Origin of the sequence: Bacillus sp. FSL K6-0042 (genome assembly GCF_038006685.1) — a bacterium.
Taxonomy (GTDB): Bacteria; Bacillota; Bacilli; order Bacillales; family Bacillaceae_G; genus Bacillus_A; species Bacillus_A pseudomycoides.
Map to the genome: position 1 here is coordinate 4,179,071 of NZ_JBBOVS010000001.1, position 57,671 is coordinate 4,236,741.

Genomic DNA, 57,671 nt, shown 5'->3' on the forward strand with positions numbered 1-57,671 from the left:
GAAAGTAAAGCAGATGTTAAAACTGCCGAACGGCACGCTTCGTGTCCTTGTAGAAGGTTTACATAGAGCAGAAATTGTAGAATTTATTGAAGAAGAAAATGCAATACAGGTTTCTATTCAAACAGTAACAGAGGAAGAAGAAGGCGATTTAGAAGAAAAGGCTCTAATGCGCACGTTACTTGAACATTTCGAGCAATATATTAAAGTTTCGAAAAAGGTATCGAATGAAACGTTTGCGACAGTAGTAGATGTTGAAGAACCTGGCCGCCTAGCTGATTTAATTTCTTCTCATCTACCAATTAAAACAAAACAAAAGCAAGAAATTTTAGAGATTAGATCAGCGAAAGAAAGATTACATACGCTCATTTCTATTATTCAAGATGAACAGGAACTACTTAGTTTAGAAAAGAAAATTGGACAAAAGGTGAAACGTTCAATGGAACGTACACAAAAAGAATATTTCTTGCGTGAACAAATGAAGGCGATTCAAACAGAACTTGGTGATAAAGAAGGTAAAGGCGGCGAAGTAGAGAAACTTCGCGAAAAAATCGAAGAGGCTGGAATGCCAGAAGAAACGAAGAAAGCTGCCCTAAAAGAATTAGATCGTTATGAAAAGTTGCCAGTAAGTTCTGCAGAGAGTGGTGTCATTCGCAATTATCTGGATTGGTTATTAGCACTTCCGTGGACAGAAGCGACAGAGGATATGATCGATTTAGCACATTCTGAAACAATTTTAAATAGAGATCATTATGGTCTTGAGAAAGTGAAAGAACGTGTACTGGAATATTTAGCTGTACAAAAGCTAACAAATTCTTTAAAAGGACCAATTCTTTGTCTAGTAGGCCCTCCGGGTGTTGGGAAAACATCTTTAGCTCGTTCGATTGCCACATCGTTAAATCGTAATTTTGTCCGTGTTTCCCTTGGTGGTGTTCGTGATGAATCTGAAATTCGTGGTCACCGTCGTACATATGTGGGAGCAATGCCAGGGCGTATTATTCAAGGGATGAAGAAGGCAAAAACAATCAACCCAGTCTTTTTATTAGATGAGATTGATAAGATGTCCAATGATTTCCGTGGCGATCCGTCTGCTGCATTATTAGAAGTATTAGACCCGGAGCAAAACCATAATTTTAGCGATCATTATATTGAAGAGCCGTACGACCTATCAAAAGTAATGTTTGTTGCAACTGCAAATACGCTTGCAAGCATTCCAGGTCCACTCCTTGATCGTATGGAAATTATTTCGATTGCTGGTTATACAGAGATTGAAAAGGTACATATTGCTCGTGAACATTTATTGCCGAAGCAATTAAAAGAACATGGCTTGCGAAAAGGGAATTTACAAATTCGTGATGAAGCCCTGCTTGAAATTATTCGCTACTATACGCGTGAGGCTGGTGTTCGAACGTTAGAACGTCAAATTGCAAAGATTTGTCGTAAAGCAGCAAAGATCATTGTTACAGAAGAGCGTAAACGTATTATTGTAACGGAAAAAAATATTACAGACCTACTTGGTAAACACATATTCCGTTATGGGCAAGCTGAAACGAAAGATCAAGTTGGAATGGCAACTGGTTTAGCGTATACAGCTGCTGGTGGTGATACACTCGCAATTGAAGTATCTGTATCACCAGGAAAAGGAAAATTAATTTTAACAGGGAAACTTGGAGATGTTATGAAAGAATCCGCACAAGCTGCATTTAGTTATATTCGCTCTCGTGCAGAAGAACTTCATATCAATTCAGATTTCCATGAAAAGAATGACATCCATATTCATGTTCCAGAAGGAGCAGTGCCAAAGGATGGTCCATCAGCTGGTATTACGATGGCAACGGCGCTTATTTCCGCATTGACAGGTGTACCTGTTAGTAAAGAAGTAGGGATGACAGGTGAAATTACCCTTCGTGGTCGTGTATTACCAATCGGTGGTTTAAAAGAAAAAACATTAAGTGCTCATCGCGCAGGCTTAACAAAAATTATTTTGCCGGCCGAAAATGAAAAAGATTTAGATGATATTCCAGAAAGCGTAAAAGAAAACCTTACGTTTGTGCTTGTGTCTCATTTAGACGAAGTATTGGAGCACGCATTAGTAGGAGTGAAACAATGAAAGTAACAAAAGCAGATATTGTCATTAGTGCTGTTAAACCAGAACAGTATCCAGATGGTGACTTACCAGAAATTGCATTAGCAGGTCGTTCTAATGTTGGGAAGTCTTCTTTTATTAATAAAATTTTAAATCGTAAAAAGTTAGTTCGTATTTCTTCTAAACCAGGAAAAACGCAGACACTCAACTTTTTCTTAATTAATGAAATGATGCATTTTGTCGATGTTCCAGGTTATGGATATGCGAAAGTATCGAAAACAGAGCGAGCGGCATGGGGCAGAATGATTGAAACCTATTTTACAACGCGTGAGCAATTAGATGCGGCTGTATTAGTAGTGGATCTACGTCACTCGCCGACAAACGATGATGTTATGATGTATGATTTCTTAAAGCATTATGAAATTCCAACAATCATCATTGCAACAAAAGCCGATAAAATTCCGAAAGGGAAATGGCAAAAGCATTTGAAGGTTGTGAAGGAAACGCTTGATATTGAACAAGGTGATGAAGTTGTTCTATTTTCATCGGAAACAGGGCTTGGAAAAGAAGAAGCGTGGAAAGCCATTCATAAGTTTACAAAAACAAAAAACGTGTGACGATTCGTCGCACGTTTTTTTGTTTACTTATAGTACGGGTTCAAAAAGGAGGATAAAGAGAGCCGAGTAGTTCGAGGCGCGGAAGCCACGAGGATACGGACTATATGAGTACCGGAGTGGCGACGTAATGAAGAAATGCGAAAGCTATCTTTACCGGACTTTTTGAACATCTGCTTATAGTACGTTTAATGTAACTTCAATATTTCCTCTAGTCGCTTTTGAATATGGACATACGCCATGTGCAGCTTCTATAAGCTCTTGTGCTTCAGCATGAGAAACGCCAGCTACACGTACATCAAGTGCAGCAGATAATCCAAAACCACCGTCCGTATCTTTTCCAATTGAAACATGAGCTGTCACTTCTGTACTTTCTACTTTTACACGTTTTGTACGAATAACAAGTTGTAATGCACTATCAAAGCATGCTGCATAACCAGCTGCAAATAATTGTTCTGGGTTCGTTGCTTCGCCGCCCATACCGCCTAATGCTTTTGGCATCTTGACATCAAGGTTTAGAATGCCGTCCTCTGAAACAACTTTCCCGTTTCTTCCACCTGTTGCAGTTACAGTTGCTGTGTATAATTTTTCCATTTTCATTCCCCTTTTCTATCATTAATTGGTTTCATGGTTTCAATTAATTTATTTAATTGAACCAATAATGATCGGTATTCTTGCTCTGTAATCCCTAAATTGGTAGCAATGGTTTTTGGCAATGAACATGCTTTTTCTTTTAAAGCGTGTCCTTGTTCTGTTAGTTCAATGCACACCTTGCGTTCATCTTCCTTAGAACGAACACGTTTAACTAATCCTAATGTTTCCATGCGTTTTAACATAGGGGTTAAAGTGCCAGAATCTAAAAATAGACGTTCACCAATTTCTTTTACAGTTAATCCATCTTGCTCCCAAAGTACTAATAATGTAATGTACTGTGGATACGTAATACCCATTTCTTCTAGATAGGGTCGATAAAAGCGTGTTACTTCCCTAGAGCAAGCATAAATAGAAAAGCAAAGCTGATTATCGAGATGCAAAGGATTATCTTTCATGAGCATCCCTCCTTTTAAATTGTGCACAATTAAATTTTGTGAAATAAATATAGCGAAAAAGAAATGAGATGTCAAATACATTGCAACGAAAAAATTTTGAGAAATGTGTCACATGAAAGAAGTTGTTACATTTTGGAACAATCATACATATTTTTCTGTATGATGAAAGAAGATAGAGAAAGAGAGTATTTCAATTCGTATGGAATAGTTTCCATCACTTGATTCTGATAGATTTTTTTGGTAACGTACAAATAGAATTATTATTTTATAATGATTATAAAGTAAGGTGTATATACATTTTGATTTTCTAACATATAAGTCGCTGTTATGAAGAACAAAAGGTGACATGTACTCATTTTCTCTCTTTGTTTTCACTTGGCATGGGGCAGGAAGAGGGTCTGACCACTTCTATGCGTGGCTGGATGCTCTTCCACCTAAAGATTAGGTTTTATGTCGTTTTTCAATTTGTATTTATATAGTCAGATGAGTAATGTATTTCCTGCTAGGTGTGAAAAGCAGAAAAAATAATTTGTTGATGTTCACACGATTGTCAGATTCATAACAGGAAAGTTGTATTATGATAGTAGATAAGGTGATAAAACGGTTGAAGGGGGACATGCTGCGTGCATATTCTTGTTGTTGGTGTAAATTATCGAACAGCCCCTGTAGAATTTCGTGAGAAACTAACATTTCAGGCAGCGGAGTTAGAGCAGGCAATGACAACGTTACAAAATCAAAAAAGCGTGTTAGAAAATGTCATTGTATCAACGTGTAACCGCACAGAAATCTATGCTGTCGTTGATCAATTACACACGGGACGATATTACATTAAGAAATTTTTAGCTGATTGGTTTCAGCTTGGTATAGAAGAGGTTTCACCATATTTGTCTATTTTTGAACAAGATGGTGCCGTGGAACATTTATTCCGTGTAACGTGCGGATTAGATTCTATGGTAGTGGGTGAAACACAAATCTTAGGACAAATTCGAAATAGCTTCTTAGAGGCGCAAAAAGTGAAAGCAACAGGGACAATTTTTAATGAATTGTTCAAACAAGTCATTACGTTAGCAAAGCGTGCGCATTCAGAAACAACAATTGGTGAAAGTGCCATGTCTGTTAGTTATGCTGCTGTTGAACTTGGAAAGAAAATTTTCGGTGATTTAACAGACTGTCATGTTTTGATTCTTGGCGCTGGAAAGATGGGTGAACTTGCCCTGCAAAACTTATATGGAAGCGGAGCTCGTAAAGTGACCGTTATGAACCGTACGTTTACGAAAGCGGAAACAATGGCCGAGAAATATATGGGGCATGCAAAACCGTTAAGTGAATTACAGTGTGCGCTTTTAGAAGCGGATATTTTAATTAGTTCAACTGGTGCTTCAGATTACGTGATTACGAAAGAAATGATGACAAGAGTGGAGCGTATACGTTGTGGTCGTCCATTATTTATGGTAGATATTGCAGTACCGCGTGATATTGATCCGACAATCGATGAGCTAGAAGGTTCTTTCTTGTACGATATTGATGATTTACAAGGTGTAGTAGAAGCCAATCGTGCTGAACGTTTGAAAGAGGCGGAAAAAATTCAGCTTATGATCGAAGAGGAAATCGTTATATTTAAAGCTTGGTTAAATACGCTTGGCGTTGTTCCTTTAATATCAGCTTTACGTGATAAAGCATTAGCGATTCAAAGTGATACGATGCAAAGTCTTGAACGAAAAATTCCAACGCTTAGTGATCGTGAAAGAAAAGTGATTAGTAAGCATACGAAAAGTATTATCAATCAACTGCTAAAGGATCCAATTTTAGTAGCGAAAGAGTTAGCGGCCGAAGAGGGAGCTACGGAAAAGCTCGCTTTATTTGCGAAAATTTTTGATTTAGAAGCGCAAGAAGCGGCCATGGAACATATTGAAGAACCAGAGCATAAACGAGTGTGGACAGCATCCGTTCCATCTTTATAACTGGAAGGATGATCGGATGGGTTTTTTAAATAATAGTATTATTTATCATATCGCAATTATTTTATATGCTTGTAGCATTAGTTTATATTTTATAGATTATTTCCAAAGTAACCGAAAGGCGAATCGAATTGCTTTTTGGTTACTTGCGATTGTATGGGTATTACAGTCTATTTTTATGTTACTTCGAGCTACGGAATCAGAGACGAATCCGATTTTGACATTATTGTCAGGGATTTATTTTTATGTGTGGCTATTAATTACAATGTCACTCGTAATCAATCGATTTATGCGCATTGACTTTTTAGTCTTTTTTACAAATGTCATTGCTTTTGGCGTAAGCGCTTTTTCTATTTTCACTCCGCTCGGAAAAATGTCGCCTGTACTCGCACATCAATTAGTTTCAGAGCTTGTATACGTGCATGTAGGAATGGCGATTATTTCCTATGCGACGTTTACAGTATCGTTTATTTTTTCCATTATGTACTTGTTGCAATATCGATTATTAAAACAAAAAAAATGGAATGCAAGATTAAGAAGGTTAGGAAACTTACCGAAGCTTGAGTCGATGTCATATGGATTAAATTTATTTTCTGTTCCGTTTTTCCTATTAGCTATTTTGCTTGGATGTATATGGGGATATACAAAACTAGATAATTTCCATTGGTATGACACGAAAGTAATCGGGTCTTTTGTTGTTTTGATTGTCTATTGCATGGGTCTATATTTACGAGGGTCAGATATATTGCAAGGTAAGAAAATTATAAACTGGAACATTGGAGCCTTTCTCGTTATGTTAATCAATATTTTTCTATTAAGCAGTTTATCCAACTTCCACTTTTGGTATTTATAATGAGGAGAGAACATTATGCGCAAAATTATTGTAGGTTCAAGAAAGAGTAAGCTAGCATTAACGCAAACAAATTGGTTTATTGATCAATTAAAAGCGCTTGGTTTACCATATGAATTTGAAGTGAAAGAAATTGTTACAAAAGGTGATGTTATTTTAGATGTGACGCTTTCTAAAGTAGGTGGGAAAGGCTTGTTTGTAAAAGAAATTGAACACGCACTACTTATGAAAGAAATCGATATGGCTGTACATAGTATGAAGGATATGCCAGCTGTACTTCCAGATGGATTAACAATTGGGTGTATACCAAAACGTGTCGATCCGCGTGATGCGTTCATCTCAAAAAACGGGGAATCATTTGAGGACTTAGCAGAAGGTGCAATTCTTGGTACGAGTAGTTTACGACGTAGTGCGCAGTTACTCGCTGCTAGACCAGATTTACAAGTGAAGTGGATTCGTGGAAATATTGATACGAGATTACGTAAATTAAAAGAAGAAGATTATGATGCAATCATTTTAGCAACGGCTGGATTGCAGAGAATGGGCTGGGATGATGATGTAATTACAGAACACTTAGATGAAACATTATGTGTACCAGCTGTAGGACAAGGTGCCTTAGCGATTGAATGTCGTGAGGATGATGCAGATCTATTGCAATTATTATCACATATGAATGATGCTGTAACAGAACGAACAGTAGCGGCTGAACGAGTATTCCTTCATAAACTTGAAGGTGGTTGCCAAGTACCGATTGCTGGTTATGCAACGCTTCAGAAGAATGATGAAATTGAATTAACAGCTCTTGTCGGTTCTATGGATGGTTCAGTCTTGTTAAAAGAAATTGTCACAGGTGTGAATCCAGAGCAAGTTGGCTTAGAGGCAGCGGATCGTTTAATTAAGCAAGGAGCAAAAGAGCTCATTCTTGCTGCGAATAAGGAGCAACATTAATCATGGATGCTCTTGCTGGCAAAACAGTACTGATTACGCGTGCCCAGCATCAAGCAAAACAAATGAGTGCAGCGGTGAAAAAGCAGGGCGGAATTCCATTGGAAATTCCGCTTTTGCATATAGAAGGTGTATCCCAGCAGGAATTTCAAGGTATATCTCAGCAGCTTCACACATATGACTGGGTTATTTTTACGAGTAAAAATGGTGTGAGTTTTTTTTTAGATGGTTTGTGTCAGGGAATACCCCCTACTGTTCGCATTGCTGCAGTAGGGGTGAAAACAGGGCAAGAATTAGAAAAGCGAGGTTATGAGGTTCATTTTGTCCCAAAGACTTTTGTCGCGGAAGCTTTCGTTTTAGAATTTGTAAGAGAGTTAAACGGGACAGAACGCATTTTATTTCCTAAAGGGAATTTAGCTAGAGATATTATTCCAAATAAACTCCGTAATCTTGATGTGTTTTTAGAAGAATTTGTTGTGTATGAAACGAAAACAAATCATGAGAAGCAGTCAGACCTTATCGCAGCTCTAGAGTCAGGTAAGGTAGATGTTGTTACATTTACGAGTCCCTCTACCGTTACAAGCTTTGTGAAATTACTTGAGGGCACAAACTGGAGAGAATGGACAAAAAAATGTACAATTGCTTGTATAGGACCGATAACAGAGCAAGAGGCAAGGCGTTATTTTGCCGATGTAATCGTTCCAAAAGAATATACAGTAGAAGCGTTAATACAGTGCATTTCAAAATATAATCAAAATGCATAGTCTAAATAAAAAGAATGGGAGATAGAAATCTATGAATTCTTTACAATTTAATCGTCATCGTCGTTTAAGACAAAGCGAAAATATGCGTGCGCTTGTACGTGAAACATTTTTACATACAGAAGATTTTATTTATCCTATTTTTGTATTAGAAGGAGAGAATGTTCGTAACGAAGTTCCTTCTATGCCGGATGTATATCAAATTTCTTTAGATCTTCTGCAAGCTGAAATGCAAGAAGTGGTAGATTTAGGTATTCGTTCTGTTATCGTATTTGGTTTGCCTGCTGAAAAAGATGAAGTTGGATCTTCTGCATTTTGTGAACACGGCATTGTACAACGTGCGATCAAACAAATTAAAGAACAGTTTCCAGAGTTAGTAGTAGTGGCGGATACATGTTTATGCCAATATACAAGCCATGGGCATTGCGGGGTTATTGAGGATGGAATCATTTTAAATGATGAATCACTTGAAGTTCTTGCAAAAACAGCAGTGAGCCAAGCAAAAGCAGGAGCAGATATTATCGCACCATCTAACATGATGGATGGATTTGTAACGGCGATTCGCCATGCGTTAGATGAGAACGGTTTTGCACACGTACCGGTTATGTCATACGCTGTGAAATACTCGTCTGCATTTTACGGTCCATTCCGCGATGCTGCGCACGGTGCACCGCAATTTGGTGATCGTAAAACGTATCAAATGGATCCAGCAAACCGTATGGAAGCATTCCGTGAGGCTGAATCAGATGTAATGGAAGGAGCGGATTTCTTAATTGTAAAACCGGCCCTTTCTTACTTAGATATCATTCGCGATGTGAAAAACAATTTCAATTTACCAATCGTAGCTTATAATGTGAGCGGAGAATACTCAATGATTAAAGCGGCAGCGCAAAATGGTTGGATTAATGAAAAAGAGATTGTACTTGAGAAACTATTAAGCATGAAACGTGCAGGAGCAGATTTAATTATTACGTATCATGCGAAAGACGCAGCACGATGGTTACAAGAAGGAGGGATACAATAATGAAAAAGTTTGATAAATCGATTGAAGCATTTGAAACAGCGCAAGATTTAATGCCTGGCGGCGTAAATAGTCCAGTTCGTGCATTTAAGTCCGTTGGTATGAATCCGCTTTTTATGGAGCGCGGAAAAGGCTCTAAAGTGTATGATATTGACGGGAACGAATATATCGACTACGTATTATCATGGGGACCGCTTATTCACGGACATGCAAATGAACGTGTTGTGGAATCATTAAAAGCTGTTGCTGAAAAAGGAACGAGCTTTGGTGCGCCAACAGAGATTGAAAATAAATTAGCGCAGCTTGTAATTGAGCGTGTGCCATCGATTGAAATTGTACGTATGGTAAATTCAGGAACAGAAGCGACGATGAGTGCCCTTCGTCTAGCGCGTGGTTATACAGGTCGTAATAAAATTTTGAAATTTATTGGTTGTTACCATGGTCATGGTGATTCGCTATTAATTAAAGCAGGTTCAGGTGTTGCGACGCTTGGTTTACCAGATAGCCCAGGTGTACCTGAAGGTGTAGCGAAAAATACGATTACAGTAGCGTATAACGATTTGGAGAGCGTAAAATATGCGTTCGAGCAATTCGGTGACGATATTGCTTGTGTTATCGTAGAGCCAGTGGCAGGAAATATGGGAGTAGTTCCACCACAACAAGGATTTTTAGAAGGACTTCGTGAAGTGACAGAGCAAAGTGGTGCATTGCTTATTTTTGATGAAGTGATGACAGGATTCCGCGTTGCTTACAACTGTGGACAAGGTTATTACGGTGTAACACCTGATTTAACTTGTTTAGGAAAAGTAATCGGTGGCGGCCTACCAGTAGGAGCATACGGTGGTAAAGCGGAAATTATGCGCCAAGTTGCACCGAGCGGACCGATTTACCAAGCAGGTACATTATCTGGTAATCCTTTAGCAATGACTGCAGGTTATGAAACATTAGTACAATTAACGCCAGAGTGTTATCAAGAGTTTGAGCGTAAAGCTGAAATGTTAGAAAATGGCCTGCGTAAAGCTGCTGAAAAATACGGTATTCCGCATCATATAAACCGCGCAGGTTCAATGATTGGTATATTCTTCACGAATGAACCAGTTATTAACTACGATGCAGCAAAAACGTCTAACTTAGAGTTTTTCGCAGCTTACTATCGTGAAATGGTAGAGCAAGGTGTATTCTTACCACCTTCTCAATTTGAAGGATTATTCTTATCAACAGCACATAGTGATGCAGATATTGAAGCGACAATTGCAGCGGCAGAAATTGCGATGTCGAAATTAAAAGCGTAAATAAAAAGGTTGCCGGGGATCGTCCTGGCAACCTTTTTTATTAATGACTAGAGATCATGTCGCATATTGTCGGAACGCCGATATATTTTAAAAAGCGTCGATATATGAAAAATGAATAGGAAGATCACATGTGCAGTTTGATTTTTTACTCATAAAATGATTCCCAGACACATAAACCTGTAATGACATACAGTTTGGGAGGGGGAAAAGAAGTGGCAACAGATCATTCATTACGTTTTTCATTAAAAGAATCGGTTTGGTTCCAAAAAGGACAGGAAGTCGAAGAACTTTTGTCAATTTCGTTAGATCCAGACGTTGAGATAGAAGAGCTTGAATGCGAAGTAATTGTGAGAGGTCAATTGGATTTAACGGGAGAATATGTTGCAAGACAAGATGATTCTGCTTTTTCATTACGAGATTTATCTCCGGCGAAGTCCATTGATTATGTAGAAACGCGAGAAGATGGTGTAAACGAACTTGTACACTCTTTTCCGTTAGAAATTTCGATTCCACGAAACCGAGTGAAACAAGTTGAAGAATTGTATGTTTCCATTGAGGAATTTGATTATGAATTAAAGGAAAATGGTTGTTTACAGCTATTAGCGGATATATCGATATCTGGATTATGTGAGGATGAGAGAATACAGAATGAAGTGCAAGAGGAAGAGATAGAGAATGTGGAAGTTGATAGAACCGAGGAAATAAAAGCGGTGGATGAGGATACATTGCCGGTAGAAGTGGAAGAAGTAACAGTTCATACAGAATCAAACGGATGGGAAGATTATGCATTTGAGCCTTTCCAATTAGAGGAGCGCAAAGAACAAGAATTAGAAGAAGAGGTAGAAGATCTAGAAGAACATAAAGAGGAAGAACGAGAAGAGGAAGCAAAAGAAACTACACCACAGTTTGAATTCTTTGGCCGGAAGGATTTTCAGAAAAAGAAGGAAAAGGAATTACAGGAAGAAGCAGAAACGGCATACTCACAACGGGATGAAAATGCATTATATTTAACAAAATTGTTTACGAAAGAGCCGGAAGAAGAATTTACGAAATTACGTATGTATTTTGTGCAAGAAGGGGATACAATTGAATCGGTTGCAGATCGATATGAAACGTCTGTCCAGCATTTACATCGTGTGAATCAAACAGATGATGTGTATTTAACTGCAGGGCAAATTATATATATACCTGTGTCAAAAGCGAAGACAAAGTGAGTGGAGAATTTTCTCCACCCATCTCTTTTCTTTTACTATAGTTTATCTTACGTTTTTGAATGAGAAAGGATCATTCGTATGGATATAGAATTGCGAGATCGTTATGCGCCGATCGTACAGCGGTATCAATTGGATGCCCACCATATGGAAGAGCACGGGAGTGTAATAAAAATTTATACGAATCAAGGTCCATATGCATTGAAAAAATTACCATCCCATCGATTGAAGCGAAATAATTTAATGTATCATGTTCAATTTTTACGTGAAAAGGGATTTACACATTGTGTACCGATTTACCATGCGACAGATGGAAATCATATTTTGAGTGACGAAACATATAGTTATTATTTAATGCCTTGGCTTGAGCGAGCAGAAGGGAACGGAGAGGACAATGATCAATATCATAAAATGTTTCAGACGCTAGCGCTGCTTCATCAAAGGACGGTAAAAGAAGAAACGTATACTGAAGAAGCGTTAGAGGAGCATTATACAAATGTCTCTGATCGTTGGGAGAAAGATGGAGAATTCTTAGAGCAATTCCTCGTAGAGTCTGAGGCGAAATGGTATATGTCGCCGTTTGAATTGCAGTATTGTACGTATTTTCATCATGTGATGAGGGCACGTGAATTTGCAACGAAACAGCTTTCGGAGTGGCATGAAACGATGAAAGAAAAAGAAAAAACACGAGTTTCTTTTATCCATGGCAATGTATCGATGAATCATTTTTTATTCGATTACGAACGGAACGGTTATTTTATTAGTTTAGAAAGATCTCAATTTGCAACACCAGTTCAAGATCTTGTTCGCTTTTATTCCCGCTCATTGAACACATATCCAATTGCGAGAAGCGATCGCTTTGAATGGTATCAGGTGTATCAAAAGAATTTTCCGTTTACGAAAGAAGAACAACTCCTTATGTTTGCGTATCTAACATATCCGTCCCCATTTATTCGACAAATCCAATCTTATACAAGCAAACAGCAGGGCCGTAGTGAAAAGCAAGAACTTCAAGGTGTGAAAATGTTACAACAAGCGCATTGGCTTGTAAGTAATATAGAATATTTTATTTCACAATTACAAGCAGCGCAGCAAGGGAATGAGTAACAGCCGTAGTCTCAAGTGTCCTTGAGGCTACGGCTGAAAATGCAAGCGAATCGTTGCTACAACAAAGATGATAAGGATGATGAAGTCTAAGAAAGTTGGAAGTAGTAATGTACGAATCCCTTGGAAAATCGTAAGGGGAATTGCAAAATCAGCAAACATCGTTTGTAAATTTCTAACCCATGAAGGGGCCGAGAAATTGTAGGTGCGTCGGTATCGTCGCATAATCATTCCTCCGTATAGAAAGGCTATTGCTGCACATGAACCTTAAAAGATGAAAGGGTAATATTACAGTATGCGGGGTAAGTACCTAAGGTGCTTGTGCTGCATACTTTCATTTTCCGTGTATATATTACAGAAAAATTAGTTAAGCTGATTGGTAATTGTATGTTGTTTTTATCAAAATAGAATTTATTAATTGTAGAAACTTGCTGAAAAATATTTTTATCTTGACGAATATGGTTTCGTTTTTTACACTATTGTATATAATAAATAACAATTATATAAATGCGTTGAAGGGGAAGAGTATAACATTAAACGTCTGCAGAGAGGAGAATTATTAGCTGTGAGATTCTCTAGATAGTCATGTTAGAAGGTAGCTCTGGAGCATCTTTTCTGAACGGAGTCATTCTCATTAGGAAAAGACGGATTTGTCCGTTATCAAATTAAGAGTATAAGCAAATTTTGAATTTGTTTGTAAATAAAGGTGGTACCACGATGTCCCTCGTCCTTTTTGGATGAGGGGCATTTTTTATTTTAAGGAGGGAAAATAATGTCAAATACGGAAAAGAATTTACCGACTAAATATGATCATATGTCCGTTGAAGAAGGTCTTTATAAATGGTGGCTAGACGGCAAATATTTCGAAGCAAAAGGAGATGCGGAAAAGCAGCCGTATACAATTGTAATCCCGCCTCCAAACGTAACAGGTAAACTGCACTTAGGGCACGCCTGGGATACGACGCTTCAAGATATTTTAACGCGTACAAAGCGTATGCAAGGTTACGATGTATTATGGCTTCCAGGAATGGACCATGCTGGTATCGCAACGCAGGCAAAAGTAGAAGGAAAACTTCGTGAAGAAGGTATTTCACGTTACGATCTTGGCCGTGAGAAATTCCTTGAGAAAGCATGGGAATGGAAAGAAGAATATGCTTCTCACATTCGTCAGCAATGGGGAAAAGTTGGTTTAGGATTAGATTACTCTCGTGAGCGCTTTACATTAGACGAAGGTTTATCTGATGCGGTTAATAAAGTATTCGTTCAATTATACGAAAAAGGTTTAATTTACCGCGGTGAATATATCATTAACTGGGATCCAGCAACACGCACAGCTCTTTCTGATATTGAAGTAATTCATAAAGAGATTCAAGGTGCATTCTACCATATGAACTACCCATTAACAGATGGATCTGGTCACATTCGACTTGCGACAACTCGTCCAGAAACAATGCTTGGCGATACAGCAGTAGCAGTTCATCCGGAAGATGATCGTTACAAGCATTTAATCGGAAAAACAGTTACACTTCCAATCGTAGGCCGTGAAATTCCGATTATTGCTGATGAGTACGTAGAAAAGGATTTCGGAACAGGCGTTGTGAAAATTACACCAGCTCACGATCCGAATGACTTTGAAGTAGGTAACCGTCATGACTTACCTCGTATTTTAGTAATGAACGAAGATGGAACGATGAACGAAAAAGCTGGTAAGTATAACGGTATGGATCGTTTCGAATGCCGTAAAGAGTTAGTAAAAGACTTACAAGATACTGGCGTATTAGTAGAAATCGAGCCTCATATGCATTCGGTAGGACATAGTGAGCGTAGCGGTGCAGTTGTTGAGCCTTACTTATCAACACAATGGTTCGTAAAAATGGAACCACTTGCAGAAAAGGCAGTAGAACTTCAACAAAAAGAAGAAGAAAAAGTAACGTTCGTACCAGAACGTTTCGAGAACACATACTTACGCTGGATGGAAAACATTCACGACTGGTGTATTTCTCGTCAATTATGGTGGGGACACCGCATTCCAGCTTGGTATCATAAAGAAACTGGTGAAGTATACGTAGGTACGGAAGCACCAGCAGATATTGAAAACTGGAATCAAGATAACGACGTACTTGATACATGGTTTAGCTCAGCGTTATGGCCATTCTCAACACTTGGTTGGCCGAATGAAGATGCAGAAGACTTCAAACGTTACTATTCAACAGATGCTCTAGTAACGGGTTATGATATCATCTTCTTCTGGGTATCTCGTATGATTTTCCAAGGTTTAGAGTTTACAGGAGAGCGCCCATTTAAAGACGTATTAATTCACGGTTTAGTTCGTGATGAGCAAGGACGTAAAATGAGTAAATCTCTTGGTAACGGTATTGACCCAATGGATGTTATTGATAAGTACGGTGCAGATGCAATGCGCTTCTTCTTATCAACAGGAAGTGCACCAGGACAAGATTTACGCTTCAGCATGGAGAAAGTAGAATCTACTTGGAACTTCATTAATAAAATTTGGAATGCATCTCGTTTCGTATTAATGAACATGGATGACATGAAATATGAAGATATCGATTTAACTGGCGAAAAATCAGTTGCAGATAAGTGGATTTTAACTCGCTTAAATGAAACAATTGAAAGTGTAACACGTAACATGGATAAATATGAGTTCGGTGAAGCTGGCCGTTCATTATACAACTTCATTTGGGATGATTTCTGTGATTGGTATATTGAAATGGCGAAACTTCCATTATACGGTGAAGATGAAGTGGCTAAGAAAACAACTCGTTCAATTCTAGCATACGTACTAGACCAAACGATGCGTCTACTACACCCATTCATGCCATTCGTAACAGAGAAGATTTGGCAACACTTACCGCATGAAGGTGAATCTATTACAGTAGCAGCATGGCCGGCAGCTCGCGAAGATTTACAAGATAAAGAAGCGGCAGCAGAAATGCACCTTCTAGTTGATATCATTCGCTCTGTTCGAAACATTCGTGCTGAAGTAAATACGCCAATGAGCAAAAAAGTTCAAATGCAAATTAAAGCAAAAGACGAAGCAGTACTAGCACAGCTTATGAAAAACAGCTCTTACATTGAGCGTTTCTGTAATCCAAGTGAATTAACAATTAAGACTGATTTACAAGCGCCAGAAAAAGCGATGACTGCAATCGTATCAGGTGCAGAGTTATTCTTACCGTTAGCTGATCTTATCAATCTTGATGAAGAGAAAGCGCGTCTTGAAAAAGAACTTGAGAAGTTCGATAAAGAAGTAGAACGTGTACAGAAGAAACTTGCAAACCAAGGTTTCGTAGCAAAAGCTCCAGCGGCAGTTATTGAAGGAGAGCGTGCAAAAGAGCAAGATTATCTAGAAAAACGCGAAGCAGTTCGTCAACGTCTAGCTGATCTTCAAAAATAAAGTCATTCGAAAGAGACTCGCCATATTGGTGAGTCTCTTTTATTTGCGTATAATAGAGCTAGGATAATTCTTTGTTTTAGTTCTTTTTTATTGATTTGAAAGGGGAATGGCAAGCGTGGTACATACATACGAAGAAGCGATAGGTTGGATTCATAGCCGATTAAAGTTTGGAATTAAACCAGGATTAGAGAGAATGAAGTGGATGCTAGGGGAGCTTGGAAATCCTGAGCGTCACATAAAATGCGTTCATCTTGCAGGAACAAATGGAAAAGGTTCAACTTTAACATATATGCGTTATATGCTAGAGGCGGGAAAATATAAAGTTGGTACATTTACGTCTCCATACATTGAAACATTTAATGAGCGAATTAGTGTTAACGGTACACCGATTGCAGATAAAGAAATTACTGAGCTTGTAAATATGGTAAAACCGGTTGTTGAAAAATTAGATGAAACAGATTTAGGAGAAGCAACGGAGTTTGAAATTATTACAGTAATGGCAATCTGCTATTTTGGTAAAATAAACTTCTGTGACATCGTCTTGTTTGAAACAGGACTTGGTGGTCGTTTTGATTCTACAAATGTAGTTCATCCAGTTCTTACAATAATTACAAATATCGGCCATGATCATATGCATATTTTAGGGAATACATTAGCTAAAATTGCATATGAAAAAGCAGGAATTATTAAATCAGGAGTTCCTGTTATTACTGGTGTGCAGGATGAAGAAGCACTTGAGGTTATCAAAAAGGTTGCTCAGGAAAAGAATGCAAATCTTTATGAGTTTGGAAAGCAATTTACAGCTGTTCATCAGCGTTCCGATGAAGATGGAGAGCATTTTGATTTTTCTTGCCCGTTTGCTTCATTTGAGAAAGTTCAGATTTCGATGAAAGGAAGTCATCAAGTCGGAAATGCGGCATTGGCGTTGATGGGGATTATGTATCTTAAAACATACCTATCATTCTTAATGGAGGAAGAGCATATTGGCGTAGGATTAAGTGAAGCATATTGGATTGGCCGATTTGAACGACTGCAAAGCAATCCGGACGTAATTATAGATGGCGCTCATAATCCAGAAGGAATTGCAAGCCTTGTGAAAACAGTAAAGGCTCATTATAACGATAAAAACATCCTTGTTTTATTTACCGCTTTAGGTGATAAACAGCTAGACAATATGGTAGGGAAATTAGAAACAATTGCAGATGAAATGATTTTTACAACATTCACATTTGATCGTGCGATTTCTGCTGAGGAGCTTGCAGCCTACTCGCGTAAGGAAACAAAACAAGTTTTTGAGAATTGGAAAGAAGCTATTGATGCGAAAATGAACAACCTCCAAGAAAATGATGTTTTCATCATAACAGGCTCTCTTTACTTCATTTCAGAAGTTCGAAAATACATTCGTGAAAAAAACTAGGACAGCAACTTGCTGCCCTAGTTTTTTGTTCTACAAATGAAGTCAAATGCATACATATAAAGTGAAATTTCCATCAGTGAAGGTTTTTTTATTTCCCACTGATGGTTAGCCTTCACCAATCGGGCTTTTAGGGGCAGTTTATCCCCTAGCAACCTTCATAATTTTTATCCGCAATTTTGAGGTAGGGAATAGTACTGCCCATTAATGCGGGATAAGATAACTATATGGGAAAATTTGACGAATCCCTCCGACAGATATCTCGTTTTTTTGTGAAGTGAATATGATATGATGCGGACAATGATAAGAGGTGAGGTGTGAGGGTATGGACAAGCAATCACGAACAATCTCGGTTAAAGTAAACGGAACGGAAGCAAAGTATGAAGAAAAGCAGAAAGAAAAGGAAGAATTTGATTGGATGGTAGTTGATAGTGAAACGTCGCAAAATGTAGTGCCCTTTCAAAAAAACAAGTTACCATCTATCCGGCAGCACCGAAAAAAATGGAATAATGTGCTTGTTTTTACAGTTGCTACTGCGGTTATCATTGGCACAGTGTTAGGGATGGGAATGCTTCACTTGTTAACGGGACAAGGTACAGTTCGGGAAACTACGATAACAAGTGGAGAAAAGAATAATGGAGCAGAGCAAAAAGAAGTAACAGCTGGAGAGAAAAAAGAAGAAAAACAAAAGGTGGGGAATGCAGCTGCTTTAGAACCAATCACTTTATATTTCGTTCAGGGAGGTCTCTATTCTTCTGAAGAAAAAGGACAGGCAGCCACTCAGGAATGGAAAGACAATGGGGGCATAGCAGCGATTAAACCGACTGATGATAAATATTCACTTGTAGTTGGAATTGCTAGTGATGAAGAATCGCTAGATAAATTAATCGGACAATATAAGAAAGATGGCGTATCAGTTTTGAAAAAGAAATGGGAAATTACAGATCGGGCATTGCTGAAAAGCGATAAAGAGTCTGGTCCATTGTTAAGTAAGTTGCAACCCTTATACGTCCATTTTGTAAAATACTCGACTAGTATACAACCTGGAAGTAAAAGTAATTCAAAAGAAATAGAAGCGATTGAAAAGGAATGGAGGGCAATTGAAAAAGAGGGGAAATCAATTAAGCGTGAGGATGTAAAAAAAATATATACGTATGCATCAGTAGCTGTGCAAACAATAAAAGAGGGAAAGACTGATAAAGAAGCAGTAGCTAAATTGAATCAAGTTATCATGGATGGTTTGCTTTCTTATGAAAAAGTGGTTTCGCAAAAAGCAAAAGAGTAGGATAATGAAATAAGAGGGAAGAAGTATGCATACTTCTTTCTTTTCTTTTGAATTATATAGCTATAGAAATGTTTTCACCTTATAGTGAGAAAACATCATTTCTTAAAAAGAAAATGATGTTTTTGCAATTTGTAGGAAAGGTATTCGTTTGATACGATCAAGCTATATTTTTCTGCTTTATGTAAGAAAGGAGCATATATGAAAAAACTTATTTTAGCATCTGGGTCACCGCGCCGGAAGGAATTACTTGAACTAGCGGGTGTACCATTTGAAATTGTTGTGAGTGAAATAGAAGAAACAATCGGTGCGTATTCATCGCCCGCCGATATTGTGATGTCACTTGCTTTGCAAAAAGCGTCTGCTGTAGTAGAACATCACGAAGATAGTGTGGTATTAGGTGCAGATACAATTGTTACATATGAATCGCGTATTCTTGGAAAGCCTAAAGATGAAGCGGAAGCGAAAGAAATACTGCAGCTATTATCAGGAAAAACACATGAAGTATATACAGGCGTTGCGCTCATTTCAAAAGAAAAAACAGTAACTTTCTACGAACGTACAGAAGTTATGTTTTGGGAGTTAACAGAAGAAGAGATTGATGCGTATATTGCGACGAAAGAACCGCTTGATAAGGCTGGAAGTTACGGTATTCAAGGAAAAGGTTCTATCTTTGTTCAACATATTCAAGGAGATTACTACAGTGTAGTGGGATTACCAATTGCACGACTTGTTCGTGAATTAAAACAGTTCGATAATGATGCATCCCATGCGTAAAATTGCATGGGGTTTTCTTTGCGGAAAATTGAAAAAGGAGTGAAAATATGAACGGTATTCGTGATGTTTTGAAAGAAGAACAACCACGGGAGCGTTTATTAGTAGAAGGAGCAAGCAGTTTATCGAATCGGGAACTTCTCGCAGTGCTACTTAGAACTGGTTCTAAAGAAGAATCAGTTCTAACATTAGCGGATCAAATTTTATATCATTTTGACGGATTACGAATGTTAAAAGATGCTACAATAGAAGAGATGACGAGTATTCATGGTGTAGGAATAGCAAAGGCCTCTCAGTTAATCGCTGCTTTTGAACTAGGGAGAAGGATGGTGCGTTTAGAGTACCAAAATCGATATAGTATTCGGAGTCCAGAAGATTGCGCTAGTTATATGATGGAAGAGATGCGCTTTTTACAACAAGAGCACTTTGTCTGTTTATACTTGAATACGAAAAATCAAGTTATGCATCGGCAGACTGTGTTTATTGGGAGTTTAAATGCCTCAATTGTGCATCCTCGCGAGGTTTTCAAAGAAGCTTTTCGTCGCGCAGCAGCCTCTATTATATGTCTGCATAACCACCCTTCAGGAGATCCTACGCCGAGTCGGGAAGATATTGAAGTGACAAAACGATTGGTAGAATGTGGAAGGATCATTGGGATTGAAGTCCTTGATCACATTATTATAGGCGACCATAAATTCGTGAGTTTAAAAGAAAAAGGTCATATTTAAGACTATTCTTTTTACTTATTTTGTTTTATAATGTGATTTATGAGTTTTTTGTAGGCATTCGCTTACAATAAAAGATAGAAAATATAAAAACGTACTGTTTTATTATAAATATAAAGTAAGAAAATGAGTCCGTGAAAATGAGAAAGGAAGATAGATGATATGTTTGGATTTGGTGGTTTTACTCGTGATCTTGGAATTGATTTAGGAACAGCAAACACGCTTGTATACGTGAAAGGAAAAGGTGTAGTTTTACGTGAACCTTCAGTTGTAGCATTGCAAACAGATTCGAAACAAATCGTTGCAGTTGGTAGCGATGCAAAACAAATGATTGGTCGTACACCAGGAAACGTAGTGGCTCTTCGCCCTATGAAAGATGGTGTAATCGCTGATTATGAAACAACAGCGACAATGATGAAATACTATATTCAACAAGCGCAAAAATCAAATGGATTTTTCTCTCGTAAGCCTTATGTAATGGTATGTGTGCCATCTGGTATTACTGCTGTAGAAAGACGTGCAGTAATCGATGCAACTCGCCAAGCAGGTGCGCGTGATGCATATCCAATTGAAGAGCCATTTGCAGCAGCAATTGGTGCAAACTTACCTGTTTGGGAACCAACTGGTAGTATGGTTGTTGATATTGGCGGCGGAACAACAGAAGTTGCGATCATTTCTTTAGGCGGGATTGTAACAAGTCAATCTGTTCGTGTTGCTGGTGATGATATGGACGATTCAATCATTCAATACATTAAGAAAAGCTACAACTTAATGATCGGTGAAAGAACAGCAGAAGCATTAAAATTAGAAATCGGTTCTGCAGGCGAGCCAGAAGGTATTGAGCCAATGGAAATTCGTGGCCGTGATTTAGTAAGTGGTTTACCAAAAACAGTATTAATCAAGCCAGAAGAGATTGCAGATGCGTTAAAAGATACAGTAGATGCAATTGTAGAATCAGTGAAAAACACATTAGAAAAAACGCCACCTGAATTAGCAGCGGATATTATGGACCGTGGAATTGTATTAACAGGCGGCGGTGCATTACTTCGCAACTTGGACAAAGTAATTAGTGAAGAAACGAAAATGCCAGTTCTTGTTGCAGAAAATCCACTTGACTGTGTAGCAATTGGAACAGGTAAAGCTTTAGATAATATCGACCTTTTCAAAACTGCTCGATAATATTTCAAAATAAAAATCAATGAAATTAAGAGGGTGTGAACGTGCCACAGTTTTTCTTAAACAAAAGATTAATTGTTTTGCTAGTTAGTATTATTCTTCTCGTGGCATTGATTGGAATCTCATTGAAAGAACGAAAAAATCTAACATGGCCAGAGCAGTTTGTAAAAGATACTGTCGGTGTTGTAGAACGTGTATTCCAAAAGCCAGCGAATTATGTTGCCGGATTCTTTGAGAACGTAGAAGATGTAAAGCGCACGTATGAAGAAAATAAAACATTAAAAGAAAAATTAGATAAGTATGCGGAATTATCCGTGAAAGTAAAAGATTTAGAAAAAGATAATGCGAAGCTTCGTGAAACGATTGATAAAAAAGATTCTCTTCGTGACTATAAGCCAATCCAAGCTACAGTGATTGCACGCAATCCGGACAAGTGGTATGACTTAATCGGAATTGATAGAGGTGCACAGCAAGGAATCCAGAAGGATATGGCTGTTATGACTTCAAAAGGGTTAGTTGGACGAGTGAAAAGTGTGTCTCAATTTACATCAACTGTAGAATTATTGAGCTCACTGAATCGAACAAATCGTATTTCTGCTGTAGTAGAAGGGCAAGAGCGTATTTTTGGATTGATTGAAGGATACGACAAGGAAAAACAAACTCTTGTTTTCACAAAGATTCCATCTGATGTAAAAGTAGAAAAAGATCAAACGGTTGTAACATCAGGATTAAGTGATATTTTCCCAAAAGGATTAGTAATTGGGAAAATTGTAGATGTTGCACCAGATGAATATGGATTAACACAAACAGCTTACGTAAAACCTGCTGCGGATTTAAATGATGTAGACCATATTATGGTTACAAAAAGAGTTATGCCCTCAGCAGCGTTAGAACAGTAAGGGGGAGAAGATATGGCTATTTTGAAAAGAGCAATTCTTCCTCTGCTGCTTCTTTTTGTGTTTTTATTCGAAAATATGTTTTCTACTGTAGTTCCAACAGCATTGTTTTGGAAAGACAGTATTGCAGCTCCGCATTTCTTTATGATTGTGCTGTGTTTTATTACCGTTTATTTTAGTCCTTTACAAGGTATTTACTATGGGCTATTATTTGGTTTTTTATTTGATACTGTATATACAGAACTTGTTGGTGTATATATATTTGCTTATCCAATTTTGGCGTATCTTGTGTATAGTACGATGAGAGTATTGCAATTGAATTTATTTATTGTTTCTTTTATCGTATTAACGGGAATTGCAGCATTAGAGTATTATGTATATGGATTTTTAACGCTACTAGGACGTATTCATGTACCGGCGCATATCTTTTTCTCAGATCGTCTCCTTGCTACTTTATTGTTAAATGGAATTTTCTTATTACTAGTTTGTTTCCCACTGAGACGATATCTTGTGCGTCTTTCAAAAGCGATGGAAGAAAAAGAAAAAAGGATTTTCTAATTTTATGTCGAATTGAATCGTTGGGGTGAACTTTAGTGGAAGAAAAAAAGCAACAGAATATAACGATAAAAGGGACGAAAGATGGACTGACATTACATTTAGATGATTGCTGTTCATTCTCTGAATTACTGCAAGAACTGGACGAAAAGCTTTCCACTCACTATTACGATGGTGATGGACGTTCATTAATTGAAGTACATGTTAAAGTCGGCAATCGCTATTTGACAGATGTACAGCAAGAAGAAATTCGCACTTTGATTCGTAATAAAAAAAATCTTGTTGTGGATTCCATTGAGAGTGATGTCATAACAAAAGCTGAAGCAATAGCGTGGAAAGAAGAAACAGAAATTGTCCCTGTTTCCAAAATTGTTCGCTCAGGTCAAGTATTGCATGTAAAAGGAAATCTATTGTTAATTGGAGATGTCAATCCAGGCGGAACGGTTATCGCTGGGGGAAATATTTTTGTCGTTGGATCATTACGAGGAATTGCGCATGCTGGATATTATGGGGATACAGATGCTGTCATTGCAGCATCTGTTATGAATCCAATGCAACTTCGAATTAGTGATGTGACAATGCGGGCTCCGGAAGAGAAAGAAGACGGAGCAGAGGCGGCGGAATGTGCGTATATTGATGAGAACAATCACATTGTTGTCGATCGCCTGCAACTTCTCACTCATCTTAGACCTAATTTAACAAAGTTAGAAAGGGGAATTGTATAGCTGTGGGAGAGGCAATAGTAATTACATCTGGAAAAGGCGGGGTAGGAAAGACTACAACGTCTGCAAACATTGGTACAGCCTTAGCATTATCCGGGAAAAAAGTATGTTTAATTGATACGGATATTGGTCTAAGAAACTTAGACGTAGTAATGGGGCTAGAAAATCGTATTGTATTTGATCTTGTTGATGTCGTCGAAGGTCGTTGTCGTTTACCTCAGGCTCTTATAAAAGATAAGCGCTTTGATGAACTTTATTTATTACCTGCAGCACAAACGAGCGATAAGTCAGCGGTAACACCTGAACAAATGGATGAGTTAATACAACTATTACGTCAAGATTATGATTATGATTACATATTAATTGATTGTCCTGCTGGTATTGAGCAGGGATTCAAAAACGCGGTGGCAGGTGCGGACAAAGCGATTGTTGTAACGACGCCTGAAGTATCTTCTATGCGTGATGCAGACCGTATTATTGGGCTTTTAGAAAAAGAAGATATCGAACCACCAAAACTTGTTATTAACCGTGTGCGTAGCCATATGCTACATGAGCAAGATATGCTAGATGTAGATGAAATTGTACGTACACTTTCGATTGAGTTGCTCGGAGTTGTCGAGGATGATGATGAAGTTATTCGTGCTACAAATACAGGTGAACCTGTAGCATTGCAGCCGAATGGAAAAGCATCATTAGCTTATCGGAATATTGCAAGACGTTTGCTAGGTGAATCTATCCCTTTACAAGCGTTTGGGCAAGAAAAAGTATCTGTTTTTACAAAGATGAAAAATTTCTTTGGAATTCGTTAAAAGCACTTCGCATGTATGCGAGGTGCTTTCTTTTTTATTCTCATGAATATCTTCCTCTTAGGGTTCATACATATGTACAAACTGTATAAAGTTTGGAAAATAGAGAACTTTTATTTCCCCTGCTATTTGCGGGGGAAATAATCAGTAGGGAAGATAGTTTCACTTTACTTGCCTCTCTTGCAAGAAGAGGTGGCAAAAGGAAGGGGACAGGATGAAGAATAGACGTGTAGAAGAGATTAAAAAACGGATTGCAAAGAGAAAAGAAGAACAAGAGAGGCTCGAGGAAGAACAGTATTTTTCTGAAGGAAACTTTGATGGAGAAACGATGTTCATTGAAGAAGGTGAAAAAGAGGTGCACCCTCTTTTTCGAAAGGAAGTATTTTTATTTAAATTTTTATTAGCGGCGATTCTCGTTCTCTCGGTAGCCATTTTATTTAAAAATGCACCAGCTTCTTTTGATGGAGCAAGAACGGTTGTAAAACAAGTTATGCAAGAGGAATTTCAGTTTGCTACTGTATCCAAATGGTACGAAAATCAATTTGGAAAACCGCTCGCTTTTCTACCTGCAAATGAAAAGAAGCAAGGCATACAGCAAAAAGATTATGCAGTTCCGGCTTCAGGGAAAGTTATGCAAAGTTTTCAAAAAGATGGCCAAGGTGTATTTGTACAAACAGCTGCGAATGCAACTGTTGAATCGGTAAATGAAGGGGTTGTTATTTTCGCTGGTAAGAAAGAGGGGTTTGGGAATATAGTTGAGATCCAGCATGCAGATGGTACGGAATCATGGTATGGAAATTTAGGTGAGACATCTGTAAAATTATATGATTATGTTGAAAAGAAACAAAAGGTTGGAACAGTTGGGACCAATGCGGATAACAAGAATGGCAAGTTCTATTTTGCAATTAAAAAGAATGAAAAATTTATCGATCCGATTCAGGTGATTTCATTTGAATAAATATAGTGAAGTATTGTCAAAAATTACAGTGCATCCACTGTTTTGGGGAATTATAGCTATTGGGATTTTTACGGCGCGTTTTAAAGAATTACTACTTTTATTTTTTATCGTTTTGATTCATGAACTTGGGCACGCCTTCGCAGCTGCTCATTATAAATGGAGAATCAAGCAAATACAACTTTTGCCGTTTGGCGGGGTGGCGGAGCTTGAGGAACATGGGAATAAGCCGTTAAAGGAAGAATTAATCGTTGTAATAGCAGGACCTATTCAACATGTATGGATGATTGGGCTAGCGTATGTTTTGGCTAGGGCAGGATGGTTTAGTGAGGAACTTTATCATTTTTTTGTATGGAACAATTTAATGATTCTAGGGTTTAATTTACTACCAATTTGGCCACTAGATGGTGGGAAAGTATTGTTTAATGTTTTATCACATCAATTTCCTTATTTACAAGCGCATGAGAAAATGATGAAAATATCATGTGTTTTTTTTAGTGTAATATTAGGGTGGCAACTGTTTTGGAATAGTAATAGTATTATGATGTGGGTGCTGCTTCTATTTTTAGCTATTTCTTTATATCAAGAATGGAAGCAACGGCGCTATGCGTTTATGCGTTTTTTACTAGAACGTTATTATGGAAACAAGCGAGATATTGAAAAGATTGCTCCAATTGAAGTGCGAACTGAGGATCAATTATACACGATTTTCACAAAGTTTCGGAGAGGGTATAAGCACTCGATTATCGTTCATGGTAAATATAAAGAGCATTATACATTAGACGAAAACGAATTGCTTTATGCTTATTTTACCGAAAAACGAACAACTTCATCTGTGGAAGAGTTAATCGGTTAGTGTTGACGAGGACACTAACCTTTTATATTGTAAGAGGAAAAGAAAATGAAAAAGTGAGGAAAGTATTTTGAAGACGTTATACATCAACTATACTGGTTCGGAAAAACGGGTTGCTGTAGAAGAAAAACGAAAGATTGTTGAGCTTTTATGGCAACGAAATCAAGAGCAAGAGATTGTTGGGCATATTTATGTGGGACGTGTCGTACGAACGATTGCTGGGATGAATGCAGCGTTTGTAAATATCGGTTTAGAAAAACATGCCTATCTTTCATATGATGATGTTCCATCATCATATCGAGTGCACGAAGGACAAGCATTGCTTGTGCAAGTGGTAAAAGAAGCGATTGATACAAAAGGGCCAAAATTAACAGCGAATGTAGAATTTACCGGGAAATATGTCGTTTATATGCCTTATGATGAAATGCGCGCTGTTTCCCGGAAAATAAAAAATAATAAAAAACGGCAACAGTTGCTTGAAATTCAAATAGAGGGAATCGGAGGGTATATTTTCCGTTCAGCTTGTGACAAAGGTGCAATTGATGAAGTGCAGATTGAAATGCAATATTTTCAAGATCTGTATAAAGAATTAAAAAGAAAAGAAGAGCATGGAAAGGCACCGTTATTACTCCATCGTCCAGCAACCTTTTTAGATCGTGTATTTAAAGAAAATCCGATTGAAACAATTGAAAAAGTAATTGTAGATACACGCAGTATAGTACCGGAATTGCAAGATAAAGTAGGAAAAGAAAAGGTTTCGTTTTACAATGAAACAACTTCTATGTTCATTCACTATGGTGTGGAGCGTGAGATTGAAAAAGCACTGCAAAAAATAGTGTGGTTATCAAACGGTTCTTATTTAATTATTGAGCAAATGGAGACAATGACGGTAATTGATGTGAACACCGGTAAATTTACTGGAAAGCAGAATTTGCAAGATACGGTATTACGGACGAATGAAATAGCTGCGGAAGAAATTGCTCGTCAATTAAGACTGCGTGATATTGGTGGTATGATTTTAATTGACTTCATTAATATGGAAAAACAAGAAAATAAAGAAAAAGTAAGAGAGAGACTCATTTCTTCATTACAAAGGGATCGTACATATACACGTGTTCTTAGATTTACAGAGCTCGGTATCTTAGAAATGACACGTAAGCGAAAAAAACACTCGCTCCGTGATGTATTATTAGACGATTGCTCAGCGTGCCAGGCGACAGGATATGTAATGTCTCATGAATCAATTGCATACGAGCTAGAAAGAGAACTTGTTACATATAGTAGTTCGGAGGACGAGGCGGTATTAATTGCAGCTTCAAAAGAAGTACAAAAAATATTTTTACAAAAAGAATTGCAAAAAAATATACCGTTCCAAGTTTATTTCACAGATGAAGAAGCTGAGAAATATGCAATTATTCGATTTGGAACGAGGCAAGAAATGATGCTACGTAAAAATAGTTAGCAGAACATTTATTGACAATAGTCAACGTTTCGTGATAACATCTTTATGTTATAGTTTATAGCACCTAAACTGCTATATGCTACAACCGCGCAAGACAGGTTCCAAAAAGGCATTCTATGTCTACCTCGTTTTGGCGAGTCTTAGTAATTATGAGGAGGTGCAAGTATGTACGCAATTATCGAAACAGGTGGAAAACAAATTAAAGTTGAAGCTGGTCAAGAAATCTACATTGAAAAATTAGATGCTGAAGCTGGTGAAACTGTTACTTTTGACAAAGTTCTTTTCGTTGGTGGCGAAAACGTGAAAGTTGGTAGCCCAGTTGTAGAAGGTGCAACAGTTACTGCGAAAGTTGAAAAACAAGGTCGCGCTAAGAAAATCATCGTTTTCAAATACAAAGCGAAAAAGAACAATCGTAAGAAACAAGGTCATCGTCAACCTTACACTAAGCTAGTGATTGAAGCAATCAACGCTTAATTCTGGTTAAGATGATTAAAATTACGATAAGTCGCACGAAATTAGGAAGTATCCAATCATTTAAAATGACTGGACATGCCGATTATGCGCCACATGGACAAGACCTTGTCTGTGCTGCAACAACTGCGGTCGTGTTTGGATCTATAAATGCAGTGGAAGTACTTTGTAATGTGCAAGCAACTATTGAACTCGGAAGTAATGGTGGATTCTTAACGTATGAGTTGCCTAATGATTTAGATGCTCATACAGCAGAGAAAGCTCAAACGCTTTTAGAAGGATTAGTTGTTTCGCTTAAGACGATTGAACTTGATTACGGAAAGTATATCCGTTTAATAGAAAAAATGCAGGAGGTGTAACGTATGTTAAGATTAGATCTTCAGTTTTTCGCATCTAAGAAAGGTGTAGGTAGTACAAAGAACGGTCGTGACTCTCAGTCAAAACGTCTTGGTGCTAAACGCGCAGATGGTCAAACGGTTTCAGGTGGTTCAATTCTTTACCGTCAACGCGGTACAAAAATTTATCCAGGTGTTAACGTTGGTCGTGGTGGCGATGACACTTTATACGCGAAAGTTGACGGCGTAGTACGCTTCGAGCGTCTTGGCCGTGACCGCAAACAAGTGAGCGTATATCCTGTTGCTCAAGAAGCATAAGAAACTCACGGAAAACTCTAACCTGAGTGCAGGTTAGAGTTTTTCTATATTAAGGGGTATCTGGATGAATAAAAAATGGACAATTATAGATGCGTTGCGCCATTCTAGGCATGATTGGCTCAATCGTATGCAGATGATTAAAGGAAACCTCTCCCTTGGAAGAGTGGAAGAGATTCATGGGCTCATCGATCGTTTTGTCCAAGAAGCGAGACAAGAATCCAATCTGATGGGGCTATCGATGCCTTTATTTTCAGAATGGATTTTAACATATAATTGGAAACAGCAGCCGTGCTTATTGGAGTACGAAGTATTAGGGAGATTACATAACTTATCTCATTACGATGAAGAAGTGTGTACGTGGACGAATGAATTTTTCTCAATGCTTCAGCATAGTTTAGACGTTTATGTTGAAAATTATGTTTGTATCACAATTGAATGTGACGCGGAGAATGCTCGTTTCTTTTTTGATTTTCGTGGCAAGCTAACGAATGTAGAAGAACTACAAACGTGGCTTACAAACCAAAACAATGAATGGTATTTCATTTCTTATACAGTGCGAGATGATGAAATCTCGGTTATATTACAACCAATCGAAAAAAGTGTGGTGAAATAATGTTTGTAGATCAGGTCAAGATATATGTAAAAGGCGGCGACGGTGGAAACGGAATGGTTGCGTATCGTCGTGAGAAGTATGTTCCAAAGGGTGGCCCAGCAGGTGGCGATGGAGGTAAAGGTGCAGATGTTGTTTTCGTTGTTGACGAAGGCTTACGTACATTAATGGACTTCCGCTACCAACGTCATTTCAAAGCTGATCGCGGTCAACACGGGATGAGCAAAGGGCAACATGGCCGTAAAGCTGACGATTTAATCGTAAAGGTTCCACCAGGAACAGTTGTAAAAGATGAAGAAACTGGTCAAATTCTTGCGGATTTAGTAACGCATGAGCAATCAGCTGTTATTGCAAGAGGCGGTCGTGGTGGCCGTGGTAACTCACGTTTTGCAACACCGACGAACCCAGCACCAGAAATCGCTGAGAACGGGGAACCAGGTCAGGAACGTGATGTAATCTTAGAATTAAAAGTATTAGCGGATGTTGGACTTGTTGGATTCCCAAGCGTAGGTAAATCAACATTATTATCCGTTGTATCATCAGCACGTCCGAAAATTGCAGAATATCACTTTACAACAATCGTTCCAAACCTTGGTGTTGTTGAAACTGGTGATAACCGCAGCTTCGTTATGGCTGACCTTCCTGGATTAATCGAAGGAGCACATGCGGGCGTTGGACTTGGACACCAATTCTTACGTCATATCGAACGTACACGTGTTATCGTGCATGTGATTGATATGTCTGGTTTAGAAGGCCGTGATCCATATGAGGATTATGTTACAATCAATGCTGAATTAAAAGAGTACAATCTGCGTTTAACAGAGCGTCCACAAGTTGTTGTTGCAAACAAAATGGATATGCCAGATGCAGAGGAAAACTTACAAGCATTTAAAGAGAAAGTAGGAGACGAAGTTCAAATCTTCCCAATCTCTGCCGTAACAAAACAAGGTGTTCGTGATCTATTATTTGAAGTAGCAAACTTAGTGGAAACAACACCAGAATTCCCAGTACATGATGTTGTAGACGAATCTGAAGCAAGTGTAATGTACAAATTTGAATCTGAAGGATCTAAGTTTGAAATTACACGCGAAAGTGACGGTACATTTGTCATTTCTGGTTATGATATTGAGAAAACATTCAAGATGACAGACTTCTCACGTGATGAATCTGTACGTCGTTTCGCTCGTCAAATGCGCGGAATGGGTATTGATGAAGCTCTTCGTGCACGCGGTGCAAAAGATGGTGACATTGTAAAAATTCTTGAATATCAATTCGAATTTATCGATTAAGACTGCCAAAATACGGCAGTCTTTTTTATAATGGAGAAAGGAGTGTAAATAAAGCTATAGAAATACAGATTGGAAAACCGATAGAAAGCTTAATTTTTAGGTGGGAGAGAGGATCTGGTCGGGCGTAGAAACGGTCGGTGCCTTTTTGAGTCCCATGCCATGTGAGAACAGAGGGAGAACAGAGGGAGAAAAAGAGTGGGGATTTCCTCTTGTTTTCAAGGCCGCAATTTGTACGTTGGAAGTCAAAACGATAGAAATACAGATTGAAAAACCGATAGAAAGCCTAATCTTTAGGTGGGAGAGAATGCATAGAAGCGGTCAGATCCTTTTTCTGCCCCATGCCAAGTTAAAACAAAAGGAGAAAGCAAGTAGAGGTCATCTTTTGTTTTTCATAGCCATGACTTATACGTTGGAAAATCAAAATAGATATTCATTTTTAAATTCAGAAGAATGAAAAAATAGTCACTCTGTAGTAAGAAACAAGGGGAGAGGGAGTATATGTATAAAATATTAATTGTAGAAGATGACGAAAAGATTGCTGGGATATTAGAAGAACATTTAGAGAAGTATGGCTATCAATCATTTCGAGTGACAGATTTACGCCATATAAAAGACGAGTTTGTGAAGGTGAATCCCCATCTTGTTTTACTCGATATTAACCTGCCGTACTTTGATGGTTTTTACTGGTGTCGTCAAATTCGAACTGTGTCTAATGCACCGATTATTTTTGTATCTGCTCGAACAGGGGAAATGGATCAGGTCATGGCAATTGAAAACGGTGGTGACGATTATATTGCAAAGCCATTCCATTTAGATATTGTTATGGCGAAAGTAAAAAGCGCCTTGCGTCGTGGATACGGTGAGTATGCTTCATCGGCAGAAAGCGATTGCTTTGGTGTGAGTGGATTGCTGCTATTTCCATCACAACATACAGTTGAGTGGCAAGGGCAACAAATAGAGCTCACAAAAAATGAATTTTATTTATTAGAGTGCTTAATGAAGCAGGCAAATCAATATGTAACGCGTGAGGAACTCTTAGAGGCATTATGGGATGAAGTAGCATTCGTTGATGATAATACATTAACAGTGAACGTAAAGCGTGTCCGAAAGAAGCTAGAGGAGCTTGGGATTGTAAATGCAATCGTAACAAAGCGGGGATACGGTTACGCACTTCTTACAGAGTGGGGAGATGGGCATGAAGCTTAAGGGTTACCTCATTGATCGTTTTCCTTTAATTGTTTCATATTTTGTGAGCATTTGCCTATTTGGGCTTGTATTACAATTACAGGCGCTTTTAGAAAAGCGGTCGCTTGACTGGAGTACGTGGTTGTATGGGCTTTTATTAGCAACCGTCGTGTTTATCGTATACCTCATTTATGATTATCGAAAACGCAGCGTGTTTTTAAACAGAATCGAACAATACATTGCTGGAGGACATACGTTACATGACTCTTTATTAATTGATGCTTCCTATACGGCTGAACAAGAAATGATTGTAGAAGCATTCATTTTACTTAGACAGCAATATATGAATGAGGTTCACCAGCAGCATGCGAAAGATCAACAGCAAATGATCTTTATGAACCAATGGATTCACCAAATGAAAACACCAGTTTCAGTGATTGAATTACTGTTGCAGAAATTTGGTAAAGCGCATCGCGAAGCAAGAGAAACGGTTGAAAGTATTCGCGAAGAAAATAATCGTATTTTACATGGTTTAGATTTAGCGTTACATATGGCAAGGTTAGAACAGTTTGCAAAAGATTACAAAGTGGAGGTAGTAAATGTACTAGAGGTTGTTCGAGAGGTTATTAACCAAAATCGAAAATCTTTCATTCAATCTTCTGTATATCCGAAAGTAATGTTTGAAGAAGAAACGTGTACGATCGCTTCCGATCGAAAATGGATTAGTATTGCAATCAATCAAATTGTTATGAATGCAATTAAATACACAAAAATCTCGCAAGTGGATAAGAAAGAAATTCAGTTTCAAATAGAGGAGAAGGAACAGACAGTTCTATTACATATTTGTGATACTGGAATCGGTATTCCAAAGCAAGACATCAAACGAGTTTTTGAACCATTTTTTACAGGAACAAATGGAAGAAAAACAAGAGAAGCAACAGGAATGGGATTATATATTACAAAGGAAATTTGTGATAATCTTCATCACGGAATTTACGTGCAATCAACCGAAGGAGAAAGTACAACATTTACATTCCAATTTGCAAAAGATGAAGAATATCATGCATTAATGAGAAAAATGACAAAATTGTAAGATAACAAACGGTTTTGTAAGGAAAATCACTCGTTTCTTTTTCTCATTTTTCTTATAGTAAATGTAAGAAGAAAGCACATAGGGGGATTTAGAAATGAGTGTTCTTGAAGTAAAAGGTTTAACGAAAGTGTATCAATCAAAAGGATCAGTGGCAACGACTGCTTTACACGATATAAATTTTAAAATTGAAGAAGGCGAATTTGTAGGTATTATGGGTCCTTCAGGAAGTGGGAAAACAACACTTCTAAATTTATTAGCAACAATTGATAAGCAAACTTCAGGCCATGTTTATGTGAATGGTGAAGAGATTAGTCAAATGCGTGCTGCAAAACTAGCGGAATTTCGCCGTACACATTTAGGGTTCATCTTCCAAGACTTTAACTTACTTGATACGTTATCGATTAAAGAAAATATTATTTTGCCATTAGTTATGGCGAAGCGCCCTGTAAAAGAAATTGATACGAAAGTACTTGAAATTGCGAAGTTTTTAAATATCGAAGGGATTTTAAATAAAAAAGTATATGAAGTATCGGGTGGACAACAACAACGTGCGGCAGCTGCACGAGCAATTATTCATGAACCGACATTAATTTTAGCAGATGAGCCAACTGGGAATTTAGATTCTAAGTCTGCGAAATCTTTAATGGGCGCACTGCAAGATTTACATGAACAGAAAAAAGTAACAATTGCCATGGTAACACATGATCCAGTAGCAGCTAGTTATTGCGAACGTATTCTCTTTATACGCGATGGAGAAATTTTCTCAGAAATTCATAAAGGAAAAACAAAGCAAGCCTTTTTCCAAGAAATTTTAGACGTACTTGCGATGCTAGGGGGGGAATATCATGAACTTTCGCCAGCTCGCGCTTAATAATGTAAAAGGAAATTGGCGTAATTATAAAGCTTTTCTTATTAGTAGTTGTTTATCAATCTTAGTATTTTTCATGTACGCTTCCTTCATTTATCATCCAGATGTAGTGGGCGGAAACATTAGCATGAAGACGATGGTTACAAAAGGGCTAGAATCAATGAACTATATCATTGTCATCTTTTCAGCACTATTTATTTTATATGCTAACTCAACGTTTTTACGAGCGAGAAAAAAGGAGTTTGGTTTATTAACATTAATAGGTGGAACAAAAGCGCAGCTTGGTCGTATGCTTATACTAGAGCAAATGATTTTAGGTGTAATCGCAATTGTAGTAGGGATTGCTCTTGGTATGCTTTGTTCAAAGCTCTTCTTTCAAGCTTTAAGTGTATTACTTGGTATAGATAAAACACTTCCACTTGTATGGAATGGAAAAGCAGTTCTGATTACAGCTAGTGTATACTTCGTTCTCTTTTTCATCCTATCATTATTCGGTCTTTGGGCGGTCGGTCGTTTGCAAATTATTGACTTATTAAGAGAAGCAAGAAAACAAAAAGTAGAGCCTTTCGCATTTACATGGCTATGTGTAGTCGGGATATTATGTATTATTGTCGCGTATGTACTTTGTTTCCAAGTTACGCTTATGAATTTCATTATGCTATTTTTACCGATTGTAGGACTGACAATTGGAGGAACGTACTTACTATTTACGCAAGGTAGCACTGTTGTATTAAAGGTGTTACAAAAACGAAAAAAATCTTTTTATACATATCCAAATATGTTTGTACTTAGTAATCTTATTTATAAAATGAAAGATAATGCTCGTTTTCTCTTTGTTATATCTATTATTACAGCTGTTGTTTCTTCCGCGGTTGGTACACTGTATGTATTCTTTGAAGATATGAGTTATAAAACAGTAGCTAGTACGCCGCATGCTATTTCATATGAGGAGAAGGGAGTAAATACACATAACATCATTAGTGAAGAGAAAATGCAAGAGTTATTGAAAAATCATGGGTTTGAAGATGCACGAAAAGTAACATATGTAAAACTTCCAGCAACACAGAAAATAGAGCGGTTGAATGGCAATCATGAGATGCCTTTAGGTATTATCTCAGAAAAAGAATATAATGCAGAAGCACATAAGCAAAAGAAAGAGGAAGTTCATAATGCACCAGGAAGCGCAACGATGGTTTTAATTGATATGATGAATGACTTTGTGAAGTTAGATCGTACAAAACCATTTGAGTTCACGCTGAACGAACAAAAACAGTCTATTAAGCTAAATGATCCAATTTCACAGTCTGTTTTTAACGATGAAGGGTACCTTATTGTTAATGATCAAGACTTTGTGAAATATGCAAAGGTTGTATCAGATGAAGAAAAGACAAAATATTACGGATATTATATTGAAGACTGGAAAGGAACAGAGAATCTTGTAGTAGACTTGAAAAAAGAAATTGCACAAGAACAACAACAGAATTTCCATAATTCAGTTCTTACTTATAAAGCAATAAAGGAGCAAGGGGCAATTACAATGTTCATCGGTTTCTTTGTAGCAGTACTATTTTTCTTCTTTGCTTGCAGCATGACATACTTTAAATGGTTTAATGATAAAGAACAAGATCGTATTCAATTTAAGTCATTAAAGAGAATCGGTATGACAGATAAAGAAATTCATAAAATTGCTATTCGCCAAATGGGAGTCATTTTCTTTATTCCAATTCTTATTGGTACATTGCATAGCGGATTTGCTCTTCATACATTAGGAAAAATGCTTTATTTAGATTTATGGAAATCAGGTGCGATTGTTATTGGAGCATATATTATAGCTTCGGCAATTTACTTTATGATTGCACAAAGAGGATATTTAAAACACGTAAAAAGCTAGGGAAACCTCTAGCTTTTTACGTGTGTAACAGGTTACAGGGGGAATGCAGATGAATGTCAGGCAGCTAGCGATACAAAATATAAGGGGGAATTGGCGGAGTTATAAAGCACTTCTATTAAGTAGCTCTTTTTCTGTAGCAGTTTTTTATATGTATACATCTTTTGTTCATCATCCGGAAGTTGCACACAGTAATGTCCACATTGGAATTCGATCAGGTTTACAAGGGTGTAGTTATCTTATTCTTATGTTCTCGGCACTGTATATGTTCAGTTCTAATGCTACTTTTCTTGATGCGAGAAAGAAAGAATTAGGATTGCTTAAATTAATGGGATCTACAAATGCTAGAATCTCAATTCTACTATTCTTAGAACAGGCTGTAGTGGGCTTGGTATCAACTTGTATTGGGATTGGGATTGGGATGTTATTTTCAAATTTATTTTTAATGACATTAAGTGTACTCTTAGATTTAGAGAATAGGATTTATTTCATCTTTCAAATAAAACCATTCTTGATTACCGTTGTTGTATATTCAATTATGTTTTTTTCTTTAGCATTATTTGGTTTGTGGAATGTGCGGAGGTTAGAAATTGTTGATTTATTATTGGATAAGAGGAAAGGACGTAGAGTTTTTAAAGTTGGGAAATGGCGATTTGGTTTAGGGGTTATTTTACTTTTATGTGGATATACCCTTGCGGTAAAGGTAACGCTAGGAGAGTTATTTCTCTATTTTTATCCAATCCTTAGTACTGTAATTATAGGAACTTATTTTTTATTTACTCAAGGCAGTTTGTTTGTTTTGAAAGGACTTCAAAAACAGAAGAATATCTATTATACATATCCAAATCTATTTGTGCTTCGCAGCCTTGAGCATAAATTGAAAGATCATGCGAAGTTTTTATTTTCTATTTCTATTTTGACAGCAACAGTTATTACAGCAACAGGAACTGCATATGCATATTTTTCTGACCTTCCCAAAAGCGCTATGTTTTCATTTCCTCATGAAATTTCCTATACAGAAAAAGGAATAGAATCTCATGAGGTGATTTCTCCCGATGAGCTCTTAGCACTATTTGAAAAATATGGTTATGAAAATGTAGAGAAAGTACAGTTTATCGGATTACCAGGAAAGTTTATTACAACACATGACGGACGTCTGTTTCCGATTACTGTTATTTCACAAACGGATTATAACAAAGAAGCAAAGAAGCAAGGAAAAAGCATGGTAAACAATAAAAAAGGTTATGGCACATTTATAAACCCAATGGCTTTTGATGGTCAGGATGTGTATAACAAGGAAATATTCTATTTTCAAATGTTAGGAGTACCATATCAAATTAAATTGCATGAATCTAAATCAGATATGGTTTTTAATGGAGATGGCGCTGGGCACCATAATCAATTATTAGTTGTACGAGATGAACAGTTTAAACAATGGGAAAGTGTCATTCCTAATCGTGAAAAATATGTATATTATGGTTATAATATTCCAAATTGGCAGGGGCAAAAAAAATTCGCGTTAGAAGTAAGGGGAAAAGTGTCTCCAGATTATTCTTCTTCGATGAGAAATAAGATCAGTATATATATCCAATTTAAGGAAGGGGGAGCAGTGTTATTATTTATCGGATCATTTATTAGTATTCTCTTTTTCCTAGCAACTTGCAGTATGACATATTTTAAATGGTTTTCAGATATTGAGCAGGATCGTAAAGAGTATCAGTCTTTAATGAAAATAGGGATGGAGAAAGGGGAAATAAATCGGATTGTTAGACGGCAAATGGGGAGTTTATTTTTTATTCCTATTGTGGTCGGTATAGTGCATAGTATATTTGCTTTCTATGCATTGAGTAATTTAATGGAAATGAATGTGTTATTTACAAGTATAAAGATCATCGGTATATATTGTGTAGCAACAGCTATCTATTTCTTCTTCGCTCAAAAAGAATATATGAAACATATAGACTAGCAAACGCTAGTCTTTTTAAAATATTCAAAATTCACATAGAAAAATAAAAATATTCATGGTATAACAGTAAGAAAACGAAAAAGAGGGGAAAAGACGATGATTCGAGTTGGCTATTTAGGACCAGAAGCAACATTTACAAATATGGCGGTGAGTCGTTTTTTTCCGGAGGCAGAGCATGTGCCGTATCGCACGATTCCTGATTGCATGGATGCTGCAGCAAATGGAAATGTAGACTTTGCAGTTGTACCGTTAGAGAATGCGATTGAAGGTTCTGTTAATATTACTGTTGATTACCTTGTGCATGAGCAGCCGCTCTTCATTGTAGGAGAAATTACAGTGCCTATTCAGCAACATTTACTTGTGCATCCAGATTATGAAGAGGTGTGGAAAGAAGTATATGCAGTTCATTCTCACCCGCATGCGATTGCGCAATGTCATAGGTTTTTAAATGAAGAATTAAAAGGTGTAACGGTTCGGGATATGACTTCCACAAGTGCAGCGGCGCAATATGTGAAAGAACATCCGGAAGAAAGGATCGCTGCAATTGCAAATGAAGCGGCAGCAGAGAAGTATGATTTAGCAATTGTGCAGCGTAATATTCATACGCATAAAAATAACCATACACGTTTCCTCGTGTTACATAAAAAACAGCGGGCACTACTACCGAAAAACGGTGAGAACCGCGGGGAGAAAACGACACTTATGATAACGTTACCTGCTGATTATGCAGGAGCACTTTATCAAGTATTATCAGCTTTCGCATGGAGAAAATTAAATTTATCGAAAATCGAATCTCGTCCAATGAAAACGGGACTTGGTAATTACTTTTTCTTAATTGATGTGGATAAGACATATGATGATGTGTTGTTGCCAGGAGTAACAATGGAGCTTGAGGCACTTGGTTTTTCTGTGACGGTGCTGGGGAGTTATTCGTCTTATTGGTTGTAAACAAAAATAAACCTCATTGCATATGAAGTGAACCCCGAAAACGGGACACATATCAAAACACCTAAACCATCTGTTCCCTATATTCTTTAGGGGATAGGTGGTTTAATTTTTCTTGAATTCGCACACAATTGTAGTAATGAATGTATTCTAGCACAATCTTTCGCACAGTTGTGTTGGATACTTTTGTTATCTTTTGTGAGTAGAAAGCTTCGCTTTTTAAATGACCAAAGAAGCTTTCCATGACGGCATTATCATGGCAATTTCCTCTCCGGGACATGCTGGTGATAATGCCTTTTTCTTTGGCATATGCTTGAAATTCCTTCGCAGTATAAATACTTCCTTGATCCGAGTGAAGGATGACATCTTTTACTTTTCGCCCTCTCATTGCTTGTTTTAATGTCTTCATCGCTAATGTTAAAGTTTGTGATTCACTGATGACATAACTAATAATTTCACGATTAAAGGCATCCATAATCGTTGATAAATACAATGTACGCTCTCCAAATAATAGGTAAGTCATAGGTAAGTCACATCCGTAAACCACTTTTCATTTGGGGCTGATGATTCGAATTGACGTTCCAATCGATGAGGAGCTACGACTGGTTCAGCACCATTGATATATTTCTTTTTCTTACGACGAACTTTTGAGAGTATATGATATTGTTTCATGATCCGTAATACTTTTTTATGATTGACACACAGCCCCGTTTTTCGAAGAGTGGCGGTCACTCTTCGATATCCATACCGTAATTTATGCCTAAGGCAGACCTTCTTTACTTTCTCTTCTATCTCGTCTTTAGGGCGTTCGGTTATCTGTAACCAACGATAAAATGTGGAACGTGGTAATTCTAATACTTTACACAGTTCTTGTACGGTTAATTTTGTTTTTAATTCATTCCATAGGGTAATAACGGTATGTGGTTTCAGCTCCTTTCGATTTCCAGATACTTTCCCCATACAAGTAATTTTGTTTTTAAATGTTTATTTTCTAATCGTAGCTGTTCCAATTCACTTAGCTCTTTTGGTCCTTTTCCATAAGAATATTGTTTTCCTACAGGTTGTTGAAAACGATACGTTTGATCTGTACGATACCATTTCATCCATGTCTTAATTTGGGAAACATTTTTAATTCCGAGTGTCTCCATAATGGTACGATTTGAATAACCATCCTTTTTCATCTCAATCACTTTCCACTTTATTTCTTCTGGGTAATGTACTCTTTCTTTCAAATGAAAAACACCTCCGTTGAATTTGCATACTTAGTATGCGAATTCAGGAGGTGTTTTTTTCATGTACCACTATTCGGGTTCACTTCAATATGCAATGGGGTTTATTTCAATTTTGCTAAGCGATCTACTAATTGCTCGCGCCAAGCTTCTGCTAGTTCTGGAACAGCAATAATTTTCTCCATTGCCTCTGTATCTTTCCGTCTATGAAAATATACTTCGTTAGAAAACAGAATAGAAACTTGATCTGGATGGCGCTCTAGTAGTTTCATTTGTGAGTCTTTGCGAACAACGCCTTCTTGAAGAACACGGCATAAATAGCCGGTATAACCGGTTTCTACAATGCGCGGTAAAATACCGGGGATGCCAACTCTTTTTGAGATGGTACTACACGGTATCCGGCCTTGTGTAATTTGAATGACAGCCTCACCTAATTGATATGTATCGCCGATGAAAATATCATGTTCTAACATATTTGTTACGGTAATATTTTCGCCAAATGCAGAGGGTGGGAGTGTTGTTTGAAATTCTTGTTCCCATAGCGCGTAATGTTCATACGGATAGACACAAACAGCGCGATCAGGTCCGCCGTGAAACCTTAGGTCAGCTACACCATCTCCAAGAAATCCGTCTTTTGATAGAAAGGCTTCTTCTGTAAGCTCTTTACAGATGCCTGTTGACATTTCTTTATTTTCTCCATATTGCATTTGTTTTGGTTTGCCAATGCTAAAGTGAACGAGTTTGATTCCCATATCATCTCTCCTTTACCAATTGATTTCAATATTATATCATTTCATAAATAAAAGCACAGAGAAGAATGAAACTCTCTGTGCTCTCATTTTAATAAACAAGAAATCCAGCGCGATCTAGCGCATCACAAGCAGCGTTTAATTTTTCTGTGGAATCTGCTTCAATTGTATGTAAGTGGATGCCATCTGTTAATTGAGATAGATAGGAAGCATTTGTATCTTCAATTTTTTGCAAATATTGTTCAACATCAAAACGATTACTCACCATAATAGAAGCTGTTAAGTCGCCGTATACAGGATGTTCTACTTTTACATCTTTAATTGTAACACCGTGGTCGACTAGCAATGTTAATTCTTGGCGTACTTCATCTGGTTTATGCTGGCAGACGATAACACGTTCAAATGTATTTTTCTTTGCTTGTGGTTTTAAATATAAATATCCTTGTGCAGTTGCGATAATTGGTTCGTTTCGCGCTTTTAGTAAGGAAATATCTTGTACGATGACTTGCCTGCTGACATTTGTTTTCCTAGATAATTCACTCCCGGATAACGGTTCGTTAGCAGCAAGGAGCCATTGTAAGATGAGCTGTCTTCTTTCTTCCCCTAAAATCTTTTTCTGGTCATTTTGTTTCATTATAATTTAACACCTCTATAAAATTGATTTCCAATTGTGCATAGTGCATGAATGGTTGTATCAATATGTTCTTTCGTTGTATGACGTCCAAATGAAAAGCGGACATACTGTTTTGCCTCTTCATACGTTTTTCCAATTGCAAGCATTGTTTTTGAAGGTTCTTGTTTGCCGACTTGACATGCGCTTCCTGTTGAAATGGCAATGCCATGGCGATTGCATTCTAACATCGTGTACTGACCTTCTATTCCCTTTATTGTAACCCCAATAATATGAGGTAAACAAGAAGTAGAATGTCCTTCTACTTGAATTTCAAGGGGAATTGCTTGTAATTGTTCTGTAAAATAGGATCGTAATTGCTCAAAACGAGCGCGTTCTTCTTCACGATCGTCCAATATATGCTCTGCTGCTGTCAGAAACGAAGCGATACCGGGAGCGTTAACTGTACCAGGGCGAAATCCTTTTTCATGAGATGTCCCTGGGAAGACTGGTTCCCAGCGAACTTGTGGGTTTATATAGCAAGCTCCGACACCCTTTGGTCCGTAAATTTTATGTGCGGAAACAGAAAGGCTATCAATTTGCATCGTTGTGACATCAATTGGGAGTTTACCAAATGTTTGTACACAATCTGTATGAAATAAAATATGGTGTTTTTTTAGTAGTGCTCCAATTTCTGAGATAGGTTGAACGGTTCCAATTTCAGAATTACCGTGCTGAATACTTGCTAAAACCGTATCGTCTGTAATTGCTGCTTCTAAAGCCTTAAGGTTAATAAGCCCGCATGAATCCACAGGAATTTCCGTGATTGTATATCGTTGCTTTGTTAATGACTGAAAGTAGCTGCGAATCGATGCGTGCTCCATTGGTGTTGTAAGTATGTGCTTGCCGCTTTTTGCATTTAAGAGCGACTGGATTGCAAGATAATTAGATTCAGAACCACCGCTTGTGAAAAATACGCCTTGTTCTTTTCCTCTAATCATTTGTGCAAGTGCTCCCCTGCAAACTTGTAGTAAAGACGAAGCTGTTCCTCCGATATCGTGTAAGCTTTGTTCATTACCGAAGTATTGCTGTGCTGCTTTCGTATATGTGTCAATAGCTTCTTTGCTCATTGGTGTTGTAGCTGCATAGTCAAGATATATCATAATGTATAGTCCTCTCTATAGTAGAGTTACATTCGTTTTTTAATTTTAAAGTATATAAATTCAAATTAAAAAACCGACATAAACCCTTTCTTTTTAGGTGGAAGAGAGCATCCGGTCGCGCATAGAAGCGGTCAGATCCTCTTCCTGCCCCATGCCAAGTAAAAACAGAGAGAGAAAATGAGTGTAAGTCCCCTTTTCTTCTTCGTAGCAGCGATTGATATGTCGAAAAAATAAAATGGATTTATATAGCATGAGAATTTCGTTAAACTCCTTGGTGAAAATATTACTTTCTAAAAAACTCTTGTCATTATTTTAAAACTATGTAAATATAGGTGTCAAGACAGTTGGAAAGTGTAAACTAGGAGGCAATGATCATGCCAAGTGCAGATGTCTTAATTATTGGAAGTGGTGTTGCAGCACTTAGTGTTGCGAAAGAGATTTGTCATGAAAAGAATGTGATGATTATCACAAAAAAAACAGGCCGCGATAACAATACACATTTAGCGCAGGGCGGAATTGCAGCAGCTGTAGCTACATATGACAATGTGAATGATCATTACGAAGATACGATAGCGGCCGGTTGTGGCTATAACAATGAAGAAGCAGTTCGATATTTAGTGGAAGAAGGGCCGAAAGAGATTCGTAAGCTCATTGCAAATGGGATGGAATTTGATGGAGATGAAAACGGGCCCCATCTTGGAAAAGAAGGTGCGCATCGAAACCGACGTATTTTACATGCTGGTGGAGATGCAACAGGACGAAATTTATTAGAGCATTTGGTTCAGGAAGTCGTTCCGTACGTTACAGTAGTGGAGCGAGAAATGGTGCTCGATTTAATTATAGAAAATGATACATGTAAGGGTGTTTTGACCCGTGATAGCGAAAGAAATATACATCGTTACTATGCTGAACATATTGTATTAGCTACAGGCGGTGTTGGAGGGTTGTATGCATTTACGTCTAACGACGAGACGATTACAGGTGACGGACTCGCGATGGTATACAGAGCTGGTGGCGAACTTGTTGATTTAGAATTTGTACAATTTCATCCAACGATGCTATATGTAGGCAGCCGTTGCTGTGGACTTGTTTCAGAAGCGGTACGGGGTGAAGGAGCTGTTCTGTTAAATGAAAAAGGACAGCGTTTTATGCTGGATGTACATCCGCAACATGATCTTGCACCGCGTGACGTAGTGGCACGTGCGATTCATGAACAGCTTCTTGCAGGTGAAAGTGTATACTTGGATATTTCTTCTATTCAAAACTTTGAAGAACGTTTTCCTACTGTATCGGCATTATGCAAAAAGAATGGTATAGATGTAAAACAAAATAGAATTCCAGTTGTTCCTGGTGCTCATTTTCATATGGGTGGCATTAAAACGAATTGTGATGGAGAAACATCTATTCCGCATTTATATGCTGTAGGTGAAGTAGCTTGTAACGGTGTGCATGGTGCAAACCGATTAGCGAGCAACTCATTGTTAGAAGGGCTTGTGTTTGGAAAACGAATGGGAACACATATTTTAGCTCATCCGGTACAAGAAAAGATAAATAATAGCGAAGAAATACATGGAATATCAAGAGTTCCTCAGTTACCTACGAAAAAAGAAATACAAAAACATATGATGACGTACGTAGGAATTGTACGAACAGAAAAGAGTTTATTATATGCGAAGCAATGGTTTGAACATTATCGTGTACAAAGTGTTCGAATACAATATGAAGCTTTTACAAATGAAGATATAACAATTATGAATATGCTAACAGTTTGTCAGCTCATTACAGAAGCAGCACTGCAAAGAAAAGAGAGCATAGGTGGTCATTATCGTGGTGATTATCCAAGACGAAATCAAGTAACGAAAAAAATTATTCTCGCTAATAGAAAATTACAACTTGTGTAATGAAGGGAAGAGGGATTGTATGAACGCGTTAAAGATAAGAAAAGCATTAGAAAGCTTTTTTCTAGAAGATATTGGAGAAAAAGATGTAACATCTCAGCTTATTTTTCCTGATAATTTAAGGGCAAAGGGAACGTTCCTTGCGAAAGATACAGGGGTATTCGTAGGGACAGCAGTAATTGAACAAGGATTTCGATTATTAGATGACAGCATTCAAATTACACTTCATAAAAAAGACGGAGATTTCGTAGGAAAAGGTGAGATTTTAGCAAGTGTCGAAGGACCAATTGCATCTTTATTAACAGTGGAGCGTGTAATTTTAAATATTATTCAACGCATGAGTGGTATAGCAACGATGACGCGCAAAGCTGTTCTGGCGCTAGAAAGTGATCATACACGTATTTGTGATACGAGAAAAACGATGCCAGGGCTTCGCATGTTTGATAAATATGCGGTTGTTTGCGGAGGCGGATATAACCATCGCTTCGGATTATACGATGGTGTCATGATTAAAGATAACCATATTGCTTTTGCAGGTTCTATTACAAACGCTGTTACATCTGTGAAAGAAAAGCTTGGACATATGGTGAAAGTTGAAGTGGAAACGGAAACAGAAGAACAAGTGCGCGAAGCGATTGCCGCAGGAGCGGATATTATTATGTTTGATAACCGTACACCAGAAGAAGTTCGTGAGTTTTCTAAAATTGTTCCAAGTGCAATTGTGACAGAAGCATCAGGCGGCATTACAATTGAAAATTTATCAAAATATGGTGGGGCAGGGGTAGATTATATTTCACTCGGATTATTAACACATTCTGTAAAGGCATTAGATATTAGCTTTAATATTGAAGTTTAAAGCGAGAGGGTTAGAGGGGGAGATTTCGGATGAGTATTTTAGAAAAAGTTCAGCTAATTGAAACGATGTTACCAGAGCGTTATCAAACGATGTCAGTGCAAGAAATGGAAGAGTGTGTTCGTGAAATTAAAGAAAAATTAGGGGAAGCATTATTTATTCCAGGGCATCATTATCAAAAGGATGAAGTTGTTCAATTTTCAGATGCTGCGGGAGATTCATTGCAACTTGCGCAAGTAGCGGCTAGCAATAAAGCAGCGAAATATATTGTCTTTTGCGGGGTGCATTTTATGGCTGAAACAGCAGATATGTTAACGGCCGATGAACAGATCGTTATTTTACCAGATATGCGTGCTGGCTGTTCCATGGCGGATATGGCAGATATCGAACAAACAGAACGAGCTTGGAACGAACTTACGCAGTTATTTGGGGATACGATGATTCCATTAACATATGTCAATTCTACGGCAGCTATTAAGGCATTTTGTGGACGAAATGGCGGGGCGACAGTAACATCTTCAAATGCAAAAAAAATGGTATCTTGGGCATTTACGCAAAAAGAGCGTCTTGTTTTTTTACCAGATCAACATTTAGGAAGAAATACAGCGTATGACCTAGGTATTTCATTAGATAAAATGGCGGTTTGGGATCCGCATACAGATTCATTAGAATATGATGGGAATATAGAAGATGTGAAGGTGATTTTATGGAAAGGTCATTGTTCGGTTCATCAAAATTTCACTGTGAAAAATATTGAAAGTGTGCGAAAAAATCATCCCGATATGAATATTATTGTGCATCCAGAATGCTGTTATGAAGTGGTAGCAGCTTCTGACTATGCAGGATCAACAAAATATATTATCGACATGATTGAACAAGCGCCATCTGGAAGTAAATGGGCGATTGGTACAGAGATGAATTTAGTCAATCGAATTCTTCATCAGCACCCTGATAAAGAAATCATTTCATTAAACCCTTTTATGTGTCCTTGTTTAACGATGAATCGTATTGATTTACCACATTTATTGTGGGTGTTAGAAACGATAGAGCGTGGAGAGGAAATCAATGTTATTCAAGTAGAGAAGCAGGTGACAAAAGAAGCAGTCCTTGCCTTAAATCGTATGTTAGAGCGTGTGTAAAAGCGACGGATTTCCGTCGCTTTTTTATTAAACATAATTAGCTAATTGCAGTCATACATTGTGTTGAGGGAATCATTGTATTTTTTCATATTCGTGCAATATTGTGTATGACTAAATGGTAAGAGCAAGAGTGTTAAATCATAGAGGACAGTTTCACTTTACATTATTTTGGCTTATAGATAAGTAATACAGGAGGGGGAAAATTTGAAAATTCATATCGTGCAAAAAGGGGATACCCTTTGGAAAATTGCGAAAAAGTACGGAGTAGATTTTGAAACGTTAAAAAAGGCGAATACGCAGCTTACTAATCCCGATCTGATTATGCCAGGTATGAAAATAAAAGTGCCATCTAGCAGTGTGCATGTGAAAAAAAATATGGGTGCTGGTTCAGCTCCTCCAAAAGAATATGTAAAAGAGGTACAACAAAAAGAATTTGCAGCGACACCTACGCCGCTTGGAATAGAAGATGAAGAAGAAGCACCATATCAATCTGTGCCGATTACGCAGCAACCGGCTATGCAGCAAACGCAAAAAGAAATGCCCATTCAAAAAGAAAAGCCGATTCAGAAAGAAGTACCAATCCAAAAAGAAAAACCGATTCAGAAAGAAATACCTATTCAAAAGCCGCCTGCCGTTGAAAAACCAGCTGTAATTGAAAAGCCACCAGTTGTAGAAAAGGTGGAGAAACCTGTGGAAAAAGAAAGCACAAAGTTTTCAGTAAATATATTACCACAGCCGCCACAACCACCCATTAAGCCTGCAAAAGACTATAAAATTTCAGATGTAATAAAAAAAGGAAGCGAGTTAATTGCCCCGCAAATTATTAATAAGATGAAACCGAACAATATAGTGTCACCACAAACGCAAAAAGAAAATGTAAGTAATATAGTGTCACCACAAACGCAAAAAGAAAATGTAAGTAATATAGTGTCACCACAAACGAAAAAAGAAAATGTAAGTAATATAGTGTCACCACAAACGAAAAAAGAAAATGTAAGTAATATAGTGGTGCCGCAAATGAAAAAGGAACATGTAGGTAATATAGTTGCGCCGCAAACGAAAAAGGAACATGTAGGTAATATAGTTGCGCCGCAAACGCAAAAAGAAAACGTCAGTAATGTTGTTTCGCCACAAGTGCAAAAAGAAAATGTGGGTAATATAGTTGCACCGGATGTGACAAAAGAAAGTCTTATTATTCCACAAGTAACACCACCGAATATCATGCCAATGATGGATAATAACCAAATGCCGAATATCATGCCAATGATGGACAATAACCAAATGCCGAATATCATGCCAATGATGGATAATAACCAAATGCCGCAAATGATGCCAATGATGGATAATAACCAAATGCCGCAAATGATGCCGATGATGGATAATAATCAACCGCCGCAAATGATGCCGATGATGGATAATAATCAACCACCACAAATGATGCCGATGATGGATAGTAATCAAATGCCGAATATCATGCCAATGATGGATAATAACCAAATGCCGCAAATGATGCCGATGATAGATAGTAACCAAATGCCGAATATCATGCCAATGATGGATAATAACCAAATGCCGCAAATGATGCCGATGATGGATAGTAATCAAATGCCGCAAATGATGCCGATGATGGATAATAATCAACCACCGCAAATGATGCCGATGATGGATAGTAATCAAATGCCGCAAATGATGCCGATGATGGATAATAATCAACCACCACAAATGATGCCGATGATGGATAGTAATCAAATGCCGCAAATGATGCCGATGATGGATAATAACCAAATGCCGCAAATGATGCCGATGATGGATAATAATCAACCACCGCAAATGATGCCGCAGCAAATACCGATGCCATATCAATCGCAAATGATGCCACAACAGTATCCATATTATCAAATGCCATATACACAAGGTATGCAAATGATGCCGCACCAAATGCCAGTGCAACATACTTCAATGCCATACCAACCGCAAGCTGGTAATAATGTTCCGCAAATGATGCCAGCAGAAGAAGATTGTGGATGTGGTGAGGAAAGAAATTTATATAGTCCACAGCCAGGTGGGCCATATTATCCTAATTCTCCATATTATCCAACAGCTCAAGTCGCATATGCACCGCAGCCAGGTGCGATGAATTATCAGCAAGATCCACCAGAGATTTTTGGAGAACCACTTGCAGAAGATGAGGAGTAGAGAGAGTTGTGTTAACAATAAAGAGGTCGTGTTAGAAAATTCCTAGTGAAATATTAACAAGTGTAAAAATCTCCTTTGTTACTCACTATAAGAAGGAGCTTTTCGAGAGAGAAGTTCAACCTAACAAGGGGGGTTTTTATATTGAGTAAAAAAATTAAAATTATTGCCGCTTCTTTGTTAGTTACCAGTGCATTAGCTGCATGTGGTACACCTAAGAATAAAAGTGCGATGGATGGGCGCAATGCGAACTACAATTATGAACGTACATCTTATTATGATACACAACCATACAAAAATAATGTAGCACGTACTGATCGATATACAGATTATGTAACATATCGAAATGGAAATAGAGTTACGGATAATGTATATGATCGTCGTAATGATGTTGGATATAACTATTACCGTGATGTAAATTACCACGGTCAAATGGCAAATCCATATCCAACTCGTAACGTTACAATGAATAATTCATACATTAACAATGATGGTAAGACAGCAGAAAAAATTACAAATCGTGTTAAGGGTATGAATAATGTGGATCGTGTTTCTACAGTTGTGCGTGGAAATGATGTAGCTATTGCAGTGAAACCACGCAATCCAGTGACAGATGAAACGGCAATGGCAAATGAAATCCGTCAAGCAGTTGCGAATGACGTGAAAAACCGAAATGTATATGTAACAGTAAAAAATGACATGTTTGAACGTGTGGATGCGATGAATACGCGTCTGCGCAGCGGAACAGTTACAAACGATTTAAATCGTGATGTAACAAATATGTTCCGAGACATTCGTGCTGGTCTAACTGGTACAGTGCGATAACAAAAAAGGGAAAGGTTTATGCCTTTCCCTTTTTGATTTTTTAAGTATCAAAAAGGCGGTGCAGGAGGTCACTCATCAATATCCTGCATACGTTTTTTCTTAATAAAGTAACCAACAGAATAAGAAGCTAAAAAGCATAAGAAGAGAATACTTCCCATAAGAATGCCTTCCCATCGCGGTCTTTCAGGGCTGAAAATAACATAAATAATAGCAAAAATGATCCCTACGATAGCAGAGCGTAAAACAAGTTTGTAATAAGGCGTTAGTTTCATTTCTTTTTCATTTTCTTCTGCATCAATAGAGATTCCCATTTGTAAATAGGCTAGAAGTATACTTGTTAGTATGAATAATAACCATAGTGGAGATTTTGTAATTTGATCTATACCTTCATTGAAGCCAATATATCCTAAGATGCCTATTATACCAATTGATTGAAAGAGAAAGGCAATTCGAACGTTCTTTAAATTTTGAAGGATTAAACGTTCATCGTTTATTCTTTTCAATATACTCACTCCTGTTTGCCAGATTTTTCATTGTATCTACATCTATTGTAACATATATGTTGCAATAATCAATTTATATTTTACTTTAATGGTTATAGGAATAAATACTGTTGTAAAAAGTTAATGAAATTTTTCTATGTTTAGCTTGCGTTCTTTTTACATTAATGTTATATTAGCAAAGCGATGAGCTAATTTACGTAAGACGAGAGATATGCTTAAGTGCTAAACACGCGGATGTGGCCGCCTGGTCTCTCGCCGTAAACGCATCAAGACGCCTGCTATGTGCAGGCGTCTTTCTTATTATATAAAAGTAAATGACTCATGCAGGTAGGGATTACACCTTACCTGCATTTTTTATTTTCATTATAACCACCGCTGTTACTATGGATAAAACTTCTATTTCCGGAAAAACTACAAATGGAAGTTTTATTTTGCTTAGAAGAGGTGAGCGGAAATGAAATTCATGATGGTTGCAGTTCAAGTTGTAATCGCTATGTTTTGTTTATATCATGAATCGAGTGTGATAGCTGCGGCTTCTTCATTAGAGGTTACGCAAAAAGAACCTCAAGTTACGATTCTATTAGAGCGTATGTATGTAGATGGAGAGGTAAGTGAGGAAATTTTCACTGAAAAAGTAGCAAATTTAGAACAGTTTCTTCAGCAGTATAAAGAATGGCAGCTTGTCGATCGTGATGATACGCAAATTGTACTGCAAAAAAAGGTGGATGATATTTCACCACTACTTAAAACGAGTGGGTATTTTGGTGTTTCCAATGAGGGGATACTGCAAATTTTTAACGGTGTACCAAAAAGTGATAATGCGATTCATTCATTCTTCCAAATTGATATGAAAAAGCTAGAAAGTTATGATCGTGCAAAGCTAAAACGTGGTATTCGTATTAAGTCAAAAGAGCGTTTTGTGAAGACGATTGAGAAAATGAAGCCGTATGCAGTGCAAAATAAGAAAACCAGCAGCTGATGTGGGCTGCTGGTTTTCTTATTTGTTTTTATCTAAAATTTGTTTTGCAATTTCATCAATTAGCATATCTTTGCCAATAGGGTTGAATGCTTTTGTGTTAAAGACTTCATTGCTTACTTCGTAAACATGATTATTTTTTACAGCTTTGTTATCTTTCCAAACAGCACTATTTTTGTAGTCATCGAACACTTTATCTGCTTCGCCACCAAAGTTTACGATAAACATTTGATCAGGCTGGAATGCAACAAGGCCTTCTAATGATACTTGTGCCATCGTCTGTTTTAAATCTGTTCCTTTCGTTGCAGGAAGTTTTAAATCATTAAAGAGAATATCACCATATCCGAAGCTGCCATATACACGGAAGTTTTGCGGTGTTACAGCAAGGAACATAAAGTTTTCATCTTTTGTTTTCTCTTTAATTTTTTTAGATAAGGAATCTGCTTTTTTATCGTAGTCTGCAATCCATTTATCAGCTTTTTTCTCTTCGTCAAATAGCTTGCCTACTTCCTTAAATTTGTCGCGCCAGTTTTCTAAGTTTGTTTCTAGAACAACTGTTGGGGCAACTTTTGCTAATTGATCATAAATTTTCAATTGACGGTTGTTTAAAATAATTAAGTCTGGTTTTAAAGCAGTAACCGCTTCTAAATCAACTTTAGGTGCCCAGTACCAACCAACTGCTTTTACATCTTTTAGCTTTTCTTGCAAATGATCTTGGATTTTATCTTTATACGTGTTAGCTGTACCAACAGGTTTATGACCAAGAAGTAATAGTTCTTCAGATGATCCAGATAAGTCGACAATTCTTTTTGGGTTTGTCGGAATTTTAACTTCACCTTTTGCATGTTTTACAACTTTTGTTTTCGGTTGTTCTTTTGGCTGTGCTTCTTCTTGTTTAGAAGAGCAACCAACAATGGTAAAAACAACAAGAATGAGAGTAAATAGAATAGATAGATTGCGTTTCACCTTTATGTAACCCCTTTAATTAGTATTGATAATCATTATCGTCTTTGTAATATTAATTTGCTTTATGTTGTTCTGTCAATATGAAAAAAATGAAAAAGCTAAATAGAGAACGTTTGTTGGGGTGGTCTCGCTTTTCTATCATTAAATATGTTAAAATGGAATACATGATTTGAGAGGGAGAGATCGTATTTTGTTTGAATATGTTACAGGCTATGTGGAATATGTAGGGCCAGAATATGTCGTTCTTGATCATAATGGAATCGGCTATCAAATTTTTACGCCAAATCCATATGTATTTCAAAGAAGTAAGCAAGAAATTCGTGTATATACATATCATTATGTGAGAGAAGATATTATGGCGCTCTATGGATTTAAGACACGTGAAGAGCGTTTGTTATTTACAAAACTTTTAGGTGTATCAGGAATCGGACCAAAAGGTGCACTTGCTATTTTAGCTTCTGGTCAAACGGGGCAGGTCGTGCAAGCAATTGAACATGAGGATGAAAAGTTCTTAGTGAAATTCCCGGGAGTTGGAAAGAAAACTGCACGTCAAATGATTTTAGACTTAAAAGGAAAATTAGCTGATGTTGTACCAGATGCGTTTGTTGATTTATTCTCAGATGTAGAACGTTTCGACGAGAAGAAGGGTTCATCAGCTGAGCTTGATGAAGCGCTTGAGGCACTTCGTGCACTTGGCTATGCAGAACGAGAAGTTTCTCGTGTTGTACCGGAGTTATTAAAAGAATCACTTACGACGGATCAGTATATTAAAAAGGCACTTAGTCTTTTACTAAATGGTAAGAGGTGAGTAGAATGGACGAACGTCTTCTCTCAGGAGAATCGGCATATGAAGATGCGGACTTAGAATATTCGTTACGGCCACAGACGCTCCGTCAATATATTGGCCAAGATAAGGCGAAACATAATTTAGAAGTGTTTATTGAAGCAGCGAAAATGCGTGAGGAAACATTGGATCACGTACTATTATACGGGCCGCCAGGACTTGGGAAAACGACGCTTGCGAATATTATTGCCAATGAAATGGGCGTTAATATTCGAACGACGTCAGGTCCAGCAATTGAACGCCCAGGAGATTTAGCGGCAGTATTAACGGCGCTTCAACCTGGTGATGTATTATTTATTGATGAAATTCATCGTTTGCATAGGTCAATTGAAGAGGTACTATACCCAGCAATGGAGGACTTTTGTCTTGATATTGTGATTGGGAAAGGCCCATCAGCACGCTCAGTAAGGCTTGATTTACCGCCGTTTACGCTGGTTGGCGCAACAACGCGCGCTGGTGCATTATCAGCACCGCTTCGTGACCGCTTTGGTGTGTTATCACGGTTAGAGTATTATACAGTAGATCAACTATCAGCTATTGTAGAGCGTACAGCAGAAGTGTTTGAAGTTGAAATTGACTCATTAGCTGCTTTAGAAATTGCAAGGCGTGCACGAGGTACGCCGCGTATCGCAAACCGGTTACTAAGACGTGTTCGTGACTTTGCACAAGTTCGAAGCGATGGAACGATTGCGATGGAAATTACACAAATGGCATTAGAACTATTGCAAGTCGATAAACTAGGGCTTGATCATATCGATCATAAATTATTGCTTGGTATTATTGAAAAGTTCCGTGGTGGTCCAGTTGGATTAGAAACGGTCTCAGCGACAATTGGGGAAGAGTCTACGACGATTGAAGATGTGTATGAACCATATTTACTACAAATTGGGTTTTTACAACGAACGCCAAGAGGACGAATTGTAACGCCACTCGCTTATGAACATTTCGGAATGGAGATGCCAGGGGTATGACGGATATGCCAAAGCTGCTTATTACAGCTGGTATTCTTCTCATTGTCGTTGGAGTAGCTTGGAAGTTCATCGGAAGGCTTCCAGGCGATATTTTTGTGAAAAAAGGAAACGTTACCTTTTATTTTCCGATCATTACATGTATTGTGTTAAGTATTGTATTATCTTTTATTATGTTTATAATAAATCGATTTAAATAGAAATAGGTGGATATAGTTATGGATATTAATCTGTTTGATTTTCATTTACCAGAAGAACTCATTGCTCAAACGCCGCTTGAACAGCGCGAAACATCAAGATTAATGGTGTTAGACCGTGAAACAGGTGATATAGAGCATAAGCATTTTACTGACATTCTTTCTTATTTACATGAGGGTGATTGTTTAGTTTTAAATGAAACGAAAGTTATGCCTGCTCGTTTGCATGGTGTGAAAGAAGATACAGGCGCACATATTGAAGTGCTTCTTTTAAAGCAAGAAGATGGAGATAAATGGGAAACGCTTGTAAAGCCAGCTAAACGTGTAAAAGAAGGAACTATCATTTCTTTTGGTGAAGGAAAGTTAAAAGCAACTTGCATTGGAACAGCTGATCAAGGTGGCCGCCAGCTTGAGTTTTCATATGACGGTATCTTTTATGAAATTTTAGATGAACTTGGAGAAATGCCGCTTCCTCCATATATTAAAGAGACACTGGAAGACCGTGATCGTTATCAAACGGTATATGCGAAGGAAATTGGTTCTGCAGCAGCGCCGACAGCTGGGCTTCATTTTACAGAAGAATTATTAGAGAAATTGAAGAAAAAAGGCGTTCATTTAGCATTCATTACGCTTCATGTTGGCCTTGGTACATTTAGACCAGTGTCTGCGGATACAATTGAAGAACACCATATGCATGCTGAGTATTATCATATGTCAGAAGAAACGGCAGATTTGTTAAATCGTGTGAAAGAGAACGGCGGTCGTATTATTACTGTTGGTACAACGTCAACACGTACACTAGAAACGATTGCTACAGATCACGATGGTAAGCTTTGTGCGGCATCGGGATGGACGGATATTTTTATGTATCCAGGATATGAATTTAAAGCAATTGACGGTTTAATTACAAACTTCCATTTGCCAAAATCAACATTAATTATGCTTGTAAGTGCATTTGCAAGTAGAGAAAATGTCCTTCATGCTTATAATGAAGCAGTAAAAGAAAAATACCGTTTCTTTAGCTTCGGTGATGCGATGTTCGTTGCATCTCATGCTAAAGAAAGAAGTAAATAAAAAGGAGTAAATCTATGACAGCAATTCGTTATGAATTTATTAAAACATGTAAACAAACGGGTGCCCGTTTAGGTCGCGTTCATACACCGCACGGCTCATTTGATACACCAACATTTATGCCAGTTGGTACACTTGCAACAGTTAAAACAATGTCACCAGAAGAGTTAAAGGCGATGGATTCTGGCATTATTTTAAGTAATACGTATCATTTATGGCTTCGTCCAGGTCATGAAATTATACGTGAAGCAGGTGGTTTACATAAATTTATGAACTGGGACCGTGCAATCTTAACAGATTCCGGTGGTTTCCAAGTGTTTAGTTTAAGTGATTTCCGTCGTATTGAAGAAGAGGGGGTTCACTTCCGTAATCACTTAAATGGAGACAAGTTATTCTTATCACCAGAAAAAGCGATGGAGATTCAGAATGCATTAGGTTCAGATATTATGATGGCATTTGATGAATGCCCACCGTTTCCTGCTACTTTTGAATATATGAAAAAATCTGTAGAACGTACGAGCCGCTGGGCAGAGCGTTGTTTAAAAGCTCACGAACGTCCACAAGATCAAGGGTTATTTGGGATTGTACAGGGCGGAGAGTTTGAAGAACTTCGTCGCCAAAGTGCGAAAGACCTTGTTTCAATGGACTTCCCTGGTTATGCAGTAGGTGGATTATCAGTTGGGGAACCAAAGGATATTATGAACCGCGTACTGGAATTTACAACACCGCTTCTTCCAGACAATAAACCACGTTATTTAATGGGGGTAGGTTCTCCTGACTCATTAATTGATGGTGCAATTCGTGGTATTGATATGTTTGACTGCGTACTTCCAACTCGTATTGCTCGAAACGGTACATGTATGACAAGTCAAGGACGTCTTGTTGTGAAAAATGCGAAGTTTGCAAGAGACTTTGGCCCACTTGATCCAAATTGTGATTGCTACACATGTAAAAATTATTCTCGTGCGTACATTCGTCACTTAATGAAATGTGATGAAACGTTTGGAATTCGTTTAACGTCTTATCACAACCTTCATTTTCTGTTAAACTTAATGGAGCAGGTGAGACAAGCCATTCGTGAAGACCGTCTTGGCGATTTCCGTGAAGAGTTCTTTGAACAATATGGCTTTAATAAACCGAATGCTAAAAACTTCTAATACATAATAATTAAAGGAGGAACAAAAAATGAATCCAGGTATGATGAATATTGTCATGATCGTTGCGATGTTTGCGATTTTCTATTTCTTATTAATTCGCCCGCAGCAAAAGCGTCAAAAGGCAGTAGCTCAAATGCAAAGCGAAATCCAAAAAGGTGATCCTATCGTAACAATCGGTGGCTTACACGGCACAATTGAATCAGTAGATGAGACTACAATTGTTGTTAAATCTGGTGGTGCACACTTAACATTCGATCGCAATGCGATTCGTGAAGTTGTGAAGAAGTAATAGTAAAAAGCCCTGCGAATGCAGGGCTTTTTCAATCTGTACGTTTTGACATGTTAACGCCAAATATGCCTCCGAGTGTACTTGCCCCCATTAAACCAAGTTGATAGAGAAGCTGTGAATTAGATAAAGCGTGAGAGAAACCTAAGTAGTTAACGAGAAAAACAAGAATAGCAAAGATAAGTCCGGTTGTGAATCCGACGAACCATCCTTTTCCTTGCGCTTTTTTGCCAGCGATAAACCCGGATATGAGCATGGAAAGAAAAGCGAGTATAAAAATGGTTATAGCCAATGTTCCTTCACTTATATCTGTAAACTTTAATAAAAGAGCAATCAACATACTTGTAATAGAGGCCAGTATTAATAAAGTGATAATCCCAAATCCGATTGCTGTAGATAATTTTTTCGTTCCATCCATTATGCATTCCCCCTTTTTAATACAAGCATATTTTCATTTTTGATAAGTTAGACTAGTTTCTTTTTTATAGGGAAACCTATGAGTAGAAAATGTTTAAAAAAGGAGAAAAAAGTAATGGAATGGCTATCGATAATTGGACGGACGATGCTTTTATATGTTGTGATTTTAATTATCTTTCGCCTTATGGGAAAACGCGAAATTGGAGAACTTAGTGTATTAGATTTAGTGGTTTTTATTATGCTTGGTGAGATGGCTGTGGTCGCAATTGAAAATACAGATAAGTCTCTTTGGCATCAACTTGTTCCTATGGTATTGCTCATGGCTGTGCAAATAACTTTATCGATTGTTTCTTTAAAAAACCAGCGTATTCGTCATTTAATAGAAGGTGAGCCAGCTATTATTGTGAATGCAGGAAAAATTGATGAGAAACAGATGCGGAAGCAACGCTATAATATAGACGACTTAATGATGCAATTACGTGAGCTGGGAGTTGGAGATATAAGAGATGTAGAGTATGCTATTTTAGAGCCATCTGGAAAATTGTCTGTCTTTCAAAAACAAAAAAGTAAGAAGAGTAAAAATGATACACCGCTGTTTTCGCTTCCTTTAATTATTGATGGGGAAATTCAATATAAACATTTACAGATGATTGAGCATTCGGATGGCTGGCTAGTAGAGAAATTAAAAAACTTAGGGCATAACGATGTGAAAAAAATTTTGTATTGTAGTTTT

At 37.6% G+C, this 57,671-nt stretch carries 55 protein-coding genes, 2 pseudogenes and 2 other annotated features (2 of these 59 running past the window's edge); of the genes and pseudogenes, 47 read left to right on the top strand and 10 right to left on the bottom strand.

The features are described from left to right. Positions 1-2,107, top strand: the 3' portion of a protein-coding gene (lon, locus tag MHH45_RS21455) for an endopeptidase La (protein WP_016116499.1). It extends 224 nt beyond the left edge of the window; 2,107 of the gene's 2,331 nt are visible here — the last part of the coding sequence; the start codon falls outside the window, past its left edge; it ends in the stop codon at positions 2,105-2,107. Continuing rightward, positions 2,104-2,700 (top strand): ribosome biogenesis GTP-binding protein YsxC, encoded by a 597-nt coding sequence (ysxC, locus tag MHH45_RS21460; protein ID WP_016116498.1) that lies wholly within the window; start codon positions 2,104-2,106, stop codon positions 2,698-2,700. The genes lon and ysxC overlap by 4 nt, the downstream gene beginning before the upstream one ends. 174 nt (positions 2,701-2,874) lie before the next feature. Here ysxC and MHH45_RS21465 read toward each other — a convergent pair whose 3' ends face one another. Beyond that, positions 2,875-3,291, bottom strand: a complete 417-nt coding sequence (locus MHH45_RS21465; RefSeq protein WP_016132075.1) for an organic hydroperoxide resistance protein — start codon at positions 3,289-3,291, stop codon at positions 2,875-2,877. A gap of 2 nt (positions 3,292-3,293) precedes the next feature. After that, positions 3,294-3,746 carry a MarR family winged helix-turn-helix transcriptional regulator gene (locus MHH45_RS21470; protein ID WP_016116496.1) on the bottom strand — a complete coding sequence of 151 codons (453 nt, stop codon included), beginning with the start codon at positions 3,744-3,746 and terminating at the stop codon, positions 3,294-3,296. A gap of 623 nt (positions 3,747-4,369) precedes the next feature. Between MHH45_RS21470 and hemA the strand changes: the two genes are divergently transcribed. The 8 genes from hemA (at position 4,370) to ysxE (ending at position 12,891) form a co-directional block, all read left to right on the top strand. Beyond that, positions 4,370-5,707 carry a glutamyl-tRNA reductase gene (gene hemA, locus MHH45_RS21475; RefSeq protein WP_016116495.1) on the top strand — a complete coding sequence of 446 codons (1,338 nt, stop codon included), beginning with the start codon at positions 4,370-4,372 and terminating at the stop codon, positions 5,705-5,707. Positions 5,708-5,723: 16 nt separating this feature from the next. After that, positions 5,724-6,557 (top strand): cytochrome c biogenesis protein, encoded by an 834-nt coding sequence (locus tag MHH45_RS21480; RefSeq protein WP_016132074.1) that lies wholly within the window; start codon positions 5,724-5,726, stop codon positions 6,555-6,557. A 15-nt stretch (positions 6,558-6,572) separates the two neighbouring features. Further along, a complete protein-coding gene (hemC, locus tag MHH45_RS21485; protein WP_003200809.1) occupies positions 6,573-7,502 on the top strand; it encodes a hydroxymethylbilane synthase in 930 nt (309 codons plus the stop codon). 2 nt (positions 7,503-7,504) lie between these two features. Next, positions 7,505-8,263 (top strand): uroporphyrinogen-III synthase, encoded by a 759-nt coding sequence (hemD, locus tag MHH45_RS21490; protein WP_016116493.1) that lies wholly within the window; start codon positions 7,505-7,507, stop codon positions 8,261-8,263. 31 nt (positions 8,264-8,294) lie between these two features. Next, on the top strand, positions 8,295-9,284 hold the full coding sequence (gene hemB, locus MHH45_RS21495; RefSeq protein ID WP_016116492.1) for a porphobilinogen synthase: 990 nt from the start codon (positions 8,295-8,297) through the stop codon (positions 9,282-9,284). Beyond that, on the top strand, positions 9,284-10,573 hold the full coding sequence (hemL, locus tag MHH45_RS21500) for a glutamate-1-semialdehyde 2,1-aminomutase (protein WP_016116491.1): 1,290 nt from the start codon (positions 9,284-9,286) through the stop codon (positions 10,571-10,573). The genes hemB and hemL overlap by 1 nt, the downstream gene beginning before the upstream one ends. Positions 10,574-10,755: 182 nt before the next feature. Continuing rightward, positions 10,756-11,787: a stage VI sporulation protein D gene (gene spoVID, locus MHH45_RS21505; RefSeq protein WP_098116748.1), complete on the top strand. Its 1,032-nt coding sequence runs from the start codon at positions 10,756-10,758 to the stop codon at positions 11,785-11,787. A 78-nt stretch (positions 11,788-11,865) separates the two neighbouring features. Next, positions 11,866-12,891 carry a spore coat protein YsxE gene (gene ysxE / locus MHH45_RS21510; protein ID WP_016133270.1) on the top strand — a complete coding sequence of 342 codons (1,026 nt, stop codon included), beginning with the start codon at positions 11,866-11,868 and terminating at the stop codon, positions 12,889-12,891. A 27-nt stretch (positions 12,892-12,918) separates the two neighbouring features. Here the strand turns inward: ysxE and MHH45_RS21515 are convergent, their stop codons facing one another. Beyond that, the gene (locus MHH45_RS21515; protein ID WP_018764391.1) at positions 12,919-13,113 is read right to left on the bottom strand and encodes a hypothetical protein; all 195 of its coding nucleotides are present in this window, start codon (positions 13,111-13,113) and stop codon (positions 12,919-12,921) included. 278 nt (positions 13,114-13,391) lie between these two features. After that, positions 13,392-13,623: a binding site (T-box leader), on the top strand. Positions 13,624-13,660: 37 nt separating this feature from the next. Here MHH45_RS21515 and MHH45_RS21520 point away from each other — a divergent pair. From MHH45_RS21520 to pheA, 24 genes are all read left to right on the top strand, one after another. Next, on the top strand, positions 13,661-16,306 hold the full coding sequence (locus MHH45_RS21520) for a valine--tRNA ligase (RefSeq protein WP_088093818.1): 2,646 nt from the start codon (positions 13,661-13,663) through the stop codon (positions 16,304-16,306). 115 nt (positions 16,307-16,421) lie between these two features. Further along, the gene (locus MHH45_RS21525) at positions 16,422-17,723 is read left to right on the top strand and encodes a bifunctional folylpolyglutamate synthase/dihydrofolate synthase (protein WP_088093819.1); all 1,302 of its coding nucleotides are present in this window, start codon (positions 16,422-16,424) and stop codon (positions 17,721-17,723) included. A gap of 322 nt (positions 17,724-18,045) precedes the next feature. Beyond that, a complete protein-coding gene (locus tag MHH45_RS21530; RefSeq protein WP_016116486.1) occupies positions 18,046-19,005 on the top strand; it encodes a hypothetical protein in 960 nt (319 codons plus the stop codon). A 198-nt stretch (positions 19,006-19,203) separates the two neighbouring features. Continuing rightward, on the top strand, positions 19,204-19,779 hold the full coding sequence (locus MHH45_RS21535) for a Maf family protein (RefSeq protein WP_016116485.1): 576 nt from the start codon (positions 19,204-19,206) through the stop codon (positions 19,777-19,779). 47 nt (positions 19,780-19,826) lie between these two features. Further along, complete coding sequence (radC, locus tag MHH45_RS21540) at positions 19,827-20,504, top strand: RadC family protein (protein WP_003200830.1); 678 nt, start codon at positions 19,827-19,829, stop codon at positions 20,502-20,504. 159 nt (positions 20,505-20,663) lie between these two features. Then, positions 20,664-21,680, top strand: coding sequence for a cell shape-determining protein MreB (mreB, locus tag MHH45_RS21545; RefSeq protein WP_003200832.1), 1,017 nt, complete (start codon positions 20,664-20,666; stop codon positions 21,678-21,680). Between the two features lie 41 nt (positions 21,681-21,721). Beyond that, entirely contained in the window at positions 21,722-22,576 is an 855-nt protein-coding gene (gene mreC, locus MHH45_RS21550; protein WP_016116484.1) for a rod shape-determining protein MreC, read from the top strand. Positions 22,577-22,588: 12 nt separating this feature from the next. Continuing rightward, a complete protein-coding gene (gene mreD, locus MHH45_RS21555; protein ID WP_003200835.1) occupies positions 22,589-23,131 on the top strand; it encodes a rod shape-determining protein MreD in 543 nt (180 codons plus the stop codon). A 35-nt stretch (positions 23,132-23,166) separates the two neighbouring features. After that, positions 23,167-23,853, top strand: coding sequence for a septum site-determining protein MinC (minC, locus tag MHH45_RS21560; protein ID WP_003200837.1), 687 nt, complete (start codon positions 23,167-23,169; stop codon positions 23,851-23,853). Positions 23,854-23,855: 2 nt separating this feature from the next. Next, positions 23,856-24,659, top strand: coding sequence for a septum site-determining protein MinD (minD, locus tag MHH45_RS21565; RefSeq protein WP_016116483.1), 804 nt, complete (start codon positions 23,856-23,858; stop codon positions 24,657-24,659). Between the two features lie 211 nt (positions 24,660-24,870). Beyond that, positions 24,871-25,614 (top strand): M23 family metallopeptidase, encoded by a 744-nt coding sequence (locus tag MHH45_RS21570; protein ID WP_016116482.1) that lies wholly within the window; start codon positions 24,871-24,873, stop codon positions 25,612-25,614. Next, positions 25,607-26,467 carry a M50 family metallopeptidase gene (locus tag MHH45_RS21575; protein WP_016116481.1) on the top strand — a complete coding sequence of 287 codons (861 nt, stop codon included), beginning with the start codon at positions 25,607-25,609 and terminating at the stop codon, positions 26,465-26,467. Before MHH45_RS21570 ends, MHH45_RS21575 begins: the two co-directional genes overlap by 8 nt. Before the next feature lie 67 nt (positions 26,468-26,534). Then, positions 26,535-27,926 carry an Rne/Rng family ribonuclease gene (locus tag MHH45_RS21580; protein ID WP_088093820.1) on the top strand — a complete coding sequence of 464 codons (1,392 nt, stop codon included), beginning with the start codon at positions 26,535-26,537 and terminating at the stop codon, positions 27,924-27,926. A 73-nt stretch (positions 27,927-27,999) separates the two neighbouring features. Then, positions 28,000-28,077 (top strand) — a sequence feature (ribosomal protein L21 leader region). Positions 28,078-28,091: 14 nt separating this feature from the next. After that, a complete protein-coding gene (gene rplU, locus MHH45_RS21585; RefSeq protein WP_003200848.1) occupies positions 28,092-28,400 on the top strand; it encodes a 50S ribosomal protein L21 in 309 nt (102 codons plus the stop codon). 11 nt (positions 28,401-28,411) lie between these two features. Next, positions 28,412-28,756 carry a ribosomal-processing cysteine protease Prp gene (locus MHH45_RS21590; RefSeq protein ID WP_016116479.1) on the top strand — a complete coding sequence of 115 codons (345 nt, stop codon included), beginning with the start codon at positions 28,412-28,414 and terminating at the stop codon, positions 28,754-28,756. A 3-nt stretch (positions 28,757-28,759) separates the two neighbouring features. Beyond that, entirely contained in the window at positions 28,760-29,050 is a 291-nt protein-coding gene (rpmA, locus tag MHH45_RS21595; protein ID WP_000944957.1) for a 50S ribosomal protein L27, read from the top strand. A 64-nt stretch (positions 29,051-29,114) separates the two neighbouring features. Further along, the gene (locus MHH45_RS21600; protein ID WP_088093821.1) at positions 29,115-29,663 is read left to right on the top strand and encodes a sporulation initiation phosphotransferase B; all 549 of its coding nucleotides are present in this window, start codon (positions 29,115-29,117) and stop codon (positions 29,661-29,663) included. Next, positions 29,663-30,949, top strand: coding sequence for a GTPase ObgE (obgE, locus tag MHH45_RS21605; RefSeq protein ID WP_003200852.1), 1,287 nt, complete (start codon positions 29,663-29,665; stop codon positions 30,947-30,949). The genes MHH45_RS21600 and obgE overlap by 1 nt, the downstream gene beginning before the upstream one ends. A gap of 498 nt (positions 30,950-31,447) precedes the next feature. Beyond that, positions 31,448-32,155: a response regulator transcription factor gene (locus MHH45_RS21610; RefSeq protein ID WP_016116477.1), complete on the top strand. Its 708-nt coding sequence runs from the start codon at positions 31,448-31,450 to the stop codon at positions 32,153-32,155. Continuing rightward, positions 32,145-33,227 carry a HAMP domain-containing histidine kinase gene (locus MHH45_RS21615; protein ID WP_016116476.1) on the top strand — a complete coding sequence of 361 codons (1,083 nt, stop codon included), beginning with the start codon at positions 32,145-32,147 and terminating at the stop codon, positions 33,225-33,227. Before MHH45_RS21610 ends, MHH45_RS21615 begins: the two co-directional genes overlap by 11 nt. Positions 33,228-33,321: 94 nt before the next feature. Next, positions 33,322-34,098: an ABC transporter ATP-binding protein gene (locus MHH45_RS21620; RefSeq protein ID WP_016116475.1), complete on the top strand. Its 777-nt coding sequence runs from the start codon at positions 33,322-33,324 to the stop codon at positions 34,096-34,098. Then, on the top strand, positions 34,073-35,986 hold the full coding sequence (locus tag MHH45_RS21625; RefSeq protein WP_088093822.1) for an ABC transporter permease: 1,914 nt from the start codon (positions 34,073-34,075) through the stop codon (positions 35,984-35,986). Before MHH45_RS21620 ends, MHH45_RS21625 begins: the two co-directional genes overlap by 26 nt. A 49-nt stretch (positions 35,987-36,035) precedes the next feature. Further along, positions 36,036-37,949 (top strand): ABC transporter permease, encoded by a 1,914-nt coding sequence (locus MHH45_RS21630; protein ID WP_016116473.1) that lies wholly within the window; start codon positions 36,036-36,038, stop codon positions 37,947-37,949. A 96-nt stretch (positions 37,950-38,045) separates the two neighbouring features. Further along, positions 38,046-38,897: a prephenate dehydratase gene (gene pheA / locus MHH45_RS21635; RefSeq protein ID WP_016116472.1), complete on the top strand. Its 852-nt coding sequence runs from the start codon at positions 38,046-38,048 to the stop codon at positions 38,895-38,897. Between the two features lie 61 nt (positions 38,898-38,958). Here the strand turns inward: pheA and MHH45_RS21640 are convergent. The 4 genes and pseudogenes from MHH45_RS21640 to MHH45_RS21655 form a co-directional block, all read right to left on the bottom strand. After that, a pseudogene (locus MHH45_RS21640) lies at positions 38,959-40,126 on the bottom strand (IS3 family transposase). A 101-nt stretch (positions 40,127-40,227) separates the two neighbouring features. Continuing rightward, positions 40,228-40,875 (bottom strand): MOSC domain-containing protein, encoded by a 648-nt coding sequence (locus MHH45_RS21645; protein ID WP_016116471.1) that lies wholly within the window; start codon positions 40,873-40,875, stop codon positions 40,228-40,230. 88 nt (positions 40,876-40,963) lie between these two features. Then, entirely contained in the window at positions 40,964-41,506 is a 543-nt protein-coding gene (locus MHH45_RS21650) for a transcription repressor NadR (RefSeq protein ID WP_016116470.1), read from the bottom strand. Beyond that, positions 41,506-42,648 carry an IscS subfamily cysteine desulfurase gene (locus MHH45_RS21655; protein WP_033671518.1) on the bottom strand — a complete coding sequence of 381 codons (1,143 nt, stop codon included), beginning with the start codon at positions 42,646-42,648 and terminating at the stop codon, positions 41,506-41,508. Before MHH45_RS21655 ends, MHH45_RS21650 begins: the two co-directional genes overlap by 1 nt. Positions 42,649-43,019: 371 nt before the next feature. On the opposite strand from MHH45_RS21655, the gene nadB reads away from it, so the two are divergent. From nadB to MHH45_RS21680, 5 genes and pseudogenes are all read left to right on the top strand, one after another. Next, the gene (gene nadB, locus MHH45_RS21660; protein ID WP_088094363.1) at positions 43,020-44,546 is read left to right on the top strand and encodes an L-aspartate oxidase; all 1,527 of its coding nucleotides are present in this window, start codon (positions 43,020-43,022) and stop codon (positions 44,544-44,546) included. Positions 44,547-44,565: 19 nt separating this feature from the next. Next, complete coding sequence (gene nadC / locus MHH45_RS21665) at positions 44,566-45,399, top strand: carboxylating nicotinate-nucleotide diphosphorylase (protein ID WP_016116467.1); 834 nt, start codon at positions 44,566-44,568, stop codon at positions 45,397-45,399. Between the two features lie 29 nt (positions 45,400-45,428). Further along, positions 45,429-46,535 carry a quinolinate synthase NadA gene (gene nadA / locus MHH45_RS21670; protein WP_016116466.1) on the top strand — a complete coding sequence of 369 codons (1,107 nt, stop codon included), beginning with the start codon at positions 45,429-45,431 and terminating at the stop codon, positions 46,533-46,535. A gap of 204 nt (positions 46,536-46,739) precedes the next feature. Then, a pseudogene (safA, locus tag MHH45_RS28115) lies at positions 46,740-46,908 on the top strand (SafA/ExsA family spore coat assembly protein); the annotation flags it as partial. Between the two features lie 1,964 nt (positions 46,909-48,872). Then, entirely contained in the window at positions 48,873-49,553 is a 681-nt protein-coding gene (locus MHH45_RS21680) for a YhcN/YlaJ family sporulation lipoprotein (RefSeq protein ID WP_016116463.1), read from the top strand. 68 nt (positions 49,554-49,621) lie between these two features. Here the strand turns inward: MHH45_RS21680 and MHH45_RS21685 are convergent, their stop codons facing one another. Next, entirely contained in the window at positions 49,622-50,056 is a 435-nt protein-coding gene (locus MHH45_RS21685; RefSeq protein WP_016116462.1) for a hypothetical protein, read from the bottom strand. 454 nt (positions 50,057-50,510) lie between these two features. Between MHH45_RS21685 and MHH45_RS21690 the strand changes: the two genes are divergently transcribed. Next, the gene (locus MHH45_RS21690) at positions 50,511-51,035 is read left to right on the top strand and encodes a BofC C-terminal domain-containing protein (protein ID WP_088094361.1); all 525 of its coding nucleotides are present in this window, start codon (positions 50,511-50,513) and stop codon (positions 51,033-51,035) included. Between the two features lie 18 nt (positions 51,036-51,053). Here MHH45_RS21690 and MHH45_RS21695 read toward each other — a convergent pair whose 3' ends face one another. Next, complete coding sequence (locus MHH45_RS21695; RefSeq protein ID WP_016116460.1) at positions 51,054-51,998, bottom strand: iron-hydroxamate ABC transporter substrate-binding protein; 945 nt, start codon at positions 51,996-51,998, stop codon at positions 51,054-51,056. 190 nt (positions 51,999-52,188) lie between these two features. Between MHH45_RS21695 and ruvA the strand changes: the two genes are divergently transcribed. From ruvA to yajC, 6 genes are read left to right on the top strand one after another with little or no spacing between them, the layout of a single operon-like run. Further along, positions 52,189-52,806, top strand: a complete 618-nt coding sequence (ruvA, locus tag MHH45_RS21700) for a Holliday junction DNA helicase RuvA (protein ID WP_016116459.1) — start codon at positions 52,189-52,191, stop codon at positions 52,804-52,806. 5 nt (positions 52,807-52,811) lie between these two features. Then, positions 52,812-53,813, top strand: coding sequence for a Holliday junction branch migration DNA helicase RuvB (ruvB, locus tag MHH45_RS21705; protein WP_016116458.1), 1,002 nt, complete (start codon positions 52,812-52,814; stop codon positions 53,811-53,813). After that, complete coding sequence (locus MHH45_RS21710) at positions 53,810-54,010, top strand: DUF2905 domain-containing protein (RefSeq protein ID WP_016116457.1); 201 nt, start codon at positions 53,810-53,812, stop codon at positions 54,008-54,010. Before ruvB ends, MHH45_RS21710 begins: the two co-directional genes overlap by 4 nt. 18 nt (positions 54,011-54,028) lie before the next feature. Continuing rightward, entirely contained in the window at positions 54,029-55,081 is a 1,053-nt protein-coding gene (gene queA / locus MHH45_RS21715) for a tRNA preQ1(34) S-adenosylmethionine ribosyltransferase-isomerase QueA (protein WP_016116456.1), read from the top strand. A 14-nt stretch (positions 55,082-55,095) separates the two neighbouring features. Then, positions 55,096-56,235, top strand: a complete 1,140-nt coding sequence (gene tgt, locus MHH45_RS21720; RefSeq protein ID WP_016116455.1) for a tRNA guanosine(34) transglycosylase Tgt — start codon at positions 55,096-55,098, stop codon at positions 56,233-56,235. Positions 56,236-56,263: 28 nt separating this feature from the next. Continuing rightward, positions 56,264-56,524, top strand: coding sequence for a preprotein translocase subunit YajC (gene yajC / locus MHH45_RS21725; protein WP_016116454.1), 261 nt, complete (start codon positions 56,264-56,266; stop codon positions 56,522-56,524). Positions 56,525-56,555: 31 nt separating this feature from the next. On the opposite strand, the gene MHH45_RS21730 is transcribed toward yajC, so the two are convergent. Next, a complete protein-coding gene (locus tag MHH45_RS21730; RefSeq protein ID WP_016116453.1) occupies positions 56,556-56,939 on the bottom strand; it encodes a TIGR04086 family membrane protein in 384 nt (127 codons plus the stop codon). A gap of 114 nt (positions 56,940-57,053) precedes the next feature. Between MHH45_RS21730 and MHH45_RS21735 the strand changes: the two genes are divergently transcribed. Next, positions 57,054-57,671: the 5' portion of a DUF421 domain-containing protein gene (locus MHH45_RS21735; protein ID WP_016116452.1), read on the top strand. Its footprint extends 39 nt past the window's final position; the window shows 618 of its 657 coding nt (coding positions 1-618); the start codon lies at positions 57,054-57,056; its stop codon lies off the right edge, out of view.

Bases quoted from the DNA above. Each gene is read 5' to 3' on its own strand.
- ysxC (WP_016116498.1), top strand. From the start codon at position 2,104: ATGAAAGTAACAAAAGCAGATATTGTCATTAGTGCTGTTAAACCAGAA.
- MHH45_RS21465 (WP_016132075.1), bottom strand. From the start codon at position 3,291: ATGGAAAAATTATACACAGCAACTGTAACTGCAACAGGTGGAAGAAAC.
- MHH45_RS21470 (WP_016116496.1), bottom strand. From the start codon at position 3,746: ATGAAAGATAATCCTTTGCATCTCGATAATCAGCTTTGCTTTTCTATT.
- MHH45_RS21480 (WP_016132074.1), top strand. From the start codon at position 5,724: ATGGGTTTTTTAAATAATAGTATTATTTATCATATCGCAATTATTTTA.
- hemC (WP_003200809.1), top strand. From the start codon at position 6,573: ATGCGCAAAATTATTGTAGGTTCAAGAAAGAGTAAGCTAGCATTAACG.
- hemD (WP_016116493.1), top strand. From the start codon at position 7,505: ATGGATGCTCTTGCTGGCAAAACAGTACTGATTACGCGTGCCCAGCAT.
- hemB (WP_016116492.1), top strand. From the start codon at position 8,295: ATGAATTCTTTACAATTTAATCGTCATCGTCGTTTAAGACAAAGCGAA.
- hemL (WP_016116491.1), top strand. From the start codon at position 9,284: ATGAAAAAGTTTGATAAATCGATTGAAGCATTTGAAACAGCGCAAGAT.
- spoVID (WP_098116748.1), top strand. From the start codon at position 10,756: ATGACATACAGTTTGGGAGGGGGAAAAGAAGTGGCAACAGATCATTCA.
- ysxE (WP_016133270.1), top strand. From the start codon at position 11,866: ATGGATATAGAATTGCGAGATCGTTATGCGCCGATCGTACAGCGGTAT.
- MHH45_RS21515 (WP_018764391.1), bottom strand. From the start codon at position 13,113: ATGCGACGATACCGACGCACCTACAATTTCTCGGCCCCTTCATGGGTT.
- MHH45_RS21520 (WP_088093818.1), top strand. From the start codon at position 13,661: ATGTCAAATACGGAAAAGAATTTACCGACTAAATATGATCATATGTCC.
- MHH45_RS21530 (WP_016116486.1), top strand. From the start codon at position 18,046: ATGGACAAGCAATCACGAACAATCTCGGTTAAAGTAAACGGAACGGAA.
- MHH45_RS21535 (WP_016116485.1), top strand. From the start codon at position 19,204: ATGAAAAAACTTATTTTAGCATCTGGGTCACCGCGCCGGAAGGAATTA.
- radC (WP_003200830.1), top strand. From the start codon at position 19,827: ATGAACGGTATTCGTGATGTTTTGAAAGAAGAACAACCACGGGAGCGT.
- mreB (WP_003200832.1), top strand. From the start codon at position 20,664: ATGTTTGGATTTGGTGGTTTTACTCGTGATCTTGGAATTGATTTAGGA.
- mreD (WP_003200835.1), top strand. From the start codon at position 22,589: ATGGCTATTTTGAAAAGAGCAATTCTTCCTCTGCTGCTTCTTTTTGTG.
- MHH45_RS21570 (WP_016116482.1), top strand. From the start codon at position 24,871: ATGAAGAATAGACGTGTAGAAGAGATTAAAAAACGGATTGCAAAGAGA.
- rplU (WP_003200848.1), top strand. From the start codon at position 28,092: ATGTACGCAATTATCGAAACAGGTGGAAAACAAATTAAAGTTGAAGCT.
- MHH45_RS21590 (WP_016116479.1), top strand. From the start codon at position 28,412: ATGATTAAAATTACGATAAGTCGCACGAAATTAGGAAGTATCCAATCA.
- rpmA (WP_000944957.1), top strand. From the start codon at position 28,760: ATGTTAAGATTAGATCTTCAGTTTTTCGCATCTAAGAAAGGTGTAGGT.
- MHH45_RS21600 (WP_088093821.1), top strand. From the start codon at position 29,115: ATGAATAAAAAATGGACAATTATAGATGCGTTGCGCCATTCTAGGCAT.
- obgE (WP_003200852.1), top strand. From the start codon at position 29,663: ATGTTTGTAGATCAGGTCAAGATATATGTAAAAGGCGGCGACGGTGGA.
- MHH45_RS21610 (WP_016116477.1), top strand. From the start codon at position 31,448: ATGTATAAAATATTAATTGTAGAAGATGACGAAAAGATTGCTGGGATA.
- MHH45_RS21615 (WP_016116476.1), top strand. From the start codon at position 32,145: ATGAAGCTTAAGGGTTACCTCATTGATCGTTTTCCTTTAATTGTTTCA.
- MHH45_RS21620 (WP_016116475.1), top strand. From the start codon at position 33,322: ATGAGTGTTCTTGAAGTAAAAGGTTTAACGAAAGTGTATCAATCAAAA.
- MHH45_RS21625 (WP_088093822.1), top strand. From the start codon at position 34,073: ATGAACTTTCGCCAGCTCGCGCTTAATAATGTAAAAGGAAATTGGCGT.
- MHH45_RS21630 (WP_016116473.1), top strand. From the start codon at position 36,036: ATGAATGTCAGGCAGCTAGCGATACAAAATATAAGGGGGAATTGGCGG.
- pheA (WP_016116472.1), top strand. From the start codon at position 38,046: ATGATTCGAGTTGGCTATTTAGGACCAGAAGCAACATTTACAAATATG.
- MHH45_RS21645 (WP_016116471.1), bottom strand. From the start codon at position 40,875: ATGGGAATCAAACTCGTTCACTTTAGCATTGGCAAACCAAAACAAATG.
- MHH45_RS21650 (WP_016116470.1), bottom strand. From the start codon at position 41,506: ATGAAACAAAATGACCAGAAAAAGATTTTAGGGGAAGAAAGAAGACAG.
- nadB (WP_088094363.1), top strand. From the start codon at position 43,020: ATGCCAAGTGCAGATGTCTTAATTATTGGAAGTGGTGTTGCAGCACTT.
- nadC (WP_016116467.1), top strand. From the start codon at position 44,566: ATGAACGCGTTAAAGATAAGAAAAGCATTAGAAAGCTTTTTTCTAGAA.
- nadA (WP_016116466.1), top strand. From the start codon at position 45,429: ATGAGTATTTTAGAAAAAGTTCAGCTAATTGAAACGATGTTACCAGAG.
- MHH45_RS21690 (WP_088094361.1), top strand. From the start codon at position 50,511: ATGAAATTCATGATGGTTGCAGTTCAAGTTGTAATCGCTATGTTTTGT.
- ruvB (WP_016116458.1), top strand. From the start codon at position 52,812: ATGGACGAACGTCTTCTCTCAGGAGAATCGGCATATGAAGATGCGGAC.
- MHH45_RS21710 (WP_016116457.1), top strand. From the start codon at position 53,810: ATGACGGATATGCCAAAGCTGCTTATTACAGCTGGTATTCTTCTCATT.
- queA (WP_016116456.1), top strand. From the start codon at position 54,029: ATGGATATTAATCTGTTTGATTTTCATTTACCAGAAGAACTCATTGCT.
- tgt (WP_016116455.1), top strand. From the start codon at position 55,096: ATGACAGCAATTCGTTATGAATTTATTAAAACATGTAAACAAACGGGT.
- yajC (WP_016116454.1), top strand. From the start codon at position 56,264: ATGAATCCAGGTATGATGAATATTGTCATGATCGTTGCGATGTTTGCG.
- MHH45_RS21730 (WP_016116453.1), bottom strand. From the start codon at position 56,939: ATGGATGGAACGAAAAAATTATCTACAGCAATCGGATTTGGGATTATC.